Below are 57,671 nucleotides of genomic sequence, written 5' to 3'. Positions count from 1 at the left end.
ATCGTACCGCTTGACAACTCAACGCATCTGTTCGAGAAATTGATCGATTCCACACCATATGTGATGGATAGAATCCAGGACATGTTCCGCAATCGTAATACAGCACAACCGGCAGAGTCAAGCATTCCTGTCACACCTGATCCTTCTACGTACAGCTAAATAATGATTCGGTTAAAATCCCTTCCGCAGCATGTGCGAGAGGGATTTTTGCTGTTTGCTTAGTGGAATGCAGGGGGAGTATATCCAAAGGGATCAATATCTAATGAGACTTATCTCCTTGTTTCGCCTAACCTAAACATGAAAAAGATGTTGAAGGGGGAAGGTAAATTGCAAAGAGATACGATTTTTACCGTTTTATTTGGATGGCTATTGTCTGCCATGGTGTACCTGGTTGGAGGGATGGATCACCTATTTATTGCAGTAACGATTTTTGTGGGGCTCGATTACATCACAGGTGTGTTATCTGCATGGTACAAAAAAGAACTTTCCAGCAGGGTCGGATGGTGGGGACTTGCCCGTAAGTCATTAACATTTGTATTCGTTATTATTGCTCATCAACTGGATATTGTTGCTGGCAATTCGAATGACTTTATGAGAGATGCCATGCTGATGTTTATCATCGGTACTGAAGGAATAAGCATTCTTGAGAATATGGGGAAATTGGGACTTCCCGTCCCGAAATTTATCACTTCTGCTCTTTTCAAGCTTCGGGGTGAGGAAGATAATCAAGCTGAAAGCAAGGAGAAGATATAATGCTTCCAATCACAACGGACTACATACCTGTTAATAAGTACAGTCGAGCGGGAATGAAACTGAAAGCTAAACGAGGAATTGTTATGCATTATACCGCTTCCCCAGGAGCCTCAGCCAAAAACATCAGTACATATTTCGCAAGTTTAGCACAGCAAGTTGGAAACGGTCGTTATGCAAGTGCACATTATTCTGTAGATCGAACCTCCATTTATAACAGTCTTCCAGATGATGAACTTGCATACCATTGCGGTAGCGAGACTTACACAAAGGAAGCTGTGGCCCGTCTTGGAACGTATCCCAACAATAGTACGGTGGGTATTGAAATGTGCATTGAGAAGGATGGTAGCATTCATGAGGATACATTTAATAACGTTGTAGAGCTGGCAGTATATCTGATTAGAGAACGTGGCTTTCCCAATGTGTTTTTTACGCATAAAGAAGTTGTCGGGTGGAAGGAATGCCCACTACCTTGGATCAAAACCCCTGGGGAATATGAAAGGTTTAAGCAAGCAGTCAATTCTAAATTGAATCCACTGAAGGAAGAAGTGGTCACGGAGGATGAAGATGATATGAATAAAGTGCTGGATTATGCTCAATGGACATGGAATGAACTTGATAAATACATAGGAGATGCCTATAACGACAAAATCATTGACGAATGGGCATGGGTGGAGAAAGTACGCAAGAAGAAGCTGACCTACGGGGAATTGCTCATGTTGAAGGTTCTGATTGATGAACGAAGACGCAAAAAAGCATGAGATAAGCCACGAACTGAAAAAGGGGCTATTCGGTACGTCTTTTTAACCAATCATTAAAATGAGCTGCGTCTTTCAAAAAATAATAATTTTGTATGATCACAATTTTGTTAGGATGTTCATGCTCATATTGTGAGTGAGACAAGGATGAATCCACGGTTCCAATTACAGGGTGATGTAAGTCGACTATAACATGTTCTAAAATTTCTTGGCTCATATAACTGTCCTTTCGTTAAATGGGTCATGTTGAAGAAGGAGAAATTCTTGATGTCTCCTACATGTTCTATACGATTTCAGATAAAAGGTGTTAAGGAGTCAGATATTAAAATTGAAAAAAGTAGAGCCCCAAGTCCAAGGACTTGAGGCTCTATTTTTTTTGCACTTCCTTTGCCAAAGAAACATGTATCCGGTCAATCTAATTCGTAATTACTAAAACGGTGTAGCTACTCTTGTAAAAAAGTGGAGAGGGCATCATCTGCAAGGTCGAGTTCTGCGAAGGCCCTGCACACTTTCTGGAAGGATCTAATGGTATTGGTCTCGTATAAAATGTTGATGGGATCGAAACCTAGCATAACTAGTGAATCCACAAGTTCTGTTTGGTCCACTTCGATATGGTGCAGTGCTTCAAGCATGGTTTCAATGACTGCTAAAAATAGAATTGCTTTATTTACTTGATCCATACGTGTTGCTCCCTTCGTTATTTCCTTTTCTCCTGTCATTCTGCCAAGGTACATTCTTAGAATAAGCAGGGTGAGATGGAAAATAACGCGAAGCACATAAGTGACCCCATATAAACTAAATAAATCTGAAATGAGGGGAGAACAAAGACGTGAAAAAACAGTATAAGATCTTCAATGAAACTCCCCTAGTATGTAAGATTAAGCGTTCTCGTTCACTTCATTGATAATTGAATCAATTAACTCATCATCAACTAATGTACTCGCTTTTTCAAGAGCGGATAAAATGCCTTCTGGATTATCAAAAAAAACGTTAAACAGGACGGGAGCGACGTCGTCTATATTAATTTTCTGGGCTTTAACCATACTAATCAGAGCAACAACGATCTCGTGACCTTCTACATTGCCTTCCATGAATCTATTTCTTAAGTGAGTTGCGACTGCTTCGGTCTTTGACTGCGAGTACGCCATTACATTCCCTCCAACGATTGAATAATCTAAGTAGTGCTCCTCTTTTATGCAAGTCTAAACCAGGTTAGATTAGGAGTTATCTTAACAATAATAAGTCAGTTAGTTCAAATTATCAATAACTACTACAGCAATGAAATTTCACTTGAATCCCGTCTTTACTCAACAAAAAAGACCCTGGACGGGTCATTTTTTTGGTCTTCCTTCCCAATAATCCGGAAATCCCTCGTAATCCCAAGCATATAGGTTTTCGTTGTCCGCCTGAATGGCAACATCTGCTCCTGAGCCAAAATCAACACCTACAGAGCCAAGTTCTTTTGCTTTAATGGCTAATACCTTGCCAGGTGCCCCTGCACATACGAGAGCCAGTTTCCATGGTGTTTTTTTGTAGATGTTTTCCATTTCTTTAGAGGCTGCGCTCACATGAGACCAAGAGGGGCAGTCCACTGTTGTCACGATGTCTGTCCAACCGTAACGGCGTTCCAGAACTTCTTTATATTGCTCGGCTTTGGCTCCACAGATCAGTATAGGCATGGTCTTGAACGTTTCATAGAACAGTTTGAACCGGGCAATGTAATTATTTTCAAACGCGTAGAATGTCTTCTTGGGCTTAATCTTGTAATACGAGAGACACATATCAAACAAGGGTCTGAAATACCAGTGATCCGTCTGGGTCAAGTGACCAACATAATCGGCTTTTCTCAGGCAGTGTACAATGATTTCTCTCGCACCTGCATTGGGTAATGTAATGCCACAGTATGTGGGATCATTCACCCACCCGTAATGGGATTTGATGAAGTCCATGGTTAGGACAGTTCCATGGGCCAGAATTGTATTGGAAGCATCCCCGAATCGAACGGAAGCATGAGCTTCTCCATCCGAAGCCTTTTGGAACCAATTATGAATTAATTCAACGCTTCCAAGCACGCTCTCCACCCTCTTTCGGATTGAAATAATTTAAGTCCTTTTTGTACATCTGCATCATCTCCTTCTTTTATAGAATAGAAGAAACGATTCATTCTCTCTCCTCTTTCCAGTGAAAAGATCTTTTTTGTTGGACACGCTGAAGATTGGCGAAGATCGGTCTACACTATGTGAAAGGGGAGGGATGAACGGTGGCTAACGTATTCATAGGTGCTCCTGTGAGAAACCGGGCATGGATTATGGAGCGGCACTTGCAGTCGCTCAAACAACAGACAGTAAACAAGCATTTTTTTTACATTTTGAACGATAGCGAAGATCAGACAGAACAAATTTTGAATGATCATCAGATTTCGTACATGACTCATAACTTGGGCAAGTCATCTGGTCATTTACGTGGTCAATACTCCTATCACAATCTGGCGCTACTAAGAAATATACTTGTAGATGAGTTTCTAAAATCCGATTGTGATTATCTGTTCTCCATTGATACAGATATCATTATCCCTGAACATAGCCTGGAACAGCTTATTGAAAATGATAAGGACATCTGTGCCATGCTGATTCGAAATCACCCAAGAATTAAGGCTCATAATGTAATGATTGGTGGAAAGCACGTTCCAGAATTCAGCGAGGGTGTAATCCCTGTGGATTTGACAGGTGCAGTGTATCTCATTAAACGTGAAGTCATTGAAGCTGGAGTTCGATATAGTTCACATCCAATTGGTGAAGACGCTCCCTTCTGTGAGCATGCTCAGCAACTTGGTAATGAACTGTATGTGGATACACGGCTTCGTCCGGTTCATGCCTATGAGGAAGGAGTGGAGTTGGTTGCTAAATTGGCTGGTAGATAGAAGTAGGCGGAAAAAAGGATGTTTTGAAAGCATTGAAATGACGATCATATATCCACCTGCACTCGATTGGAATTTGTTGTTTCAACGTCCACAGCAATTAATGACCGCATTCTCCAAGATTCCAGGGGTCCGTGCTATTTTTATTAACGAAGAAACGTATAAGAAACAGAGCCGTCCGATCGAGAAGTTGAATGACGACCTCTTCCTTGTGCAAAAGGGGATTAACTATGACCATCTGGTCAAAGGAAAAAAGGTACTCTGGTTCTCCAGTCCAGGTCAGTATAACTATGGGGATGGGCGTAATTTTGATTTTACCGTATTTGACTACTTGGACAATTCGGCCGATGAATTTGCGGTTTGGAAGGATTACATTCCGAAATGTTTTGAACGAGCAGATCTGATTGCTACAACGGCAAAGGTGATGTATGAAGCTCATAAAAATGACGGCAAACCGATCTTTATGTGCCCGAATGGGGCGGACTATGATCACTTTAAGAAAGCACGTGTATCTCTCCCAGTACCGGCGGACTTCCCCGATGTTAAGGAGGGACAAAAGGTTGTGGGATTCCATGGGGCTATGGCTTCCTGGGTGGATTATTCACTTATTACCGACATTGCAGATAAAGGGTATCGTGTAGTTCTGATTGGAAACAATGCCCTGTATCAAAAAAACATTGTGCATCCCAATATAACTTGTCTTCCACATAAGGATTATAGAGTTCTTCCAGCCTATATTGCCCAATTCGATGTTTGCATCGTGCCATTCAAACTGACAGAAATGATCCGTGGATGTGATCCGATTAAATATTACGAATATTTGTCTGCGGGTAAGCCTGTTATAACGACTCGTATGGAGGAAATCGTCAATAAATACAGTAACGTGACCTACTTTATGGATCGTCATAATTGTGGGCAGGTGCTTCAGAAAGCAATCAGTGAGAACAACGAGGCCAAAATCGCAGCCCGTGCAATGGTTGCTAGAGCTAATAGCTGGGACAGTAGGGCCATGGATGCTGTCAAAATGATAAATCAGGTGATGGGAGTCAACGTGGATGAAACAGATATTCAAACGAATTTTCGGTAGCCAGGTGGCCAAGCCGCCAATGGAAGTTGAAAAAATAGAGGTCCAAATGAGTGAGTTCAATTTTGAAAAATATGTGCCCAAAACCAACACAACCATTGTATATCTGCCTGCTATAGATTTTCATAGTGAACGATTTGGGCGTCGACCACAACGATTGTTAAGAGAACTTGCGGAGATTGGTTATCATGTGATTTATATAAATTCCAGTGATGAGTTTTATCAGGTGGATGCGTTGGAGTATCCTCACCCTGAGCTTCCGAATTTTGTCGTGGCTCGTGTTGGTCAGAACGTTCGTCCGTTGTTTCAGGGGGAAAGAGTCATCTATTGGGTGAATGACAGCCGATTGGCAAATTCAGTCGAGACAGTTTATCCTAACCTGGTTGTATTCGATTCGCTTACGGATCCCGACCTATTTGAAAAAGACAAACACAAGATGGAAGCTGTTGCTGACGTTGTGTTTATTACACCAGAGCGAATTTATGAGCATGGAAAATACTGCTCTCATGTTCATCTGATTACTGCCGATGAATATGAATTAAAGGAACGAGCAGAACAGGTCGCCCAAATTATAGATGAATTGCCCAATAGACCGGCCCCTCTTATGTAGGGGTCTTTTTTTATTTGATCTTATTAGAAGCTGTTCACCTTGCAGAAATCCCATTTAAACTTTCGTTCAACATATTCAGTGATAGGTGTTAGGGAATGAGATTAGCGTTCTACACTATGAAAAGCAGAGACAGCCACCAGCCAAACTGCTTGGAGGAATGAAAGTCTGATCTTTTCAATCCTTCGACCAGCCGCCGGCTCATGTAAGTCTCGATAGCTAAATAATGATATTACAAATCTAAGGAGTGGACTGTTCAATGGCTAAAAAAATGATTATCAAAGGTGTAGGTACATTCATGGCGAAGCGTTATCCTACAGACCCGCTGGGTGCAATTGAAGTAATTACACTGGGTACCCTGCAAGATCTGAAAATTGACCTCAATGTAGAGCTGGAGGACATCTTTGGTGGTGATGGCCTGTTTGCCATCGATGTACTGGTGAAGTCGAAGTCCATTGAGGTATCTGCTACAGATGCCAAATTCGATCTGGATGCGATACAGCTGATGATGGGTTCAACCGTACAGGAACAAGTGAAGTCCTACGTATGGGTTTTGAATGAGCAGGATACTGCAGCTGCTGGCGCAAGCAATTCCGGATTTGCTGAAGTTAAACCAAAATTTGCAAGTACAATCTATGGAAATAACGGAGATATTACGGTTCGTCTCAAAGATTCCAACAAGTTGCTGAAACAACTCAGTTCGAAGGCAGCAGCTGTGGCACCAGATGAATTCTTCTACGATGAAGCAAATGATGTTGTTGTACTGAACGCCGCGCATATCAGCAAGGAAATTGTGCTCAACTACAAACGCGAAGAATTGGTAGACATGGTTGATTTGCTGGTTGACGAAGTGCCTTTCCCAATCTCTGTGATTCATCATGGTACATTCCAGCAAAAAGATGGCTCTTTCGCAGGAGTTGAAACCGAATTGTACATGTGCCGTGCCAAGGGTACATTCAGTATCAATGCTCAGCGTGCTGCAGCATCGGCATCTGCGATTTCCTTGCAGATTCTTGATCCTGAACGTGCGGACGGCAAATTGGGAAGCATCAAACGCTTTAGCGCAACAAGCAAAATCTAAGATCTCATACGATGTTCCATTGCTCCTGGCAAGGTATTTTACGGCGTCTGTGTCCTCCCCTGCACAGACCCTTGCCTTGCCAGGTTCTTTATTTTACAGGGGAGAGAATGTTCAGGGGAGGCTCTACTGATGGTGGAAACAGAACAGGAAAAGGCTGAGCGTGAGCTGGCGGAAAAATTGAACGAGGAAGCTGCCGAACGAATCAAAAATGATCCGGCGAATAAACGGGTAACCCCGGAGGAAGCCGAAGCTGCTGAACGGGCATTCTTCGAAGATGATGAGATTATAACACTTCGTGATCGGCGGAAATACCGCATCCCACCATGTAACCTGAAGGATGCACGTCGATTAATGAAACTGCTAAAAACGGTCAATATCGACGCCATTATTCTTAACTTTATTCCAACAGAGAATGATGAACTGGATGCAAAACGACAACAGGATTTATTTGATGTGTTGGCTATGGCGTTTAAAAACTATCCGCACATTGTGACCAAAGATGAACAGGGTGAGTATATCATCAATCGAGAATATCTGGATGAGTACCTTGATTTAAATACAGCTCGTAAAGTCATTGATATGCTCATTGGTCTAAATGGTCTAAAAAAGTAGAACGCGCCGAGGGTGAGCCTCTGGAGGGAACCGAAATCCGTGATGAGGAAACGCAAGAGCCAATTCACTGGGGAGAAATCTTCTTTACCCTTCACAAGCACTGTGGGCTGAACAAGTGGGAGATCTGGGAGTACACGCTCCCTCAGGTCGCGGAGCTGTGCAAGTCAGCCGAGAAATATATTCAGTTTGAGGTTGAATTAATGACAGCACCTCTTCGCATGTTCGGTGGCGGCAGAGGGGAAGAAGAAGTCGGGGAAGATGGAAGTATTAGACGTAAACGGACTTTTGATGACGCGGACTATACAGAACTATCCGAGGAAGACATCGGTTTGCTTGCACAAGCGCTTGGAGGATAAGTGAGAGACGTCCCGTTTTGCCTACACTAAGGTAGAACGGGATTTATGTATAAAGGTGGTGATGAATTTGGCTGACACAGAAGAACAAAAACACTCTTTCACGAAAGAGATATTAACGGAGGTAGAGCAGTCTGGTATCCCAACCCCCGACTTGAAAGGGGGGAACCAATCAGGCTTTCAATCGCTCGTTAACCGTCTTGAAGAGATGAAGGACGAAATGCAGTCCCAAATGATTGCAACGTTAACCAAGGATTTGGAGACATTTTATCGTGGGGCCTTCAACGCAATGCAAGATCTGCCGGAAGCCGGTTCACAGGAGTTAGTGGACTCTATGAGCAACATGATGAAATATATCTCCTCAGGCGAAGCCAGAGGGTACTCACCTACTATGCTGAAGGAATCACTTGAGTCGTCACGTCAAATAGATGACCAGATGACCAGGGCAAATCACAATTTCGAGATCAGATCATCAGGTCAAACAGGTCAAACAGACGGGAACGTCAAGGAACTACAACGGATTGCATTGCAACATGGTATGGACCAGGAGGATGTGGGTCTCGCATATCGCATTGGTTCCCGCTCCTATGATAATCCTCAGGAAGCCACAGCTTTTGCTAAAGAAGTCGCCAAGTTGCGTTCGTTTGACAATGTGGATGTAGAGCAGACTGCTACGGGCTTGGAAGGTGTTTCTTCTGCTTGGGGAGTGAGTGGTTATGATCTATCTAAAGTGACGGACATGATGCTTAAGGCTGCAACTATCTCAGAGGTAAGCATTCAGGATCTGATCAAGACCCTGCAACAAACGGTGCCTGCATCGGGTGAACGTGAGGATGAAGCAACAAAAGAAGATGCTCTTGCCCGTCTCATAGCTACGTCTTCATTGTCTCTTCAGAAGAAAGGTCATTCAGGCCTGAGTGGTGGTTTAACCCAGGATCAGGCGTCAGTAGGCGCTCTTGTGGATCAACTTAAGACAACAGCTGACGAGAATAAAGCTTCCACGGTTCCGCGGACAGATACAAGAGACAACTTACAATTTCGTCAAAGCCAGTTCCGTACTGCGTTCCAAATCTCTACATATGAAGCCATGAAAGGGTTGAAAGAGGAGTTTTCTGGACTCCAGACCTATCTTATTTCATTCTTGCGATTAATTGGAGACCAATCCAGCGGAATTGCAGATCATATGGAACTGATTAATCGGATTATGGAAGAAGCAGGAGTTCAAGTAGCCTGGGACAAGTTCGCCGATGTGATGAACGACGGAGAACAGACACGTTATGGTAGGGGTGATACAGGTACAGGCAAGGGCGAAAGCTTAGGTGGCAACACTTCTAACTCAATCGGATTTGCTGATGTGCATCGTGCGGGTGTAACCCAGGAAAGGGCAAGACAGCAAAACCGTCTTCGTGCTCAAGGTACCCGTAAAGCAGAGACACAGACAAGGGCAACTGCCAAGCAAGAAGAAGTGCTCAAGCTACATACTAGACGAGATGAACAACAATCACTCTATAAGCAGGCAATCCAGGATGGTAATTCAGCAGCTTCCTCCTTTCACGAAGGAGAACGTGACCAAGCGGAGAAGGAAGCCAAAGCCAAAAGCAGGGAACTTCGTCTGTTGCGTGAGGAATTGGATTCACTCGATGAACAGATGGCGAAGACAAAACGGAGTCTTGAATTTCTAAGCCGTGAGTTGGATGAGAATGGTAAAGCGATCATGCAGCTTGAGCATCAAGCGAGAATATTGATGTTGGCGATGGATGATATGGATCTGGATGCAGTGGAGCTTCGAAATAAGTTGTATTTCCTGAATGCGGAGTTCCTTTATGGCTCAACCGATGTTCAGCGTTACGAATCGGAGATCCAGAAATTGCGCAAACAATCAATTCTGTTAAATGATGTGCTAGCCAAATTAAGAAGTGAAGTGAATGCTCTGAATTCCTCATTCAGACAGGGTTCAATGGATGCCGCAGCATACATCTCCAAATTGAAGGAGCTTGAACAGGCTCAATTGGCTACAATGATGAACTCTTCTGGAGGCTTCCTCGTGGTTCCAGGTACAGGTAGTGCCGGTGCCGGATCAGCTGCAAAAGATGATAAAGAAAAGGATGACTCGGCAAACAAAACCTTCGTGGCTCGTCATGAAGACCTGATTAAGGATGTCATGAAAGATGCGATAATCGATGAATTCAATCCGGGGGGCGATTCCAAAAAGGAAAATCAAAAGACCAAAAAAAGGGGTCTTCTTTCCAGATTTAAGGACATGAAAGAGACAGGCAATCGCAAAGCTTTTTTTGACAGCAATGCCCCGACTCGTGATGAAGGTGGAAATATTCTTCGAGATAGACAAGGTAATTTGATTACTCAGCGTGATATCAATGCGGAGCGTGCTGCACGTGGGATTAAAACACCGGGAAAACTTTCAAAATTAGTGAAATCCGGCTCAAGGTTGTTAAGACCTTTAAAAGTCGTACCAGGGCTTGGTGTTGCGATGGGCGCCATGGATGTAATTTCAGGCCTTGTTGATCCGCTTAGTAATATGGGCAAGTCTGACGCGGAGAAGCAGAATATTCGGGCAACGAACAAGGAAGAGCTGGCAAAACAGTTCAAAGATGTGGAGCAGTCATCTTTTATAGGAAAAGTGTGGAAAGGTTTTAACCTCGGGATGGATGCCGCTATATCCGGGACAATGAGTTCGATATTTGGGGACAATGCTACCAACAACAAGTTTGGTGATTACAAAGAAGGATTCAAGGCTTTATGGTCCGAAGATGGCGGAGATGCGGTCGAGAAAAAGCTGGCCAAAGAGTATAACTACGAGCAAGAGAAAAAAGATTCACAACTTCAAATGGACAAGGAGTCTGGAAAGGCGCCTGAGCAGAACACTCAACCACAAGTACAATATGTGCAGCCTCAGATTCAGTACATTCCTGGTGCTGGCGGAATGGGTACCATTGCTAACGGATATACACCTCAGCCGCAAAGCAATGGTATTGATGAAATGATCGCCAAGATTAATCGGCAGCTTAACAAATCGACAAGTGACAACGAAACGAATTATCAAGTCGCTCGATCCCGTCTGTTGATTAGCGGTGTCCGCGAGGATTCTGGCCAGATGCGCGCTTTGATGGAGAAATATTTGCAAGAAAATATCAAGTTCTTTGATAAGGCGATTGCTAGTTTGCAGAAAACGTACGACAAGATGGCTGAGGGCAAGGAAAAAGATGAACTCGGTCTGGAGATTAACGAGAAGAAGCAGCAAAAGGCACAATCAGAGCTTGAACTGAACGGTGTTAAAAACAGTAAAATTGACGAACTCAGACGCAAGATGAACGATCAACTTGAGCTGACACAGTTGGATTATGACAAACGAATGTACGATCTCTTGGCGGCCAATGGAGGTAAGGAAGATGCACCAGAATTGATTGCATTGAACAAATCCCGTGCATCTGAGCTGAACTCAAAAATGAGTTCGATCAAGCAAGATTGGAAGAATTTGCTGAATAGTGGATTATTTAAACCGGGCTCGGATGAATATATGGAGATTTTTAAACAAATCCAATCATTGGGTGTGGAACAGTCCAAAAATTTGGCCGAAATCAGCAAAAAAATGGATAAACCCATATCTACATTCAACATTCCAGCAGGACTTAAAGTCATGGATTACTTTGATTATATGACGACAAACAATACACATAAAAGTGTGATGGTTGGAGCGGGCGATGTCACGGTGCATGTGAATATCGACAATATGACAGGCAGCACAAAAGATGTGGAGAAACTGACGTCGTCACTGGATAAGACACTACGGCAGAACAATCCGGGTCTTGTAAACAGGATGGCGAGCAATGTCGGTGCAAGAATGGGGAGTAATTACCCCGTATCTTTTATTAGGTAAGGAGGGCTTCTGATATGTCTCAGCAAGACCCGTTTGGCTCAGTTAATGACCGGTATAAAAGAAAGTTGTATGTGGATACAGGCATGAAGTTTGAGCCTGTGATGGGTCGGATTATTGATCCCTACTCTTCACCTTCCCCCAATCCGCAAGTGAGGGAGATCAAAATGATTAATGCTCCCTCGCATTTTCATCAGATGGGCGTGTCTTCGTACAAGTCCATCATTAACATCCTGTTTAAAGACAAGCAATCCTATCATGACTACGCCATGTACGTAGGCTGGACGCACAAATTTTATGATGAGAAGGGCAATATTTATGTTGGTGTTGTAGAGTCCATCAAAGTAGACCCTATTTTCTATCATCAGGATACTATGGATAAAGATCAGAAGGGCTACAAGGTCGAATTGACTATGACCCTAATCAAGAAAGATGGATATGACCGCAAGAGTGCAGTACAGTTCCAGGATTTACAGACGACGGAAGGTAAGAATCACTGGGCAAGAGATTCCATTGAACGCATGGCTGATTTGGGACTTACTGTTGTAACAGAATTGGATGGTACACCAATTCTATACTTCAGGCCGGAAGATTTTATAACTAGAGCAGAGTTTGTTACTTTCCTGATGCGCACCAAACGTCTGCTGGAACGAACAATTCGAGAGTAGGGTGACCTACTCTCTTTTCTGTCTATTCTAAATATAGGGGGTGTTTATCATACGAAAATGGGTTGATGTAAACGAAGGGGACTGGTTCTATAACGATGTTATGGAAGCCACAAATATGGTTCTGGAAGATGGTGAAGTCTTTGTTGCCGGGATCAACTATAACAAGTTTGAGGAAGGCAAGCCTTTTGTATATGAGGAAATCAAGGGGCAAGCGGGGCAAACCTCATTTAGTCTGCCTCTTCTGATTAAGCCGACAGATAACAATCCACTGTATGTGTTTATTGATGGGGTTCAAACGATCTACGAAACGGCTGAAACCAATAGCAAGGGGTTAACCGATGTAGAGTTGTATACCGGTGTGAAAGCAGGTCAGGTGGTGTCCTTCTGTAGTTATGGAGAACCGTTGCTGGATAGTGATTGGAAAAGGCCACCCGTGTCCTGGACTGGAGATCTGCCCAGAGCTGCACTTAGTGCAGCGACGACCTATTTCTACGATCCATTCAGTCGTAATCATCAAGAATATTTGTATGCAGCAGGCCAACCGCTTCGCAGACTCAGTATTCCTTCCGAGGTATGGGCAGACACCATGGGAGATGCGGCAGCGGTAACCAAAATTGCAACAAAGGCAATTGGTTACCGGACAGATGTATATTGTGTCAGTCCTGGGGGATCAGTGTTTCTTCCCTTTAATCTGAACGGTGTCACTTGCAAGTTCAACTATTGGACGAAGAATAACGGTGGAGCATTCAAATTCAAGAGTGAAGACATCAAAGCAACAACACTCAAACCGGCATACAACAACTGTTTTTTTCCTAATGCGATTATACAGCGGGGAGAAGCCTTTCATCTGATTAACAAGCTACGCAAGGTGTTCTATGCCAGATTTACGGACAAGGAAGCGCCAACGACGGGGATTAATGAGCCTATTAAGGCATTTCAGGGACAACGGGTGTTTAGACTTAACGGCAATTATCCAGCAGGTAAAAATAAACTTAAAGTTACAGTGAAATTCAAAGAAGAGAAAAAAGATAAAGTCCAAGAAACTCCGCCTTATTCAGAAATTGACAACCATACGGTTGTCTTCAATCAACCTTTCTCAGAAGGCGACGAAGTGACTTTCTATTATCTCAAAGATGTGAGCGAGAGGTTCGCAGACGTCGGAAAAGATTCGGCCATTTATTATCAAACCAAGGGTGAGCGGGTAGAACAGTCCAAGGATGCTTTCTGGAAAATAGCTGTTTCGGAGATGGAAGATGAAACATTTGCCAATAATGACCCGCTGATTGCAGGCATCAATATCAAGAAAAAGCTGGATGGTGCAGCTGTGGTAACTAATATGGGCAGACCTGTAGGGGGTACAGAACCGGATGAGACATGGTTTTTGGGTAACTCTGCTATGACACGGGCTGAAGCCGTAGCTTTCTTGGACCGATTCATGAAGTGGACCATCGAGCGATTTAAGTAGGGGGAGATACAATATGATTCCAATTTCGGATGAGGTTATGAATGTGCTCTCTCAGCGTCTGAAGCTGGGGGAAGGAGCACTTCCCAATATTCGGGTCGAAGTTGACAGGCTGGCATTTATCCCGGGACGGACAGAAGAGTTCAGGCATATGGTTTCCGAGCAAGTACCCATCATCAGTACACAATCCGTTTGGGTGGATGAGTCGAGTAACGGAATATATAATGGTTCGACTCTAGCGAATACCCAAGAGATTTATTTTCCGGTCAAGGGTAAAACGATTGATAGCATTACAGTTACAGATAAATTTGGTGCAGCCAGAGATGGCGGCTCTCGAAGTCATCGAGGGATTGATCTGTTTGATGAAATGGGAACACCAATTTTGGCGGCTTGGGCTGGAAAGGTTGCACATACAGCTCGAAATAAAACAAAGGGCGCGGGTAATGCCGTAACGATCAGGCATGCCAATGGTTTACTCACAAAGTACTTTCATCTGAAAGAAATTCTCTGTTCGGTGGATGATCAAGTGGCACAGGGGGCAGTGATTGGTACTCTTGGTAATACAGGGGGGGTGTACACGAATGGCCACAAGGTTTCAGCTGCTGAACGTGCCGCGGGCAGAGGAAGACATCTGCATTTCGAGATTTGGGAAGGGGTTAGTCCAACATCCAAGACTGGGGAGGGAGGTAAGGCGGTCGATCCCCAATTATATCTGAGCGGAAAGCGTAAAATGCACGGAGATGCGGAAACAAAGTTTACTGATGTAGAGCCGGTTCAGGTCGAAGGATATCCAGGAGAGATTAAGCTGAATGAGAAGTTCGACAAACGCAACTGGCATGAAAAAAGCGTTTATACAACCGGTTTGAAATTTTCGGAGTATGCCAAGATTGAATCGGGTTGGACTTTGTTTGATTCGGGAGGCAAGTTGCTGTATACGTTTGATGGCAAAGCCGCCGTAGTTGAATTTGAGATCAACGTGACTAAACTGAGCATGCCTACTCAAGGACTTCTTAGTATTGGAATGGGAACTAATTTTAGTGAAGCGGAAGGGGATTCTTTCGCTGTGGTGATTGATGGTAAAACGTATGCCTATGTCAATAAGTTCAACGGGGCATATGACCTGACCAAACTAACGGAATTGAACAATATTGTAATCCCCGCAAAAGCCAAAAGCATCAAAATTAAGGTGACTTATGGGGGCAAACAAAATACCACTGTTCCACCCGGATCGGTTCCTGCTTCGAAGGCGAAATATAAAAAATTCGCCATTGATTATATTCGTATACAAGAGTTGTTGCCTGCTCCATTGAAGAATCAAAAGAGTGAAGAAGGACTTGATCCGTCCAAAGGCTATTATCAAACGAACAGCTATGAAGGTTTTGTCATGAACAATAGGCCAGAGTCGGATGTTATTCAGGTTGGATCTTTTGTCTATATGGATACGCAGGTTCTTCCCAATATCATTAGTGCCGAAATCGATGATCAGTTTGACTCTGAAGCCAGGGAAGCACGGCTGACCATCTCTAATCCCAGAGGATTCTTCTCCCCGGATTATAATCCTGCCCATTTTCCCGAGCTTGGGGGCGTGCCATCTCCATGGTCTTATTTTGCCAACGGATTCCATGTTGGGGTTCTGAGTGAAAACACACCGATACGTATCTACATGGGCTATGGTCAGCATATGATGCGGGTATTTACAGGACTGATTGACAAGGTGGACATCAATGGTGAGGGTTCCACGCTGGAGATCACAGCTCGAGATATGTATAAGCGCATTATCGAGAAAGTCATTTCGGAGAAAAAAGCTTATCCGGAGGTAGATGAGATTGATAATGTGCCAGATCCGGTGCCCCCTGCAGCAGTAGGGACGGACCGGACATCATCCATTATTCAGGCTGCCCAAGCTCAAGCTGCAGCCTATGGCGTACCGGATCACAAATTTTTGCTTGCGATATGCAAGCATGAGACCGTACTTGGCACACAAGGTATGGGCAGGGAGGAGAACGGCAGCTTTATTCTTGGATACGGAATCCCTAAAAAGGAATACGAAGGCATTCAGAAGCAGATGAAGCGCGGAGCAGAACGGATGTCCAAAGCACTGGCTTCCAGAGGGAAGAAAGTGACATCAAAGGCGGATGTACTTTATTTCCATAATGGAGGAGACATTGCTCCAATGACCTGGAGTGAAGATCGGGATAATTGGGTGAACAAGGTATGGACCTTTTATCAGGAGATGCTCGCAGACCCGGCAAGCTGGACCATTACAGCAACCTCCACTCCGGCAGTTACACCTACACCAGCTCAGCCAGTGGAACTTGAAAAGCCGGCCTGGGTCAAATCCACGGTTGTCCTAGATCTGGTTAAACATGCAGGTATGGTGGGTTGGAGGGCAACCAGTGAGGATCGCTCTTATCCTGACTATGTGATCGACGAGACCTATCTGATTGAGGTGAATCAGAAGACGGGCAGAGTCATTATTCCGGTACCGGGGCAGGAGGGTGAGTTTGAAGTCAAGGATGCAAGTACGGTGCTTACGCCCAATGGATGGCTTAATCCATTCATCGAGGAGTATGGAAAAACGTTTGAGCAATGGTCCGCCAAAGTTACAGAAGCCGTTCAGGAAATTATCTCGGAGATTCCGTATCGAAGCTACTGTGACCGTTATGGTACATACCGATTGGAGCGCTTGAATTATGACAAATCGGTCGTTGCGGAGTTTTCCGAGAACGACAATCTGATCTCCATTACCAAATCCACGGATTGGTCCAGAGGAAGAAGTCACATCGTTGTTATCGACTCAAATCAAAAACAGAGCAGTTTTGTGGACAAGGAGATTTTGCTCGAACTCAAAGGAGAGATCCGAACCATGGTGCTTGCAGTTCCTTGGGCCAAGACGGTTGAAGCCAAGAGACAGGTGGCAGAGCGAGCTTTTTTTGATATGAAACGTATGTGCCGTACGCTACAGGTATCTATTCCTGCGAATCCTGCTCTTGATCTGCTTGACAACGTTATCGTGACGGATAAAACGACTACCACCCGCGCCGTATACACGATTAAAAGTATCAAAACAAGCTATTCTGTGGATCGGGGCATGCTTCAGGTCATTGATATGATGTGGGCAAGAAAGGGAGTGATGGTGTAATGGCAGGCATTGTGAATGAAAATATTGTTTTTCCTGTGCTGGATCTGATCCACCGGGAATTACGCAAATATAGCAGTACTTCAAATTCGAACAGTTCTCCTCTTGAGGGGGAACCTTCCGTAACATTATATCGGGAACACATGCAGGACCCGGATAGAGTGACTGGAGCAGACCTCTTCTATGAATCCGAATGGAAGGTTTCGATCTGGATGAAGTTCGGCTCAGAGGAAGAGGAAGACTTTCCTTCCGGGGTGGGCTATTCCCACCCGGATTATGAATACTACAAGTATTTCAGGTTAACACAGGTGACCGCCCGCACATTTGATCCAAGTGGAGAGTCGATGTTCACCTACAATATTGGTCTAAATTATGATGACGAAGGACGCTTAACTGGAACGAGCGTAAATCGTATATAGCATTTAGGAGGTGGTTCCATGGCATTTAATGTTTCTTACATCGCGGGTGGCGTCATCGACAAAGTGCGCGAGCTGCCGTACCCACACTTCAGTAAAAAGACGATCCCATTCATACGGGGACAGATGTTGGACATTCCGGCGGCCAAGACCACCAAGTCCGATACGTTCACCTTGACGTATGACACGGAGTTCCTGAGCATTGCGTTTGCTGCGAGTCACTACTGTGTCGGCGATTACTGGGAACTGACGATCGGGACTGAAAAGGTGTGCCGCACCATTTATGCGAAGGAGCTTCCCGAGTCGGTATCCATGGGTAATAGTTTCGGAATTGTCTACCCGATTCCGGCGGGGACAACCATTAAGTTTGACTTCTTCAACGCGGTGGCTGAAGCCAAGTCGGTCTGGTACAACATCAAATTTTTGAGATAAGGAGGGTGACGATGGCACTGCAAAAACCGCAGACGAACTTTGCCGCCTTTATTGACGGAGAGTCGGAAGCACAAAATCTGATCAACACGTTGGCCGATGAGATTGTGAGTGCTGACATTCCCAGAGTAGAAGGCGGAATTGATGCAAATCGTTGGGAAAAAGTCTATGAGGCTGATGGAGCTGAATGGGTAACCTACAGCAAAAGTTATAACAAGGGAATTATCGGAATGTACGGGCATTCTGATGGGAATCAGTACGAAGTTTACAAAATTCCGGATTGGACCGAAGCGAAAAGCAATTCGGGCGATTCTGCCTTGGATGCTAATGGCTGCCTTTGGGAAGTAAGGCAAACCTATTTCGATGAAGCCATTGAAGGCATGGCCCAACCGGGAAGAGCAAACATAGGAACCACTTACGGTAACTATAAGACTGGACGTAAAATTCAGGTAGTTCAATTCACCTACCAAGATGTTCAAACCAATGAAAAAAAGTACGTTGATATTCCTGGTTGTTTAGTAACTGTTGTTGTGGATGATTCAGTTCCAGATGGGTATAGAGCATACCTGGTACGTCAAGTAATTGGAAATCTCGATGGAACAACAAAACCATCGAAGGAATGGAATCAGTTTGAGATTGTTACAGAGATGCCAACGGATTGGGCATATGCGATCAAGTTAGCTCCTAAAGGAAAATATCAATACAACTTTTCAAGAAAAGTCAATGATTATGCATACAGCCCCAACTGGATATGGGCAAACATTGTCGATAGTTTCTATGAACCTGTAAAGCAAATATACAAATTTGATGAATTGTATTATACAGCTGACGTTCTTAACTATGTACCTGCGAAGGTAGTTATTAAAGGGACCCCTACTGTACCCGCTGGAATTCAGGTTCGAGATTATTACGTCATGTTTGAGCAGCCTGCTCATGACTGGAATTATATCAATGTCTACTATGGTGAAGGTTTTGAAGGGAGACTCGCTCAAGGCAGCCAGAGCGCAACATATGATGGGATCTGTGATCCTGCAACCTTAGCGATTGGAAAGTCTCCTACAGTCATCGACCAGTTGAAGGCTCATTATATGTATTTAACATGGAATGATCCAACTGCTATCAAAACTTTCATCCCACCGTCCACGAAGTGGAAGTTGGACTACGACGGGAAAACAGAAATTGTCAGCCCGGCAGCTCGCTTTTTCCATGGGCGAGATTCTACAACGTCTTGGCTGCCTAACAAAAAACGCAGACCGGACTACCTGGTAGCCTATACGCTATCGGTAAACAATGATCGGGTTATCGTTGTTCTTGAAGGTGATCCTTCACCGAATATCCATAGCTATTATCGAAGTTTTGGATACATAGGCAAAATTGTTCCGTTCAATGACTTTGACCATGGGGGGAACTTCGGGGTTACGGTAGGTATGGGTGATTTGCGGACGGATATGACAGGTTATACGAAAAAAGATATTCTAACCGACCTTAATCCTGATCTGTACGCCAAATATGGTGAGTACACCTCAAATGGCATGGATTCCATGTCTATGTTGAAGACACGCAGTAATGTCCTGTTCCAACGTTATTATCCGGCCTTTATTTCGCATCTTCCCAATTACCCTTCTGTTGGTACGCTTCCTCCGGGGCTGTCCAAACTTGTTGTCGATACGGACGGTTTCCAAAAGTCCCTCTGGACAGGAAAGTATCACGCCAGTCCAATCTACCTTGTTCATCAGGCTGAGGGGTATCGGGGATACATGGATGGTGTGGTCGCGATTTACGATCATAACCTGGTCAATCGTGATGAATTAATCGTAGATACAGAGATTATGAAAGATAAATCTAACCCTTTTCTGGGTACATGGACAGAAGTTTATAAATTTTTCAGTATCAAGAGCCCGTTGAACCTGTTCAAGCATTCACCATCACCAGATGTCATCACCATTGCATTTTTGAAAGAGATAAAATAAGGAGGACTACTACACAATGGCAAACTTTAAATATGTAGAGACAATCACCACTTCCCAGGACTTGTTGACAAAACTGAAAGAGGAAGTTACGGGCTTTAAGAGCTTCCCTTTTGAGTCAACTGCGAGTGAGACCCAGGAACAAAATCTGTGGGAAGTATTCTATGAGGAAAAAGACAGCAACGATCGCGTTCAGGAACTCATCCTTCGTGGAGTTATGACGATTGGTACTCAAACAACTCCAATCACCAAAAAATTCTATGTTAGCTTCATCAATCACGCTTTGGTACCGCGAGTTGTTGCACCTGTTCCGGCTTATGAAGAGCATAGTACGCTAACTGTACAGTTGCTTGAAGGACTCGAGGGCAGTGAGCCAACTACATTACCGGTTACAACCCGACCTACCTTCAAGCTGACAGGTCATCCGGTACTTTACCAATGGGCATTGGAAAACTATACACCAACGGATCGGAATAAAGAGAAACCCGTATATATGTATGTCAATGTCATGAACAACCGCTTGGCAATGGTGCTTGTTGCAGACCCTGCGGTGAACTTCCTTGATTACAAAAAATCCTTCTTGTATGCAGGTGCCTTGAAACCGTTCAAATACAACCTGAATGATGTAGACGGGAACGTGATGCTGACAGCCGGTGCCGTGATTGAGGAACCCGATATTTCTCAGATTGCCAAAACAGGAACATACTATTATGGTCAATATACTTCTGCAGGTAACAACACACTTCAGATGCTGAAAACCAAATCAGGTATTGAATTCCAGCAGCATTACCCTTCCTTTATTACACAAGCTCCACCAAAAGGTAAAGCTTATCTTGATCCGGAATTGGGGGATACAGGTCTGGAATTGGAGCCACAAGGCTTCCAGGCATCGAAGTGGACTTCCAAATATCACTTGTCTCCAATCTATGTGGTCCACCCTTATGAGGGCTACCGCGGTCAATTCGATAACTGCATCGCAGTTACGAAGCATAATATTCTTCACCTCGATGAGTTAATCATTGATGTGGAAGGGAAGTCTTGGAACCAAGAAGTGTATCGTTACTTCGATACAGATACGGCACAGAACTTTATGAATCTTTCTGCCAACCAACGCATGGGCGTGGCCATTCTGAAGGAAGTACGCTACTTGTAAGTTGAACTGAATGAAAGCTGAATCGTATAGATTCAGTGAGAGGGAACTTTCTGAGACTCCACTCAGGGGTTCCCTTTTTTTCATTGGAAGGGGGCAGTGACGTGAGTCAAGTAGTTAACCAGTACGATTTTACCGTAATAGATTATACGACAACTCAGTACGGCTACCTGTTCACTGTTGGAACTACAGGAAGCAGGCCTGAGGAATATCGATTTATATATATGCCTTACAGCCGTTATCCAAGTGTCCTGATGCTTGATTTCTATATGGCAAGATCGATTTCTCACGGGTTCAATCATCAACTTGTGGAAGCGATTCGCAAGGATCTTGAAGGAGAAGAACGGTTTATTGTGCTGGCTGATGCCAAACAGGGTAAAGAAGGCATTCTACCTAGCTCGTCAGAAGGATCGGGCTCTACCACTAAGCAAGGCAATATTATGGATTTTTCATTTGAAATGGAGAGATCTGCGTTAATTGAAGCTTTGGAGATGGATCATCGGCAAGAAGGTCATAGACTAAATGATGAGAAAGCATCAGCCGTCGATGAAGACATGACAGAAGGCTGGCGGGTGGATAACGACAAAGAGCTGAAGATTGTGCGAAATTTGGGTCTTACACGTAACTTTGTTAAGAATCTGGACAAGCTAGAGCCCGGCAAAATCAGTTTCAGGGTCAGCGATTTTGGGATGATTGCGGACTATGCAGATAGCGCAGCGGAAGACAGTCAATCTGAATTGGTGATTAAGCAATTAGTGCACTCCGTCAGAAATGATAAACCGGATATGGATGTGGCAGAGGTTTTCGAGGAAGTGAAGAAGATTATCGGACGATCAACGGAGAACAATTTTCTGTTGCAAGCACTCCAAGATAATCTTAGGACTACAGTACTCGGAGAAAGTATTCAGTCTCAGAAGGTAAGCAGACAAGATGTAGAACTGCTGTATCAGGACCTGCTCGGGTCAAGGGAGAGCGATAAGGAGACATATACCGAGGAAGCTACCATTATCGGGGCGAGGATTTACAATGACCAGCAGTTATCTATTTTTTCAGAAATGTCTACAGCTTTTATTCGCCGATTTCAGGAAATAAAGTATATGCATATTGATCGGACGAGCCCTCAAGGTACCAGAGTGTATAACACTTCCCAACTGGCTCTCATGCGAACGCTGGGTGGTGCTGTACGAGAGACTACATTTAGTGGTATGACAACGGGGAAAATTGCTCAAGCGTTCAGGGACATTGAAGAGAGTATGTTCCTGTCACAATTGAATCAAGCTACTCGCGACATTGAGTATGAGATGATGACTCATGAGAATGTGCTGGCCAAACTGAAGGAGCGTCAGTACCCCACAGTTCTCCATACGGATATAAGAGGTGTACGCCAAGTCGATAAGAGACTGCACCTTCAAGATGATCTTGTTCAAAGCAGCCGTGATCGATATCGATCCGAGCTAGTACTTCGTCCAAGTGAGATTCTCTGGCATCCCATGCAAGCTCACAGAATTATAGACAAACATCCTTCAACTATAGAATCGGACATTATTTTAGCCAAAAGGGATATAGAGTCAATTACCGATGTGGAAAGGCATTTTCCATGGGCTGTTCGAGATCATGCTGAAGAGATGAACATCATGAATGATCTGACTACGGCTCAGAGAGTTTATCTGGAGAGAATGTATATTGAATATGAGCGTCCTGATGCTCGACGGATTTATGTGGTGCAAAGTACTGTTGATCGTGATGCTGACCAGGCTTACCGCGAAAGTACAGAGTATAGTTTCGTTTTCAGAGATCTGCAAGAAAGCAGACGGATCAGCAAAATCCCAGGGTATGTAGAAAGGGAAAGTACACTAGGTAAACGAGTATCCGTAGAGGCTCTTGAATTACTTAGCCATCTTTCTCTAGGTGAGAGGCAGAGTAAGTTCGAAACCTATATTGAGGAAAGATTTCATACTGCAAAATTAGAAAACAGGAAACTTTTCATTCCCAACATTGAGGAAAGTGCAGACAGAAAAAAATCCTTTAATGGCTATACGACAGAATTAACAACGGCAGAGAGAGCGCTGGCCCATGATTTATGGTTACCTGAGTTTGAGGAGCATCTGGCTGAGAAAGAAATGATACGTCCTTCCCTGCTCGAAAATTTAAAAACGTTTGAAAAGAACGGTAATCAGAAGCAATTGCATCTAACAGATAAACCTCTTGTATCGCACCGAGATCGTAAGAAGATGGATATGGATGCCATTCTTCGGTCTATTCGAGATATAGGTCGGCCGACCATGATTCGAGACGAACTCTTGGACAAATTGGTTGGTGGAGGCTGGTTGGGGAATAAAGCGTACCCTGGATATCTGGACGAGGAATTCATCGTTGGGGAGATCTTGCAGAACAGTCCTGCTGTCATTCTGGAAATGATGATGGAGGCTGTGAATGATGATCGTGCTTCTAGTTACTTTGACGAAAACTTCCTGGTTGGGGTTAGGGAACGTGTAGATGCGTTAATCGACTCTGGGATCTTGACAGCTGACAGAGAAGGAGCAAGGTCAGGTATTATTTCTTTTAATTTCGAAGGTGCGAAAGAATCTCGGACTGGTATTATTGGGACGGAACTTGCAGAAGCATCCAAAGATTTGGGTGAAACAATACTTGAAGATGAATCCATATCGGCTGAAATGAACAGACGTAGGTCCACTTTAGAGGCAGACGGTTTCGAGGGAGTAAAGGTGAAGGAGAATCTCCATGGCGAAATTACGGAAGTAATTTATGGGGCAGATTTTAATACAAGGCCGGCTATTATTGAGGCTGAAGATCCATTAGGATACCTCATTCCAGGCGGAGGATTATTTCCAGACGACCCGGCGTATCAGGGTAGTGAGGTTGAACGTAAAGGACAAGCCTCTGCCGAGTATACGGCAGGAGCGAAATTTGAACGTGATGGAGCAGTTCTTGATCATGGTGTCATGGGTTCCAGCGGAAATCGTGAAAGTGTACTTCATACTGAATTCAATATGGGTGGAGCTTCCCGCGACCGCTATGGAACCATCAATGAAGAATACACACTGGGTGGCACGAACTTGCGCCAGATGCTTTTAAACACAGAATATCTCATTGGAACGCCAAAGCTTCGTGAGGGATATTCGAAAGAACATGAGGTTATGGGAACAAGTCCAACAAGAGAAGCTCTATTTACTGATGAGTACTCCATAGGTACAGCCAAGATTAGACAGTTGTATTTTAATGAGAGTTATTCTATTGGAATGATTGAATCACGTCAAGCAGCTATTGATATAGATTACTCTCTGGCTACATTGATATGGAGACCGTCTTTGCTTAGCAAGGATTATTCCATTAGCAGCGTAAAACCTCGAGATGGAGAAGCAGAGATTAGAAATACACTCGGTTCCTCGTGGGCAAGGGAAAGTGCGATGGATATGGAGTTTAATGCAGGAATGCGCCAAACTTGGGAATCGAATTTGGGAAGTGTCGCTCCTATTGGGAACCGGGGAGATCAGTATGGTTTGGTGCAAAATGAGTTATCTCTGGCATTTACAGAAATGAAACCAGCTGACCTTGATGATATCCTGTTGGCTGATTCAATCACACGCAAGGGCCAATTGAGCGTTGAAATCATTTCGGATAACATGAACAGATTTTCCTTCATGCTTGAAGAAAATTATTCCACAAGAATCATGAAAGAAGCATCAATCCATGAGGTAGAGAGTGAAGTGGTCAAATTACGCTTCAGTCAATTGGATGATGAGGCTATGTATGGTGGCAAAGGTATTAGGGATGCGGACTTCATTGAACTGATTTATGAATCGATAAAGGGTAAAAAGGATTCGACACTGGAAGATATCCTAATTATAGGATCAAAGGGTACACGTATGGCCTTAATTGAGGAGTCCCTACTTTCCATTCATCTGCATAGAGATGCTATAAATTTCGAAAATGATGTTATCTTCGCTAGCAAGAATACTCAGGATTCTTACCTTCATGAGACAACAGAGAGTGTTCTAGAAAAGATTGCTAATCTTGAAGAACAACTGGTAGCGGACAAACCACAATATGGTTATCTTGATCCTGTATTGCAACTGGGCGGTACAAATCTGAAGTATGGTGATGTCCCAGTGGAATCCGTGGGGGGCACGGGACTTAGCTATGGAGATATACCTATAGAAATAGTTGGCGGAACGAATTTGAAACACGGAGATGTTCCGGTTGAGATTGTAGGTGGGACAAACCTGAAGTATGGAGCGTTTGAGAATTTGCTCTCAGCAGATAAGCCCCAGTATGGCAATATGGAAGAGAATCTGTTGGCCGACAAACCGCAATATGGATATTTGGAAGAAAATATTTTCGGAATGAAAAATGTTAAAGATTCATTTCTTCATTCACAGCTTCTCGGTTTGAAGTACGGTAAAGAAGCTGACTTGATCCAAACTATTGATTTAAATAAAGAGGGTAGATCAGCATTCCAGGATGACAACCTTTTCGGGAGGAAAGGTGAACGATGGGCATATACCCATGAGACGGTCGATGATGTAATGAAACTGCGAAATGGATCGCTGGATCAGGACATGTTTTACGGAAACAAAGAGCTAAGAGAATCCATTTTGGAGATGGAACTTGTTGCATTCCAATATAAGCAACAGGACCTAATCCAAAGCGAATATGCTTATCTTAAAACGAGAGATGGTCACATTGAGGAGGATTCGTTCATCAGTTCCAGAATTTCTTATGAGGCTTATAACCATCAATTGGATTCTGGGATGAGCCTGTTAAGAAGCACGACTCTCGATTGGGAGCATGTCACAGCAGGGAAAGTTGATCGACATGGTCATTCACATGAGGTGGAAAGTGGAGCTACAGATCAACGAGCCGGAGATCAATTCGATGGTATCTATGGGATGACACTTCAAAGGTTTGCTTTCTCAGATGACGAGGTAAGTTATGGACATAGTTCTCCATATACAAGCTACATTGTTAATGACGGCGAGACTTTTGGCAGCAAGTTAATAGACCCAGGTTATCTTAGTAAGAATGATTTTGAAGGGATAACTGAGGAACGTGAAACTAGCATAGAGAGAGAGTTACCGGCAGGAATAGCCAATGCCAGACTATCTGAAATTGAGGATCCTGATCGGCTTATGGCTTCATTTGAGGAACGTTGTTCTCAAGTCATCACAGGTTTTATTTTCGCTGAAAGGCCTGAGAAAAGAGCAGAATATTTGGAACAGTTACACGCGTTTCTACCTGAGAGAACAACTCATCTAATGGAGATTTATCATGAAGCCAAGATGGAACCCCGTAATAGCTTCACACTGACTGATCATCCGGTGGCGCATCGTGAATCCACTGATGCTTACATACCGATGATGGATACGATGGCACAGGGACTTATATTCGATTACTCAGATGATTTGCTGGATATGGGGATGGACCCTCAAGATTGGGAGGGAGGTTTGGGCGTTCCAGAGGACTATGATCCGAATGATCCGTTCAATGTGTACTATCCTTACTCCAAGGATATGGATGCGCTGGAGCTCTCCCAGTCTGATGACTGGAACAAATTCGGTAAGGGCGATTGGGATCGGGACCGATTGATTGGAAAGTTTTATTCCAAAGAGGATACGAAGGACATCAGTGGATGGTATCGTAATAACTTTCTGGCAGAGACCTACAAGTTCTCCGTTGACTTCAAGGTTGATACGGACACGGATGGTGACGGTGCAGGAATTATATTCAAATACTTTGATGAAAATAATTATTGGATGTTTATGGTTCACGGAGGAGACAGTGATAACAGCCTGGATATGAGAACACCGATGCAGCTATATAAAATCGTTGCTGGCAATCCAACTGCAGTAGGTTCTCCGATGCAACCCTTTAAGTGGGAGAAGAATAAATGGTATACATTATCCGTATCAGTCATGGAAAACAAGCTCCAGATCTACACGGATTCGAAATTACAATATGATCTTACGGGCACCGATTAACTCGGTGCTCTTTTTGTCGTATAGAGAGATTGGGAGGTGATTGGTATGGGTCATACATTTGGTTTGTTCTCCAAGTCACAGAAAGGTGTATTGTTCGCGAATATGAGGGCGAAGATTGCGGACGAAAGTTACGGCAACCCTAATAACCCTGCGTATTTACCGCAGAGTCCCAATGCACCAAGGAGCGAAACCGATCGGCATGGTGAAGAAAATAACCCTATTCTGGGTGATCCAGGTTACGGTCAAATAGGACGATGGCAGACGGTTCAATTGGATGCGCTGGAGAACAGTATCGATCAAATCATTGAGCAATACCTGAGAGATAAGTCATGGTATGCGAGTGTGCGATGTCGCGAAGCGTTATGGAATATGTACCGCAGGATTGAATGGTGGGTGGAACAGCAGCAGCCTCCAGACAAAACACAATATCAGCGGGTACTGCAAATGATTAAAGATTGTATTCACAAGATTCTTGAAAATGCTCAGAAGCCTGGAGGCAGCCATCATGGTGTGTCATTGCCAGTCTGTCCGGCACCCTATTACCATCATTTTAGTGGGAATTACTTCAATCATTTTGATGCAACCGTATATGAGATCCCGCTCTTTTCGATGAAAAAGGACGTACCCTTCTCGAACAAATTTCCTGATTTCTTTAGATATGTCTCATCTACGGAGGATCAGGAATGGGTAGCTGTCCACTCCGTAGGCCGAAATGAACAATCCGGTTCAGAGATGATCTTGAAACTGGATCTAGGGCTTCTGGAGATTGGAAACTCATCCAAAATTACATTTAACTGGCGTGTGAAGCGTTATGGACAGATCAGGTTCAAGTATCTGGCTAGTGCCAAGCGTGGTAATGGCATGCTGTTCTATATTAATGGGCAGCAAGTCGGAGGCGAATGGAGTGAAAATAGCGGATGGCAGGAAGCTGCATTTACACTGCAGCCAGGCCAGATGTACAAGTTCGACTGGCTGATTCGCAAAATGAGACCTGAAGTATGGCAGAACAATGGCATCTATATCAAGGATGTTGAAGTGGTTGAGATTGTGGATACACGCAAGCCGCCTGCGCCGAAGGATTACGATCTGGATGGCGAGGACGTATATGAGTATGGAAACTGGGTTGTAAGATCACCACAAAGTGTGGCACAGGCACATTTTAAAGGACAGTTCATTACGGATGATTTGCGTAAGAAAACCATGACAATGGACCTGGATAACGAATGTGATGGTACGATTTCATTTGCTTACAAAATGGGTGTGGATGAAGAGCCGTATCCGGATCATGATTATCAGTTGTTTTTTGATGATGAATTCGTTCAGCGGACCCAGCGTGGAGATGGAGATCATGGTAGCTATGCTCGCTCAGTGCATGGTGTGGAATGGATACTGAATGGGGACTATTCAGAAACAGAGACCAACCAGGCTAAAATCGAATATGAAATTGTTGCAGGGCCGGATACGACGGTGGACTTGAGAGGTGCACTTGAAGTAACTTGTCCTTCGAGAGAGATTGATCATTGGGAACCGTTTCACTATGGACAAGGAATCGGGAAATATGAATGGTACATAACGGGAAGTCCCAGTTGGATTGATCAAGGAGATGTATTGCGTCTAGAGGAGCCGAAGCAGGGAGATATGATTGCCCAGACCACAGTACCTTTAGCGGATGAGGGGTGGTTCATATTTAGTTATAAGCATCAGTTAAGGCCTACTGAAGCGTTTGAGGTAACTGTAAATGGTATGTCCGTTCATTATACAACGATGCATGGTAACGGCGAACAAATACGTATTCCTTTGCAAGCTGGAAACAACGTAATCCAATTTCGAATCAGAGATAGTTTAACGGAAGAACCCTTTAAATATAAGTTGGACAAGTTGTTTACTTATGGTAATAACACAGGCAATACATACCGGACAACATCTCCTCTAGGTTCATATGTTGATGTGACACGTGGATGGGATGTAACCGATGCTGGAGCGTCTACACAAACAAGCGGAGATACGATTACATACAGTGCAGAGCTGAATCCTGGTGCCAAATTAAATATTAAAGAGCATATGCGTATCTATCCCGGGATGGATTACAATTATAATCCAGAAACGGGTGCAAATCGAGATGAAATGGTGTTTGATGAATTGTTCAATGATGAAGATAAGATTGATTCAAGATTAAGATTTATAGGAAGCTGGGATTGGAAAGAATTGATTCATGGTGATGGCGTGATGTGGGCGCAGGGACATGATCAGGAATTCATCTGCGAACTTGATGCGCAACTGGATAAGCCAGGTTACATATTCTGGCAATATGGTGGCGTTTTTGATCCTGGAGAAAAATTGGAGCTTCAGGTAGATGGCATTTCCGTCTGGACAGGAAATCAGTCCAATGGAAACGATGGAACAAACTGCATGTATCCTTTGCCCCCAGGCAGCCATCGTTTCCGCTGGATATATAGAGATGGGAAGTCGTATGTGCCTGGCGATGGTAACACAGGGGGATCAGGAAGCGGAAGTGTCGGTGGCAACGGTAATGGTCAGTCCAATCAGCCACCCCAAAGCCCGTTTGGAGAAGTATGTTTTCCTAGTGGAATGAAAAATCATGAAATTCAGTATGGACAAAGTTCTTATTCAGGACGGTCTGAACAAACGAGTTTGTGGGGATGGAAAAATGAAGGAGCAACCTATGACGGTAGTCATAGACTTTTGGATGAAGGAAAATATATTACCCGGGATTTTTATGCTCCCGAGATTGGTAAAATTGATTATGTTGAGACACTAAAGGTATATCCTATAAAGAAATTAAACAACACGGGTTTAAGACCCATTCGAACTTCGGACATGATGAGACAGTATTATGCCGAACCAGGTACCATTTATCAAAATAAAGAAAGTAATTATTACGGATTAAATGTGAAAAATCTATCTCCTGGGATACCGGAGACGGAGTTTGATAGTCCACATACCAAAATGATTTTTCAACGATTTTACTGTGAAGGCGAGTTTAGCATTGATTTTAGATATATTTGTTATCTGAGAGATAAGGATCAACAAAAAGCGAGATTTAGGGTGTATTTTTATCCTGAATCTGGTACAAAACAACGAATACTATTAAACGAAATTAATAACAGAGGGAAAAATAACGGGAAAGTGAATTACAAGAATATAAGTGCTACTGACTGGAATACAGCAGCGACCTTTTCTGAAACAGTTCCTAATTTGAAAGCAGGATATTACTATATCTGCATTGGCATTACGGATACTTTTGGTGACAGTGATCAAGATAAAGATGGTTTTCTCTACCATGCTTCTATTAAGAATCTATCCATAAAATCAAAAGACTCTGCTGGATTGAACGGCGGCAATCTGGTTTATCCTAACAGAACGGATAGTGAGACGTATGTATTGGTTGATTTGATCGATAAAACTACAGGTACAACGCCTTACTCCTATCGTTACCCAGCAAGTAATGGAGAGATACAGACGTACGATATAGACTTCTCTGCTTATACATTACCCGGCAAGGCATACACGGTAAAATACAGTTTACACAAAGCTTCAGGTGCTTCAGGAGGCAGCGGTTTAGATGCCGGTGGGTTCACGCTCAGCGGAGGGCGCTTCAAAGAAACATGGGATGCTTACTGTAAAGATGCTCAGGGACTATTGTATCGAGAAGGAGAGTCCCCTCACCCGGGGGAAGATTCATGGAATCCACCTGGGCCAGGTACAACTGCGCCGGATGGCGGGAGTCACGCTTGGCTTGATGTCATTCGGTTATACAAAAATACGAGCAGAGCTTGTCCAGGCACAAGAATTGTCATTGAAACCTTTGAGGACGGTCAATTACTAGGTCCACCACAGAACGTGACGAATGAAGATGATCAGATTATCTCCATTGAAGTTGAAAACACCTCAGATCAGAAGAAGAAATACGAGGTTCGCGTTCGATTCGAGCAGGGATGTGCAGGAGACGGTGCAATGATTTGGGGTGGTTCGTTGCACTTGGATGATATTGATAAACTTGATCCATCATGGGCAGAAGTGACCCATTTTGAGGTGTGGAATAATAAACCGATCTGGATGGGCGGCTGCGATAACAGTAATATGCGCGTAAAAATTACACGTGAAGACGGAAAAGTGTTATGGGATGAAACGTATTACGGGGATGGATACCGGGGCTTCGAACTGAATGATCTGGCTCCCAAGCCATATAGCAAGTATAAAGTAGAGATTACCACAGATCAGAAGGGGCAGATCAGCGACTGGACGGGAAAGCGATACATGACCACCTTCCGGGTTCATGACTTCAAAGCTTACGAAAGATGGGTATGGGTACCTGAGCCGTTTGATTGTCAGCTGGATTTCTTCATCGATAATGTACTGATCAAAACATTCACTCAAGAGGGTGGATACTATTCCTTCTCACATCCGGTGCCCAAAGGCAAACATGAGTTCAAATGGGTGTTCACCTCACTTCAGGAAGTAGGTACACGTAGTTACGAATACGCGAACCTGGACTGGATGAAACTGACCAACTGGATCTGTGATGACGTCTATGTCATTCCTTACTGCGAAGGTGGAGGTGGAGACCAGTGTGTAGAAGCACTCATCAAGTGCTTGCTGGAAGTTTGGAAAGCAAGGCCTAAGATGTGTGTGATCGGTAAGCGGATCTGGCTATTCACGTAATGAAAGGAGGATCTTTATGGGTGTTGCAAGATTGATAGAATCAGGCAGGATTTACGAGGAAGACTTCACCAATTCCAACTCCAGCCTTGATTTTAAATGGGAAGTGCTGCCTAACGACCCTGCCCGCTTTGAAGCGGGTAGAGGTAGCTTATTGCTGAAACATGGCTCCGATCCACTGTATATGTTCTACAAACCTTTAACGGATATGAAGCAATTCGTGATGGATGTGAGGAACAGCTACAACCCCGATACGGAGGGGTGTTATGGAGGCGTTGTCGTTTTTGTGGACGAGCATAATTTCATGGAGATTGAAGAGTTTCTAGATATGTCTCTGCCAACGCCTTTGTTGAAAACCTATCCATGGATTCGGTTAGTACGAGACTACAACTATTATACGGCATATTGGTCAGATGATGGCTTGCTGTGGAACATTATGGGTTCCGTTGAATTGGCGGGAGCGCCCAAGATTGGTCTCTATTTAAAAGGGGATGGAGATCATCCAATGCAAGTTCAGTATATTCGAATCAACAAGGGGACGTTTATTGCCGTAGATAATCTGACCAAAGGAACTGTGGTAGATCTGATTGACAAGAATGGGATTGTGCTCGAATCAAGAGTATGTCGGTCCGAGGAAACGGTTGTGCATTTTGATATGGGGCAATATTCGTATCCTTTTGAGGGGAATTTTGGGGTTAAGCTTCCCGATGGTAATCGTTTTCAGGCCATGGATTCCATAAAGCTCTTTCGAGGTGATCAAATGTATTTCGAGGTTACTCCAGATTTATATTATAAAGAGTCAAATCCTGAAACCGGGGAAGATTTCGATGTCCTCCTTTACCCAAATACGGATCGTTTCCTTGGTTATTTAACAGCAGGTGGTTCTGCAACTCAAGAAGTTCGAATGTTCGCCAAAAATCCCATGTTGTCAGGAGAATTTAAGGATGTAACCTTTGCGCTCACAACAGGCACGGAAAAAGTACAAATTGCGCCTGACGTTGGAGGTATCCCGGGTGCTTTCAGTTACTCAATCACGGCCTTTAGCATTTCGCCGGGAGCCTCCTATCCATTTTGGCTGCGAATGGAGAGGGAAGAATCACAAGACAGATATGCCTCCCAAGTTAAATTTTCTCTCCAAATGTATTCGACATACATTTAGCTTAATTTTAATGAAATCATTACGTATAGATTATGTAAGGCAAGAATGGAGGTGGTCAAATGTCAGTAAGAATTAACCAGTCTCATACATCGTCCGCCAGGAGTCATAAGGAACTAAGTGATATCGGGGTTAGAACGCATACTGAGATTGATTCCTATCTTGCAGAATTGGATGACGCCAGAGGTTCTGAGGTTAGTCTGGGGGATCGAATTACCCTAGTTGAAGAATCTGCAAATGTTAGCCGTGATAAGGTAAATGATCATGAGCAGAGACTAGGCGATGTGGAGACTACTGTAACTTCGAACAACTCACGACTTGATGATGTTCAGCAGGACATTCTGACGGTAAGAGCAGATGTCAACGTCCTTTCGAAGAATCAGGATAATCATGAGAAAAGATTAAGTTTGGCAGAGATAGAAATTAAGGAAGCACGTGGAGCAGAGTCGTCCATAGATCACCGGTTTGATACGTTGGAGAAAGCCATTGAGGTTGTATCCAAGCAGCCCATTCAGGATCTCGGTATTACGAATCCCACATATCTGAGTATGTATAACAGTGTTCAAGTTACGATTAATGCCGGTAGAGCTAGCATCAACAAGGTTATTGTGGATCAATTTTCCCAAACATTCAGCATTCCGGACATCACGGCAAATACATCGTATTATATTTTTCTGCATGAGGATGGCAGGTACTCCTATAGTATAAATAAAGAAGAGCCACAAGATGCCATAATTATTGGTGGACTTGATGTCGGGGTATCACCAACCACTTCACTCACGGTTATGGATTTCAGATATTTCCTAACTAAGGGCTCTATCGAAAATGACATGTCTGCACTAGGAGAACGAGTATCTGGTCTGGAAACAACTGTTGGCAAGCATACCACAACGATCGTTACACATGATGCAGAGATCAAAGCCATGCAGACCGAATTGGAAACCACTTCAAAAGAGGTTGTTGTTTCACGGGAAGATAAAAATGGAGTCGTCTATGATGCTCTCAAAGACAGACTGGACAACATGCAGAGCCGACTTGAATTAGCTGAAAGCCGAGGTACCATGGAACATCAATCGGTATTTCACTTCACTTCGTCTCCTAACAGTAGATTGTCGATTACCAGGGATTTTCAGGTACCTCGATACGTGATTGGTTCAAATTCTGCAGAGGTATTTCTGGACGGAATACGTATGGATGTAGGGGACGATTACATTGAATATAGCGATACGCTTATTCGGTTTAGATTCGATGTGCCTAAGGAAGCTAGAGTAACTGTCATTGGCCGTGGGTCTATCATTAATACGACTTCGGTAACGGATTATACCTACTATCCCGATGGAAAAATACATAGAGAAAAGATTAATGGAGGAATTAATCGCACGATTGAGTACTTCTATAGCATGGATGGAAACTTGGAACGACAAGAGATCACTGAAAGTAACGGACAGATCAAGTCCATTGAATATCAGCGTGATGTTACAGGTAAGGTAATGAGGGAAACTAACAATGGAGCTGAGTATTACGTGCTCCAAGGGGGAGATACCTTCGATGATACGTACATCCGAAGAAGAATTGATTTTCTTGAAGGATCTGCGCTGGAACTAGACGTCGTATATAACTATTATTCCAATGGTGACATCGAGTCCGAGGAAGTGTTCTCAGTGAACGTGACTCCGCAGCTTTTGAAAAGAACATCTTTTACCTACAATGCAGACGGTACGGTTAAGACCGAAACCTTAATTTATGACGGCCGGGGAGTTCAGAAAGCATTTGAATATGACGCTATCGGTAATATCAAACAAGTAAAAATCAGAAAGGTTGTGATTTGAAGTGACGAGGACTGTACAGGATGTCAAATTTGCACTCCATACCATTATGGATAAGTTAGTGGGTAATCATTCGGAGCCGTTCAATACAGAGGAAATTGAAGTACTGATTTTTGCTTTTGAAAGCCATATTCTGTTTGATAATGTAGCACATAAGTTTTTGTCTTCGCTTAAAGGAATAGTTGAAATTTCAGATTTAAATTCAAATAAGAATAATGAAGAGCACCAATCACCAGAAAGTAGAGATTTTTTATTTCTTCAAGAAAGAAGCACGATGGTTAAAACGCTTCTTCTAACTGTTATTAAAGAGAGCATTCTTCGAGAAATGAGTATTCGATTCGGTAGTTAAGGGGGGGAAATCATGGCTGAAAATATATTACTCGGACCATTACGAAGATATGAATTCTATTCTTACTGTAACAACTTTATTTCTGAGCTACACAAGACAGTAACTCAAGATTTGTATGGAGATATTCATTGGGAGTGGTCATATTATAACAATAATGAGTATGCTGTACCTAAAAGTTGGAATTCTACGGGGCGGACTTCTACTAATCAGGGGACAATTACCGCGAAGAATGTAAAAGACCCAAGTATGTTCTTTACAATTAGCATGAATTTCTCGCGTTTCTACACGAATTACGATTATGTAGATTACAGCAGAAGTTATGTTTGGCGAGTAGGTTTACGAAACAATGGGACTGAAATCAAGCCAGACTTATATACAGATGTTGGTCACATGACAGAGATACCTTTGAATACTTGTATTCTGGATGGAGGAACTCGTAGTCACAATGCAGTTAACACTTATTATAAGTGGAATTTGTTCATCACGGAGCAGTATATTTTCCTCTATGGAGAACCTCAAGCAGGAAATCAGGCATATCCAGTAAGACTATACATGGGAAGATTAATGGCTCTTGAGAATGAAGATCCACTTATTGCAAATGACTTTGTTGGAGTTTTTAGTCACTATCCTCTCGGCCTGAATAATGATGATGATGAGCTCATGTATAGGGCAGGACGAGGTTATGTGCGTTCTTCACGAAATGGTAAGCCTAACTCTTTATACCATTTCGCTACAAGTTCTCAGGTTCCGTCACCTGGAGTAGGGGGAAGATTTTTTATTTCTCCATTTTATGTTTGGCATGATATAGAAGGTGTAAGAGGCGAGTTTTATGGAGTGAAGACAGCAGTTCTTAGAGATTCAAGTATGTATCCAGATGGTTCGATTCTCGATCTCGGAGATGAAAGGTATTATGTCTTTCATACCTTGTCTCAGCAGAATCCACCAACATATCAAGGTTGGGCCTCTACAGCAGGTGGATTTTTCTCAGGCCAACCCTACTTCTTTGATTCAGCATTACTCCTCGGTGGCGGACAGCGAGTGCTGTTGTTCGAGATTGAAAAGGAGGTGTAATGCATGACAATGATACGCAGACACGAGTTTACCAGTACCTTGAGTGTATTTGCTTCAACACTTGTTAGTACGTTAAAAGATGCGCTGGATCCTTATTGGGATACGATATATACGGCTGAAACGACCTATGCCAACTGGGGGAATGCGCTGCTTACTAATAAAAAAAATTCATCCATGCGTTTTACGATGTGTGTATGGGCGCACGCCAAAGGAGTCAATATTCGTTGGGGACTGAAGAATCTTGGAAGCAATGTAGCATCGCCAGATCTATTCGTAAATCCCCCAGTAGACACAGATAAATTCATGTTGGAAACTCCCTTTTTGTGTTATAACGGACAGTATAATGTGAACTATAAGTGGTCTGTGATTACGAATGAAGATATCTTGTTCATCCACGGGGAGAGTCTAAATTACCCGGAACGAGCTTACCCAGTACGGATATTTCTAGGTAAATGCCAGTCATTAGAGCAAGAAGATCCGGCAATCGCCAATAAGTTCTATGGTATATTCTCGCATATGCCTTTCAATACTTCAGATAACAACACAGCAGATCAATATGATACACCAAGGGGTGTCGTAATGACTTCCCGGAATGGAACAGAATATGCGCTATACAACTTTGGAACGGAGTCCATTCCTTCTCCAGGTGTCGGCTCAAGGTACTATGTCACTCCGTTCATGGTGTACCACCCATTGGAAGGAGCGCGGGGCGAATTTAAAGGCATGCGGTCCATTGTTTTCAAAAACAGTGCGCAGCACCCGGACGGATCGATACTCGACCTTGGTAATGACGGTAAGTATTATGTGTTTCATGTCGTGGATCAAGATTATCCCAATACGGATTATGGACGGTATTACTACAATACGAATCAGGTTGCTGTGTATGGCAGGCCTAAGTTTTTTCACGGTGCCAGACTGCTTGGTGGCGGGCAAAGGGCTTTACTTTTCCAAATCTAGGAGGTGTTTATGAGGTATGGCCAATTTCTCAGGTAGAGTTAAAATGAATGAATTATTCGCAAATATGGTACAGGGGTTTAAAACGATTGCGGGTTCGCCCTGGTCGATCTTTTATGAAACAGCCAGTGTGATCGTGCTCAAATCAGTTGGTACTACAGGTACAGACAAGTTGTTCTTCCGACTCGAGGTTGGAAATACAAAGGGAACTACGGGGAACAAACTCTCAGTGAGCGTGTGCGAAGATGTTATGGCAACAGACGGCAGCATCCCGGTGGGTAGAACTGAAGTGAAAAAGGACTATCTATGTCATACCAGTATTGTGGACACGAATCTATTGATCGATTATCAGGTTTCCGTCCAAGCGAACCGAATCATTATTTATTTGCAGGGTGATGTGAACTCGGTTACAGGCATCTCTAATCTAGGTTACTTCGGAATTTTGAACAGGTATGCCACAGAGGCGGATTCCTCAAGTTTGGGTGTCGGCCTCAGTTACAACGGGGATAACGGCATCCGAACGTTAAGGGATAAAGACAAACAGATGGTCAACAACATCTATGATGCTTATTCTGCCATGCTTCCGGTTAATCCAGGTTGGGGTTCTCTTTATCATCTTGCCCCGGTTATTATGTGCAATGGTGTGGAAGGACCAAGAGGTGAGCTTATTGATATTTATGCTGTACCTTCTGCCGGTGTTTCTCATGGAGATGAGATCAAAGTAGGGACCAAAACATATAAGGTGTACTCGTTGTCCATCGGTGGACAGAGCTTCTTATCAGGCGCTACGGTTGCTGTTCTGATGAATTAAGGTGGTGAGTGGACATGACTGTGCATCAAGGAAACGTTGTAGGAACCGCCGCGAGCGGTTCTCTTTTTACCCAAAGTAAGGCGGGAGTTCCTCATCATGTTGGATACAATCTCGAAGCTGTTCCGTCAACCTTTGAAGGCAAGGAAATGATCTATTCGCTAGGAGCACTATCTACTACGGCTAAATTAATTGACATCTATCGTTGGGGAACGTGGAGGCTGCTGGACAGCCATGGTGATGATCTGATCGGATACGTTACGGACAAGTATATTTACGGAGCAAGAACCAGGATTGGAATTCCTTACGAAAAAAATATGATCCTGAAGCACAAGTTCTTGACTCAATCTAGTGGAGTAGGCTTAATCCGAGAAACCATCAGAGGACTGAAAGTGAAGCAGAATTATGCGGGTCTCGATTGGTGTATCAAGGTCAAAATTCCTGTTAACCAGTCCGGTTTGGTAGGAAAAACGTGGGGAGATTGGTCTTACAGCGGAAGTGGCAATACGCCCGGTGCTCATCTGCGTCCACGGAGATATCCTGATACACATATTCCTAGAAGGAGGGAAGAGCCTTGAATCGAACATGGAAACTGATGGAGGAGATGAGAAAAGTGATGTTGCCAGTTTCATTTGCCCGAAGAGTAGAGTATGTTGGCGGTGGGGCAATGGCGTTGATCGATATTCCGATGGAGCATCCTCGATTCATGATTAAAACGATCAGGGTCATTCCGTCCAGAGAAACGAATGTGGAAGTTCATGTACTGAATAGCGCAGGCCCTCATCCGGAGGTTCTGTATTTCAACAATGCCCAATACTCGACGGGAAATTTTATGGAAGGCATTTACGATATGATCGATTTGCCTTATGAGGACATCGATGGGACTTCCACACTTCACTTGTCGTTGAAAAATTTAGGAACAGATGTGGCCAACTTCGATATAGAGGTCGTTGGTTTGACTACAAGGTAGGAGGGATACCATGGATATTGTTTCATTCAGCAAAGCTGCCAAGGTAGAACGTGAAGTCAAACAAGCCAGAGATTCCTTTGCCACGCTTGATGGAAGACTGGACGCAGTGTCCACTGGTAATGTCGTTTCGGTGAGACTAAAGACGGAGCTGCCGACCATAGGTGAAGCAGGAAGATTATATCTGGTACGCCAGGACTCAAGCAATCAGAACACTTCAACGACGTATACATACAGTGGTGGGGAATATGTGAAGGTTGGCGGTGACCGAGTCTCTAATCATACCGATAACGGAGCCGTGAATATCAATGGTACCAAAACGATGATTTACTCCCACCCCGACACACACAGTGCGGACATTATAATAGATGGAAGTACTAAAGTGATTATGACCTCACAAGAGCGTGAAAAGCTACTCAATATCGAGATTGAAGCGAATCATTATATCCATCCCGATACACATAGCGCAGATATGATTATCGATGGTGCAACCCATGTGAGTATGACTTTGTCCGAGCGCAAGCGCCTGAGCGTGATAGACCCTTGGGATGCAATCAGTGATTTGGTGGATTACACAGACGTAGTTACTTATTTTGCGTTTGATATGCAAGGCCGGGTCATTAGGCAAGTCGTCACAGACAATTATACGGAGCAGGTAGTCACAGAGCCGTTGCTGACCATGCCGATTTCGACAGATGGGTATACGCAAAATGATTCGTTTTTGGTGATATCTGTTGGTGAAGTCCATCGGTTGGATGGTCAAGTATTCGTGCAGCTGCCGACCTTGGTCGATGTAATATATCAATATGATGATGAAGGAAGACTGGATTCAAAGTCCATCACCAGAATGGCAGCAACTCCAATTCAGACCAACTTCAAATACATCTATGACTCTCTGGGCAATCGCATAGCGGTTAAAAAATATTAAGGGATAGCTTATGCTGTCCTTTTTTTGTTCCAAAAAAGAGAAATGCGACTGCACAGATTTAACATTCTGACGATTAGGACGTATAGAGAGAATAGTGAAGGTATGATGGCTGACACTCGAAGTTTATTCTTTATTTCCTAGTACGTTAGAACATTAATTTAGCCAGGAGGTATTACTAGATGAATATTGGACTCACCGCTAATTTCTATTTCAAGGGAAGTGGCAAAAAGAAAACAGTAACATGGATTGAGGACAATCCCAGGCTGCAACAGAAAGAGAAGGATTCCGATAAGGTTGTTCGCGAGATTCCTTTAACTGCCGATGAAGTCAAGCAAGAATACCGAAGACTTTTCAACAAACATAAAAATGAGGGGAAGTCGATCACTTTGGAAGATACAGATGATGTTGTGCACATCATTGATCTCACCGATGTTCGCAATATTGAACTTACTTCAAAGGAGGAAAACATCGATGCTCTACAGACTGACCTTTGCGTTGAATCATGAGGAGATTATCACGATGGAGATGACCACGGAGAAGGACGATCTAGTTGGTGCAACGGAAGAAGCGTTCGATGTAATTGAGAAGGAATATGGTGCCAATGTAGTTTTGAATCTGGTGGCGTTCAGCCTGCTCAAAGTTGACGTGCCTAATGAACAATAAGTTTAAAAATAGATGCTAAAACGAAATAGTATAGTTCTAAGTGTAATGTGCTGCTTTATTTGCATAATTGTAAAACCAGCGATATACCCCAAGCCTACTTCTGGGGTCTATTCCTTTTTCATGAAAAGATCGTGGGGACTTTAGTCCGTAAACGCATTGAAACTTGTCTTGTATAAGGAGTTTTGATTAAATTAGGTTTGATTATTGTATTCAGGGGCAATAGGAGGAAAAAGGATGATTGTAGGGAGGGATGTGAACATTGAGATAAAAGACTTGGAAAGAGAACTCGCGAAAATGGCATCAAGAATAAGAAAAGATTTTACTGAACGCGGGCCAGTAGATACCAGAGTCGTCATCATGAATCATTTTATCATCCTAAAGTTTACAGCAAAATTCACCAAACCTGAAGCGTTCATGCTTGAACACATGCAATCGCATTCCAGTCAGATCTTTGCCGAATACAAGCTGAAGCTTGCACAAATGATGAGAGAAGATTTCAGTCCTGTTTTCTCCTATATTCACCTGGGTTTGAAAATTGAAGATATAGAAACCATGTTCTTTGGCACTGATTTTGCGGAACAGGTAACTGTCTTTAAAATGAACAAGGATGTTGAGGGGCTGCTGAAAAATGATGCTATAAACATGCCTTAAGACTCATGAAAATTCATTTTTTTATTGGATAGGTTCTTCGGAACTAATTTTGATGTTGACAATATCCTACATATTTCCTTATACTACCCTTATGGCGATCAGATAGAATTAATAATCTTGACGAAGCCTGTAATTGGATTAAAGGGCTTCAAGACCATATCTTCGGTAATTGGAACGAAATAGATGTCAGACCAAGACCGACACATTCCACCATTTTGGTATTTTCCTAGTGGTGCGCTCTGTGTTGGTCTTTTTGTTTGCAAAAAACAGGCTTTACGTTTCGCATTTGGCTTCGTATATAGTGGGTAAATGGTGTACTAAAGAAGCTGATAAAAATATGTTGCGAACATTAGTTCGTATTTGTTATTCTGAATGTAATAGGTTGGAAAAGTGTCTCTGGATAAAATGTCCCATTACTGAGTTTTGAAAGTTAGTTTTATATCTTGATCTGGATCGAAAGGGGAGGTGCATCATCTGCGCAATTTATATGTAATGCAAAAGACTTATCTAGCTTTACGCTTTGCCTGAAGATGAAGTTTTCATATTTACGAAGAAGTGATAACACTACATATTAGATATGGTTTTTTGGACATCGGCAAGCAATATTTGAAGTTTGATAACGGTGCAAGATACTAGAATGTTGAGTGATCAAGAATTGATCAAAATTTTAACTATAGAAATGCAAGTTATAGAGTTTAAACAAACAACTAAATAGTTATTGGGGGAAAATGATGATGTCTGCTACAACTGCTATGGGGTTTGATGATTTATTTGAAATTGGGGATATAGATACGTTCTTGAACAAAGCACAGGAAAAATGTCGCCATAAACTTAGAGGCAAAACGTTTGCAGGGATGGAAAAAGAGGATGTAACGCAGGAGATCATGATTAAGTTGTATAACGCGCTGGACAAGTATGACGCAGAAAAAGCAAAAATGTCGACGTTTGTTGATCACCTAATCGAAAATAAAATCAAGGATATGTATCGCAAATGCATGTCTGAGAAAAACCTCAGTGTCGTTAACGCTGTCCAGCTAGTGTGTACAGATCTTGGTGCAAGTGATGAAAGTGATGGAACAGATACAGCGCTAACGCTTGGGCACGCCGGGTTTGCCTTTGAGAATTTTGAATTCGTAACTGACATCATGGAGAATATGAAGCTTAATGACCGGGAAAAAGAGATTTTTAAACTTCGAACCTCGGGGTACGAGTTTGTAGAAATTGCAGCAATGTTAGGTGTATCCAAGGCACGCATATCACAGTTATGGAAAGCGATTCGTGAGAAATACGAAGCTCTGTAGTTTTAAATGAAGTGGCAATTCATAGCCAAAGTTTGTTGCAGATCGATCAAAACGTTACATAGAACTAAGAGCACCCTTAACGGGGTGCTTTTTTATATCGTATAGAGTAATTAATCGATTGAATAATGGAAGGTGGCAGAAGAATATGCTCAGTGTTGTTGTGTTGGGATTTACGTTGGAAAGTCTGTCGGGATTTTCTGATATTGCTTGGGCCCACCATGATTCATCTACAGCTTCCGACCTAAGTAACCGGGAGTATGCGTTGATTATTGAGAAGGTTGTGTTTCAAGCGGATGCGTTGCTCGTTAATCTTGATGTGGAAAAGCTGACTCCTACTGAGATAGTGATCTTGCATCATGCGTATATTCAAAACAAACCGATCATGGGTGTAGGACTCAGAGTATGGGAGCCTGTCATTGAGGAGATGTTGTCCAATCGAATAAATGATCTTGAGCGGGCTGTAAAGCATATTCGAACGCATTATACGCTCATAAGTGGCGCCCTAAATGTCTCTCCTGTGTAAATCGTTAACTGCTAGTAATATAACGCGTATAGAGAAATTGAAGAGCTGGATAGCCGGGTCCAAGATAATTTAAATATATGGAGGAATGATTGTATGACACAAATGATAAAAGCAAAAGACGATACATTAACCGAAGAATTGATTGCAAGTCTGATTGGAAAATGCGTTCACGCACCAACGAATGTGCATGAGATTCAAACGCCAACAGGCGCAACAACAAAAGCCAATGTATGGTTTGCAGGTATTGTAGCTGGCTATGAAAAAGCCGTTATTGGATTCAACTACGAAGCGGGTGAATTTCACGAAGAACCGCAAACCTACTACAACGTTCATTTAACGGACGGTATGGGATATATTCTCACAAGTGCATTTGAACTTGAGATCCATGAGTTGACACAAGAGGAGTTTGCTCAATTGATCGAGGAGAACAAAAAAGAGGAGAACACCACTGAATCCCTTTCTGCTGTACAAAGCGATAAAGAAACAAACGAAGAATTAAACGAACAAACAAACCCTGATCTTCTTATTGGTCATGAATAAATGGACATGAAAAATTATGCCTTAGATATCGCTGTAAAGATGTTTACATCACCAGCACCAATGGATTTTGAAGAACAGATTAATACCTGGATGAGTGACAAACCAAATGTATTGGTCATTGGACTGGATGTTACTTCCTCTTACGATTCGGCAAATAGCAGGTTAGAGTATGCAGCAATCTTGGCATATCAGACTAGTGAACAAAATGCATCTTAATAGAAATAGGGAAGCCTTTGATTCGATAATAGACCCTCTAATTAATTGGGCCACAAGATCGTACAAGCAGTGAAAAACCACGGTTTCCTTCTATTATATAAGGCTTAACCTAAGGAGGTGAGCAATCCCGTTGGTCACATTTAAAAAAATCGGGATTATCATTACGGCGGTACTGGCATCGATAACGATATATGGAGGGCTAATTGTACCAGCTGCTTCTAATCCGATTGTAGAACAAAATACAAAACAAACCCTAAAGCAAGTCAAGTTAGATCCGGCCGCTACGTCCCATAAAGTAATGGTAGATATGCTAGAGCATTATATCGAAACTTATCAGGAGAAGACGGTAAGCAGAGCTAAACTGTTGAAGTATGTGAAATGGGTGGACCAATATATTGAAGGATCCAATATGGATTCCGTTTGGATAATGGCCATGATGTGGCAGGAGAGCCGCTTATTAGAGGATAGCACATCATCTCATGGAGCCATTGGACTGCTTCAAATACTACCAAGTACGGCCAAATCGTTTGGTATTAGCGGCAGTGACTTATACAAGCCCGAAGTTAACATCAAAACCGGTATTGAATATATGGAATATCTGTTGGAAAAGTATGACGGCAACCTTCGTACAGCAACGATTGCGTACAATCAAGGGGAGGGCAATGTAGACAAAGGCAAAGCTCGCCCATGGTATTACAACCAAGTGAAGAAACACCATAACACAATGGTTCAGATGCTAAAGAAAATCAATAAAGAACGTTAGATTGTTGGTGAACTTCCACAACATTTACATAGGGAGATCAAGATGGATAAATTTTCAGAACATATTAGGATGAATTTGAAGTTGGACAAGAAATTTTACTCTATGGACCTTGTAGGAAATATTGAACGATGTCAAGTCGATGAACATTTTCTAGGAGATAGCATTTTGGTTAATGAGAACTTGATTTGGCATTCAGTACATAAATACATTGGAAAACCGGAAGTCATTATCAAAAATCATTGTGTGGAAAAAGACGATATTCTTCAATTGGGACGCCTTGGGTTTATTAAAGCAGTCAAAGCATTTGACACAGGGCGTGGGGTGAAATTCAGTTCGTTTGCTGTTACTGCGATTGTAAGGGAAATCCGATGTTTTCTGAGAGATAGTGCAAGTATTATTCGCCCCACTCGCACGGCTACAGAATTAATTAATCGAATCAATCGGCTGGAGCACGATATGGGGTATCTCCCGACAGCTCATGAAATCGCTTTGTTGCTTGACGAAGAAGAGGAGAAAATCAACAAGGCGCTCCAAGTGGGCAAGGGAGTTAAATACCTGGATGAGCCTGTCGGAGCAGATGATCAGCAAGCCCAAGCCGTTACATTGATGGATACCATCTATAGCGGGGAAAATATTGAAGATGGAGTGGTCGACAGAATTTATGTTGACGCAGTTATAGAATCGGTTAAACGCAAGTTAAGCGAGAAGGAAGTCACTGTCCTGAAGCATCGGGTAGAGGGCTTTAATCAGACACAGACAGCAGAGATGGAGGATATTAGTCAGATGAGAGTCTCCAGAATTATGCGAAAAGTGGCCAAGATGCTGGATTATAACTAAATTTAATCATTCCTGGCAACTCATCTTAAAACTACAAGATCCCTTCCGCAGCATGTGCGAGAGGGATTTTTGCTGTTTTCTAACACTGGGACATACTTCGGGTTGTCCAGACATAAGCTAGTACAAGATTCCAAGTGACCCGGAGGAATGAATCGATGCGAAAATTAATGAAATTTATGGCATGTATGCTTGTACCTTTGTTTCTGTTTCCCTCATTTGGGCTTGCTGAAGCCCAGGGAACCATCCCCGGCCCCTCAAACCATGCGCAAAGCGCTGCTCTCATTGATGTAACATCGGGCCGAATATTGTACAGCAAAGATGGGGATAAGGAACTGAGAATTGCCAGCTTGACCAAAATCATGACGGCAATTGTTGCGATTGAACACGGTAAACTGGATGACAAAGTAAAGGTAACTTCTTCGGCTTTTGCCAAAGAAGGGTCGTCCATCTATCTCAAGCTGGGTGAAGAAATGACACTTGAAAACATGCTATATGGGCTGATGCTGCGATCAGGCAACGATGCGGCCTCGGCGATTGCTGAACATGTCGGTGGATCTGAAGAAGGCTTTGTCCTGTTAATGAACAAAAAGGCAGAGCAAATTGGTCTGACCCATTCCCATTTTATGAATCCCCATGGACTTGACGCAGACGGTCATTACTCCACCGCCAATGATCTTGCACGCTTAACTGCGTATGCGCTCAAGAATCCGGTTTTCAAACGTATTGTAGCTACGGAGAACAAGTCGGCTCCAAATCCGAACGAGAGCTGGGAGTACTCCTGGCAAAACAAAAATAAAATGCTGCGGTTGTACGAGGGGGCCGATGGCGTAAAGACCGGATATACCAAAAAGGCGTTCCGTTGTCTGGTTAGCTCTGCTACACGCAATGGGCAACAGCTTGCTGCGGTAACCCTGAACGATGGCGACGATTGGAATGACCATGCACGTATGCTGGATTTTGGTTTTGAAAACTTCCCTTTGGTGGAAATTGCAAAAAAAGAACAGCCTGTACAAAACACGGATGTGGTCACAGGTCGCGGGTTCACCTATCCTCTAGCGAAGAGTGAGACATCCTCATTGACGAAAAAGCTGATTTTACTCGATAACCGGGCACAGGAGAGTACAGTGGGAGATGCAAAAACGACAGATCCTACTTTTGGACTGGCTGGCCGAATTGATATGCAGCTTGACGGGAAACTTGTGGGTTCAATTCCTGTGTATCGCAAAGGAAGTTATATTCCGCCAGAGCCGAAGATAGAGGATGCAACTCTGGGGGGGATCGGTGAAATTTCTACCTGGGCTTCCGCATGGCGCGCAGTATTAAGCCATTTGTTATCTCCATAATGAGGGGAGGGTTATCCTTTGATCAATTTAATCTGGCTTCTCATGATCGTAACCGGATTTGCTTTTGCAGCAGCACAAGGCAAAATTGAAGTCGTTACGCAGGCGGCTTTTGATGGAGCAGCAACCGGAGTAACGGTATGTTTTGGGCTGATCAGTGTGCTCGTGTTTTGGATGGGTATGATGAAAATGGCTGAGGATGCCGGGCTGCTGGGACGAATCGCGAAGCTGCTGGGTCCGGTTGTTGGCTTTTTGTTCCCGGATGTTCCGCGGAATCATCCAGCCATGGGCTACATTTTATCCAACATGAGTGCCAATCTGCTCGGCCTAGGCAATGCGGCAACCCCAATGGGGATCAAAGCCATGCAGCAACTGCAAGAGCTAAATCCGGATAAACAAACGGCTTCCCCTGCCATGTGCACTTTGCTGGCTCTGAATACAGCGAGTATCACCATTATTCCGACAACCCTGATAGCCATTCGACTTAATTATCATTCCGCAAATGCCACGGAAATTGTAGGTACCACGCTAATGGCAACCATTATTGCGACATTTGCAGCCATTGTAGCCGATCGCTGGTACCGAAATAGGGCACTTCACAGGCCGCCGAGTGTATATAAAAGTGACAATCCCGGTATGAAAGGATGAGCAACGTTGTTAACCTTCATCAACTGGATTTCCGTCTGGGCCATTCCGGTTATCATCGCGTTTGTTCCATTATATGCGTTTACCAAAAAGGTCCCGGTCTACGAATCTTTTGTTGATGGGGCCAAAGATGGCTTCTCTACGGCAATTAGCATTATTCCCCATCTGGTAGGTATGATGGTAGCGATCAGTGTATTCCGTGCTTCCGGTGCATTGGATTATGTGATCAGCCTATTCGCACCACTTGTATCCTGGATGGGGGTTCCGGGAGAAGTATTGCCACTCGGTATTTTGCGTCCTTTAACTGGGACAGGCTCGCTTGCCTTTACAACTGACCTAATTAAAACCTATGGCCCTGACTCGATGATTGGCCGCATGGCTTCCACGATTCAAGGCAGTACGGATACAACCCTATATGTATTGACAGTTTATTTTGGAGCCGTAGGCATTCGTAATGGTCGCTATGCGCTCAAAGTTGGGTTGTTTTCCGATGTAGTTGGTTTCATTGCAGCCTTGGTCATTTGTTTGATTGTATTTGGTTAAAAATATGCCTTCTCCTTCCGATATACGAATTATGCTAGAATGATAGCGGAGGAGAGTGAGAATCATGCAAAAGAGTTGGAAACGAATGCTCCGCTTTGGAATGTCAGGCATGCTTGCCATTGCGTTGCTTGCAGGACAGACGGGGTTGGCTGCGGCTCAAGCCGTTAATACGATTCATTTTACGGGATACTTCGATAAACAACTACGTGCTCAGTTGGCCGTTACAGCGGATTCTTTTCCAGTTGTGAACGTACGTCTGGTCAAACAGGATGAACCCGATTCAGTATATTATGATGTAGGTACATCCATACTGATCTCCAAGGATGAGGTGCTAACCAATTATCATGTCGTTCAGGATTATGCTGAACTGTCTGATGGGGATGAAGGCACACTTACTGTAGCAAGCCCAGGTCATCTGGACAAGCCGGTTAAAGCCAAAATCATTAAAACAGATCCGGTGACAGATATGGCATTGCTGAAGCTGGACAAAGAAATCGACGCACAACCGGTGACGTTTGCAAATGCGAAAGATAATCAAATTGTCTATACCATCGGATTTCCTAAAAATTCTGCCGGGGAACTTGTGCTGTTGGACGAAGATTTCCCTTCAACTTATAATACAATTGCCAAGAGCCGAGTATTTAATTCACAAGATTCAGATGTTCCAGGCAAGAAGGGCATTGGCAGTATCGTAAAATCAGTAGCACAAGGCAATTCAGGTGGCCCTGTTCTGGACCAGAACAATCGGGTTATTGGCATGATGACCTTTGTATACGGCGGACGTACTTATTATATTACTTCCAAAACATTGCAATCCTTCATTAAAGAAAGTGCAACCCCTGCGAAAAAACAGGTCGTTGTTGCTGGTAAAGTAGCCAATTAAACTTATTCATGTTGTAGTGGTTACATATGGTTGAAATTGAACGGCTCACCTTAACGCTCCTGCCGCATACCGGCAGTGAGAGGGTGAGCTTTTTTGGTCTAAATTCATAGCTAAATGCAGCTTAAAAGGTGTTTACAACCCCTGCGTTAACAAAATCGATGGATTATCCTTGTGATTTCCGGCCTTGATGGGTATCATTAGTGTGAGGTGACATGACAAACATGGAAAGATTACAAAAAATTATCGCACAGGCAGGCATTGCATCCCGCCGCAAGAGCGAGGAACTGATCCTGTCCGGCAAAGTAGAAGTTAACGGGGAGGTCGTAACCGAACTGGGTACGAAAGCGAACCCCGAAGAGGATATGATTACGGTTAATGGTAAACCGATCCGCAGTGAAAAGAAAGTGTACATGATGTTGAACAAACCGAAGGGTGTTATCACAAGTGCTTCAGACCCGGAAGGTCGGAAAATTGTATCCGACTATCTTAAAGGTGTCAAGGAACGGGTATACCCAGTGGGGCGTCTGGATTATGACACAGAAGGATTGCTCATTCTGACCAATGATGGCGAGTTTGCGCATTTGTTGACGCATCCGAAGCATCACGTACCCAAAACATATCATGCAACCGTTAAAGGTGTTCCACATGGTTCGGCTCTGGAGAAATTAAAGACAGGCATTATGCTGGACGACGGTATGACAGCTCCGGCAGAGATTGAGTACAAAGATGTGGATACCGCAGCAAATGAATCTGTTATCTCTATTACGATTTACGAAGGGCGTAACCGTCAGGTTAGACGTATGTTCGAAGCGATTAACCATCCGGTAACACGTCTGAAACGGATTTCGTTTGGTGGTATTTTGCTTCAAAACCTGAAACGGGGACTCACACGCAATCTAACCAAAGAAGAAGTCAACAACCTGATTACGCTCGCAAAATCAGAACCCGCCAAAAAAATGAAAAAAAGGTAATGTGAGGACACATAATTTTCATAAAAGCGCCGCAGTTTTGTGACGAAATTCGCTATAATTGTTCATAGGATGTTCACAGTTGTCCAAGACTGTTATATGCGAATGCTAGTCACTCAAGCTTTTTGCATAAATCCCCGGAGCGACTTTCAATCAGCAAGAGTTAGATCGAAATGGTGTTATTCGTCTAATTCTTGTACCCGGGAGCGTTTAAATTCAAATTATGCAAAAAGCTGACTTAAAAGGGGAGCAGCACATGGGGAAATCAAGAAGAGCGGTGCAAATCGTCATTTTGTTATTGATCCTGGTGTTGGGCGGATATGCGATTACGACATCGGTATCCGGCTCGAATGGCAAGCCAAAAGAAGGAGACAAAGCTCCTTCTTTTGAACTGCTGGGCCTGGATGGACAAGTTCATACGTCTGAGGAATACAAAGGCAAAGCCATGGTAATCAACTTCTGGGGAACATGGTGTGAGCCTTGTGTGAAAGAGATGCCTGCGCTACAAGCGCAAGCGGACAAATGGAAGGACCAGGGTGTGCAATTTGTTGGTATCAATGTTGGGGAAGACCAGATGACCGTGGAAAATTTTGTTCGACAGGTGGGCGTTACGTTTCCGATTATGCTCGACCGTGACAAAAACTCGATCCGGGATTTTGGCATTTCGCCGATGCCAACGACATTTTTTGTCTCCGACACGGGCAAAATCTCCACCATTCATATCGGTCAACTTGATTTGGACACACTTGACGCTCAAATTTCACAACTGGCGAAACAGCCCTGACAGGAGGTCTAGTCGTGTTCCAAAATACGAAATGTGAGTGCGGACACCAGAATCCGGTGGGCACTGTGCTGTGTGAAGCCTGTGGCAAGCCGCTGCTGGAGGCCGAGGTCAAATCGGATGAAGTATTGGAAATGCGTTATGATGGCATGGCGCGTCGATCGCAGCGTACAAATCCCAAAATCATTGACCGCATATGGAACTTTTTCTCATCGGTCAAAATTGCTGTTTACATGATTGTGTTTACACTTGTAGGTTCCATGCTGGGCACAATCTATCCACAAGAAAGTACATTTCTGAATATTGATCCATCCGTATATTACAAGGACACATACGGTCAGTTGGGTCATATCTATTATCTGCTGGGTCTGTCCCATACATACGAATCCTGGTGGTTTATTTTGTTACTGGTACTGATCGGCGCTTCATTGGTCATATGCAGTCTAGACCGGGTACTTCCACTATATAAAGCGCTGAATAAACAGAAAATACGCAAACACATGCAGTTTCTTACACGCCAGCGACTGGTGTATCAAGGTTCCATAGATGAGGCATCAGAAGACTGGATTAAGAAAGCGGTTACGCCGCTTAAAAAGAAAGGTTATCGCGTGCATACCGAGGGTACTGCATTGCTGGCCGAGAAACATCGATTCAGTCGCTGGGGGCCATATGTTATCCATATCGGATTGATTATCTTCCTGCTCGCAGTACTTGCTCGAGGACTTCCCGGGCTGAATCTGGATGAGCATGTTGCTTTTCCCCAAGGGGAAATCAAAAAAATACCGAATACCTCCATGTATTTGAAGAATGAACAGTTTAATGTTGAATTTTACAATGAAGATGAGGTTCCAGAACAGTTCCGTAATTTGAACAAAACCGTTCCAAAACTATTTGAAACCAAAGTGGTATTGTACGAATGTACGGCAGATTGCTCGGATCCTTCGAAAAAACCTCAATTGACCGAGGTGGACCGACATGATGTTCGAGTGAACCATCCACTGAATTACCACGGATTAAAAGCATATCAATTTGATTATGATCTGACACCAACGATTCGTTCGGTAACGCCTGATTTGGTCAATGCCCAGACGGGTGAGAAGTATGGAGCAATCCAAATTGCTATGGTGGATACGCAGCGAACGTTTGAAGCTGGACCCTATAGTCTGAGTGTTAAAGAAAAATATATGGATTTTGGGCTGGATGAAAATGGAGAACCCAAATCAAAATCCCCTTCACCGAATGCGCCTGCCTTTCTATTTAACATCAAGGGACCCAATTTACCTGAAGCGGGAATGCAGTATTTGTATTTTGCGAAGCAGATAGATAAACAACGTTTTCAACAGGACGCAATTAACAAACAGTTGAATGGAGGAGAAATTCCTTTGCAGCTAGAGGTTGATAGCATGGATAAGGTGGACATCATTCAATCCGTGAGTTACCTCAATATCCGTATTGATAAGGCTATGCCTTTTGTATGGGTTGGTGCAGGAATCGTTATGTTGGGTCTGGTTATGGGCTTTTACTGGCACCACCGACGTATTTGGATTCGTATTGATGATGGACAGCTCACCCTAGGCGGCCATACGAATAAAAACTGGTTTGGATTTAGGCGTGAGATTGCAGCTGTGTTAAAACATATGAATGTGGAAGTGGATGAGAAGTCGTTGGATAACGGGGGGAACCAAACATGAGTTTATTGGATTTCAGCAGCGACGCATTTATCGTATCTTTTTTTCTATATTGTGCTGCATTTATGTTATATGGCGTTGCCGTCATGGGAAAGAAATGGAGTAATCGTGACCCGCAAGCTCATGTAGAACGATGGGGGAAACGAGCCTTTATTGCATCAACTGTTGCACTAGCTGCACATCTCATCTTCTTTGGTACACGTTGGGCTGGAGCAGGCCATATACCAGTAAGTAATATGTATGAGTTTATGAGTTTTCTTTCCATGATGATTATGGTGGCATTTATTGTAGTTTACGCCATCTATCGCAAATCGTTGCTGGGATTGTTTGCATTGCCACTAACCATCATTATTATGGCATATGCAGCCGTATTTCCTCAGGAAGTACAGCCGCTGATCCCTGCTTTACAATCGATATGGCTCAAGATCCACGTGACGTTGGCAGCTCTTGGCGAGGCATTCTTCGCCGTAGGCTTTGCGGCGGGATTCATGTACTTGTTACGCACAGTCGATTTCAGTGGCAAGGATAAGTCATCCAGACGCCAGCGCGGGTGGGTTGAGTTTACATTAATCACTATCGTCGTTGTCGTTGGGTTTATCGGGTCGGTATTTGCTTTCCGTGCATCCGGATATGAGGCGGTTTTTGTTCAGAAAATCGCTAGCATTGACACAGAGGTACAGGAAAATAGTACAATAGAGAAAGTGATTTATCGCATGCCTCCTATTTTTGCGCCTTATAATAGCGAAGTGGAGAGCATAAAACCGTTTCTTGGCATGAAGGAACCATTACTTGAGACACCTTCCTGGATGAACGGAGTTAATGCTGGACGTAAACTGAATACGGTAGTCTGGTCTTTGATTGTAGGGTTGATCTTATATGGACTTATTCGTTTAATTGTAAGAAGACCGCTTGGACAAGCTCTGCAACCGATGCTTGATGGCATTGATGCCGATGATCTCGATGAGATTAGTTATCGGGCAATTGCTATCGGATTTCCTATATTTACATTGGGAGCATTAATTTTCGCTATGATCTGGGCCCAGATTGCCTGGAGCCGCTTCTGGGGATGGGACCCCAAAGAGGTGTGGGCTTTGATAACATGGTTATATTATAGTGTGTACCTGCATTTGCGTTTGTCCAGAGGCTGGCAGGGCCGCAAGTCTGCATGGCTTGCAGTACTTGGGTTTTTGGTCGTTATGTTTACGCTCGTTGGTGTGAATTTGATCATTGCCGGGTTGCATTCTTACGCAGGGGCAGACTAGGATAGGTAGTTTCGTAAAGTTCCCGAGAGAAATCCATGAAACACATACGTGAGCCCCTACGTCCAATGGGGCATTCAAATATTGTTCGCCAGATCGAACATAATAGAAGTGATGAGGAGTTATTGCAAAGGGGCTGGAGTGGAATGGCTGAACATGAGAACCGTATACTCGTCGTGGATGACGAGGAAAGAATCCGACGGCTTTTGAAAATGTATCTCGAAAAAGAAGGCTATGAAATCGATGAAGCTGAGGATGGGGAAACTGCGTTGCGAAAAGCAACTGCAGGTGACTATGGTCTTATTTTGCTTGATGTGATGTTGCCGGGCATGGACGGCGTTGAAGTATGTACCCGTTTGCGTCAGGTAAAATCAACTCCGGTTTTGATGCTTACTGCAAAAGGCGAAGAAATCAACCGCGTTCAGGGCTTTGAAGTTGGAGCAGATGACTATGTCGTTAAACCGTTCAGTCCACGTGAAGTGATTTACCGGGTGAAGGCGATTCTGCGTCGTTCTTCTGCGACAGCGTATCTGTCCAAGGAGAGTAATTCAAGCAACAATATCGTATTTCCTAATTTGGTCATCGAACATGATGCTCACCGCGTAACCGCGGGTGGGGAAGAGATCAGTCTAACACCGAAAGAATATGAACTGTTGCATTATCTCGCGACATCTCCAGATAAAGTTTTCTCCAGAGAAGAGCTGCTGAAGGATGTATGGAACTATGAATTCTTTGGTGATCTTCGTACTGTGGATACGCATGTGAAGCGTCTTCGCGAGAAGTTAAACAAGGTTTCGCCAGAATCAGCGGCGATGATTACGACGGTGTGGGGTGTGGGTTATAAACTGGAAGTACCGAAGTAGTTTTAGTTTCTGGAGATCGCTGGTCGGGAAGTTATGGATTACGATTATTTGCCTTGTGGGCTGTGTACTCATAGCATTGGGTCTTTTTTTGCTGCCGTATATTGATACGAATTTTGCGGAGTCTGAGTCGAGAGATATCAAACGTTTGTTCACGTATGTTTGTATTATCGGATTCAGTTTGACGACCTTTTTTGCGCTGTTTCTTTTTACGAAAATTACGCAGCCGATGCAGCAGTTAATTCAGGCAGCCAATGCGATTCGGAAAGGAAATTACGGTACACGTCTCTCCCTTGTAACGAGCGATGAGATTGGAGAATTAGGTAATACATTTAACCATATGGCTGCACAGCTGGAAGATAACATTCGCAACCTTAACCATGAAAAAGAACATCTGGCGAGCGTGCTCCGAAGCATGACCGATGCCGTAGTGACATTCGATGGTGAAGGGAAAGTTATTTTGACAAACCCCCCTGGAGAGAAAATCATGCAGGCTTGGTGTGATTTGGACTGGGCACAAATGGGTGAGGGACAGGATTCGGAGAATGCTGTGAGTTCTTCACGAGAGGTGCCGGAACCACTCTTTCCTTTGTTCAAAATGGTGATGGAGCAAGGTGGCGATCAGAACTCTAACGTGCATGTGCAGCAGGGTGTCTGGTCTGTTCAGATGGCGCCTTTGTATGCGGATAGTGTCGTACGGGGGGCTGTTGCTGTGCTTCGTGACGTAACGGAGGAAGTACGACTTGAGAAGATGCGCCGTGATTTTGTCGCCAACGTATCTCATGAAATACGTACTCCGCTATCCATGATGCAAGGGTATAGTGAAGCTCTTTTGGATGGAATGGCGGCTTCTCCAGAAGAAAGTGAAGAACTAATTCAAGTGATTCATGATGAGTCTTTGCGTATGGGCAGGTTGGTTAAAGATCTGCTTGATCTTGCGCGAATGGAAGCGGGTCATACGGATATGGCTGTGAAGGAAGTGGATCTGGTTGAACTATTGGAGCGTGTATATAGAAAGTTCTCGGTACGTTCCAAAGAACAGGATATCCATCTTCGGTTTGAATGCAAACAGACTTCGATTGAACTTCACCAGGCTGACGAGGATCGGCTTGAACAGGTATTTACAAATTTGCTGGATAATGCGTTTCGGCATACTCCCTCAGGCAAAAATGTTGTCATATCGGCAGAGCTGTTAACCGATATCCGGACACCTGTAGCTAAAGTGACTGTAAAAGATGAAGGTGTAGGCATTCCGTCTTCCGATCTGCCATTCATCTTTGAACGATTCTACAAAGCAGATAAGGCTCGTGTTCGAGGTGAAAGTGTCGGTACAGGACTGGGGCTCGCAATTGTAAAAAATATTGTGGATGCCCATCACGGTACCATTATCGTTAATAGTGTACTTGGTGAAGGAACAGAGTTTATTTTACAATTTCCTGTGGATTCTTCGAAATAGCCCGATTTCATACAAAAAGTGCGAAAGTACCCTCATGCTGAGGGTGCTTTTTTGTTGAACAGTACCGTTTAATCTTGTTCAACGTGGAACAGTATGTTCTCTTTTTTTTGCATCAAAAAATGTGTCCAAGATAATTTTGCCTCTTATGATACATAAGCTTGAAAAGCGAAGAAGTTAAAGGAGGAGTGGATTAGGCATGTCTGATGAAAGAAAAAGGGTGAATATTAAAGCTTTCATAGAAGGAAGATCGTTTCGAGCGGGATCACCGTTTATTCCAATAACATCGAGTGAAGTGGAGCAGTTTGAGTCCATTTTGAAAGCATTGGCAGTGACTATTCCTGCAGCTGTTAGTCAGCCTACAGCGTCTAATATTCTCGCATTGCAAAACAGTTTACGGAGTTTGCTCACCTTTGTTAATACCTCTGGTTTTCGAGCTGGGGTGAAAGCTGAGTTACAATCCGTTCTGGAATTAACCATAGCAGGTTCTGAAGTTGTACCTGTAGCCGTTATCAATCTGGCTGGCAACTTGCAAAACTTGCTTGATGATTTATTAAGTGTAACGTTGCTTCTGGAAGTTCCGCCTGCGGAAAAAGATAAATTGGTCGGTTTGATTCGATCCATATCCGTATCATTGACTCGTGCTACCAGTTCATTTGGAACATCGGGAACTCCAGGTCCCCCGGGAGTTCCAGGGGTTCCGGGTGTTCCCGGAGTGCCAGGTCCAGCCGGGCCAGGAGGCTCAGTAGGACCAGTAGGTCCGGTAGGTCCTCTAGGACCCCAAGGACCCCAAGGCGTACCAGGTCCGCAGGGGGCTCCTGGGGTTGGACTGAATGATATTTCCGTTTTTGATCCCGCTGAGGCACCTGGCTATGTGCAAGGTCAAGTTGTTTCGTATAACGGCAGTCTTTATGTTGTTAACGTGAATGGTCCTACCGGAGTACCGGGAAGTTCTCCAGACTACACGTTGTTTTTGTCAGGCGGAACGACTGGAGCAACAGGGGCAGGCTTAACAGGCTCTATTCCATTCGATCCGGCGCTCGCACCAGGTTATCCGGCAGGACAAATTGTAACGTTTGGCGGTAGTACCTATATTACTAATGTGGCATCGCCAACGGGAACACCGGGTAGTTCACCGGATTATACTTTGCTGGCATCGGCCGGAGCTACTGGGGCTACTGGGACAACAGGAGTGGGACTCGGTGGTTCTGTTCCGTTTGATCCCGCAGTAGCACCTACGTATCCAGCGGGTCAGGTCGTAACATTTGACGGCAGCACTTATATTACAAATGTGGCATCGCCAACGGGAACTCCCGGTACTTCACCGGACTATACACTCTTGGCAGGTGCAGGACCTACTGGGGTTACGGGAGCCACAGGAGTAGGTTTAAGTGGAATATTAGCGTTTGATCCAGCGGTAGCACCAACCTATCCAGCGGGTCAAATAGTGACATTTGACGGTAGTACCTATATTACTAATGTAGCTTCACCAACTGGAACCCCAGGTACATCACCAGACTACACATTGCTTGCTGGCGCAGGAGCCACCGGTGCAACCGGAGCAACAGGCGTGGGCTTGAATGGAGCAGTTCCGTTTAACCCAGCAGTGGCACCAACATACCCGGCCGGTCAAGTTGTAACTTTTGATGGCAGCACCTATATTACAAATGTGGCATCACCAACGGGAACGCCAGGTACATCCCCTGACTATACATTGATTGCAGGCGCAGGCCC

51 protein-coding genes (1 of these 51 running past the window's edge) are annotated in these 57,671 nt (G+C 43.8%); 48 read left to right on the top strand and 3 right to left on the bottom strand.

The features are described from left to right. The 3 genes from ytfJ to BUA17_RS24090 all read left to right on the top strand — a co-directional run. On the top strand, positions 1-159 hold the 3' portion of the coding sequence (gene ytfJ / locus BUA17_RS24100) for a GerW family sporulation protein (protein ID WP_072735280.1). 336 nt of this gene lie to the left of the window's left edge; only the last 159 of its 495 coding nucleotides appear in the window; its start codon lies beyond the left edge, outside the window; the stop codon is at positions 157-159. 168 nt (positions 160-327) lie between these two features. Further along, positions 328-753: a phage holin family protein gene (locus tag BUA17_RS24095; RefSeq protein WP_244552219.1), complete on the top strand. Its 426-nt coding sequence runs from the start codon at positions 328-330 to the stop codon at positions 751-753. After that, complete coding sequence (locus BUA17_RS24090; protein ID WP_072735279.1) at positions 753-1,511, top strand: peptidoglycan recognition protein family protein; 759 nt, start codon at positions 753-755, stop codon at positions 1,509-1,511. Before BUA17_RS24095 ends, BUA17_RS24090 begins: the two co-directional genes overlap by 1 nt. Before the next feature lie 440 nt (positions 1,512-1,951). On the opposite strand, the gene BUA17_RS24085 is transcribed toward BUA17_RS24090, so the two are convergent. From BUA17_RS24085 to BUA17_RS24075, 3 genes are all read right to left on the bottom strand, one after another. Beyond that, positions 1,952-2,188, bottom strand: a complete 237-nt coding sequence (locus BUA17_RS24085) for a hypothetical protein (protein ID WP_139295726.1) — start codon at positions 2,186-2,188, stop codon at positions 1,952-1,954. 198 nt (positions 2,189-2,386) lie between these two features. After that, positions 2,387-2,656 (bottom strand): hypothetical protein, encoded by a 270-nt coding sequence (locus tag BUA17_RS24080; protein ID WP_072735277.1) that lies wholly within the window; start codon positions 2,654-2,656, stop codon positions 2,387-2,389. Positions 2,657-2,839: 183 nt separating this feature from the next. Beyond that, positions 2,840-3,580, bottom strand: coding sequence for a GT-D fold domain-containing protein (locus tag BUA17_RS24075; RefSeq protein ID WP_072735276.1), 741 nt, complete (start codon positions 3,578-3,580; stop codon positions 2,840-2,842). A gap of 188 nt (positions 3,581-3,768) precedes the next feature. Between BUA17_RS24075 and BUA17_RS24070 the strand changes: the two genes are divergently transcribed. The 45 genes from BUA17_RS24070 to BUA17_RS31340 form a co-directional block, all read left to right on the top strand. Beyond that, positions 3,769-4,428 carry a glycosyltransferase family 2 protein gene (locus BUA17_RS24070; protein ID WP_072735275.1) on the top strand — a complete coding sequence of 220 codons (660 nt, stop codon included), beginning with the start codon at positions 3,769-3,771 and terminating at the stop codon, positions 4,426-4,428. Further along, the gene (locus BUA17_RS24065) at positions 4,406-5,512 is read left to right on the top strand and encodes a glycosyltransferase (protein WP_072735274.1); all 1,107 of its coding nucleotides are present in this window, start codon (positions 4,406-4,408) and stop codon (positions 5,510-5,512) included. The genes BUA17_RS24070 and BUA17_RS24065 overlap by 23 nt, the downstream gene beginning before the upstream one ends. After that, entirely contained in the window at positions 5,481-6,119 is a 639-nt protein-coding gene (locus BUA17_RS24060) for a hypothetical protein (RefSeq protein ID WP_072735273.1), read from the top strand. Before BUA17_RS24065 ends, BUA17_RS24060 begins: the two co-directional genes overlap by 32 nt. A gap of 256 nt (positions 6,120-6,375) precedes the next feature. Then, on the top strand, positions 6,376-7,197 hold the full coding sequence (locus BUA17_RS24055) for a hypothetical protein (protein ID WP_072735272.1): 822 nt from the start codon (positions 6,376-6,378) through the stop codon (positions 7,195-7,197). A gap of 129 nt (positions 7,198-7,326) precedes the next feature. Next, positions 7,327-7,809 carry a hypothetical protein gene (locus tag BUA17_RS24050; RefSeq protein WP_072735271.1) on the top strand — a complete coding sequence of 161 codons (483 nt, stop codon included), beginning with the start codon at positions 7,327-7,329 and terminating at the stop codon, positions 7,807-7,809. 200 nt (positions 7,810-8,009) lie between these two features. Further along, entirely contained in the window at positions 8,010-8,165 is a 156-nt protein-coding gene (locus tag BUA17_RS31775) for a hypothetical protein (RefSeq protein WP_244552218.1), read from the top strand. A gap of 67 nt (positions 8,166-8,232) precedes the next feature. Further along, positions 8,233-12,057: a phage tail tape measure protein gene (locus tag BUA17_RS24040; protein WP_072735269.1), complete on the top strand. Its 3,825-nt coding sequence runs from the start codon at positions 8,233-8,235 to the stop codon at positions 12,055-12,057. Positions 12,058-12,071: 14 nt separating this feature from the next. Next, positions 12,072-12,722 (top strand): S-layer homology domain-containing protein, encoded by a 651-nt coding sequence (locus tag BUA17_RS24035; RefSeq protein ID WP_072735268.1) that lies wholly within the window; start codon positions 12,072-12,074, stop codon positions 12,720-12,722. Positions 12,723-12,837: 115 nt separating this feature from the next. Then, positions 12,838-14,187, top strand: coding sequence for a hypothetical protein (locus tag BUA17_RS24030; RefSeq protein WP_079694076.1), 1,350 nt, complete (start codon positions 12,838-12,840; stop codon positions 14,185-14,187). A 13-nt stretch (positions 14,188-14,200) separates the two neighbouring features. Continuing rightward, entirely contained in the window at positions 14,201-17,326 is a 3,126-nt protein-coding gene (locus tag BUA17_RS24025) for a M23 family metallopeptidase (protein ID WP_072735266.1), read from the top strand. After that, the gene (locus BUA17_RS24020) at positions 17,326-17,742 is read left to right on the top strand and encodes a hypothetical protein (protein ID WP_072735265.1); all 417 of its coding nucleotides are present in this window, start codon (positions 17,326-17,328) and stop codon (positions 17,740-17,742) included. The genes BUA17_RS24025 and BUA17_RS24020 overlap by 1 nt, the downstream gene beginning before the upstream one ends. An 18-nt stretch (positions 17,743-17,760) precedes the next feature. Beyond that, the gene (locus BUA17_RS24015) at positions 17,761-18,171 is read left to right on the top strand and encodes a hypothetical protein (RefSeq protein WP_072735264.1); all 411 of its coding nucleotides are present in this window, start codon (positions 17,761-17,763) and stop codon (positions 18,169-18,171) included. Between the two features lie 11 nt (positions 18,172-18,182). Further along, the gene (locus tag BUA17_RS24010) at positions 18,183-20,138 is read left to right on the top strand and encodes a hypothetical protein (protein ID WP_072735263.1); all 1,956 of its coding nucleotides are present in this window, start codon (positions 18,183-18,185) and stop codon (positions 20,136-20,138) included. A 16-nt stretch (positions 20,139-20,154) separates the two neighbouring features. Next, entirely contained in the window at positions 20,155-21,288 is a 1,134-nt protein-coding gene (locus BUA17_RS24005) for a hypothetical protein (RefSeq protein WP_072735262.1), read from the top strand. A gap of 101 nt (positions 21,289-21,389) precedes the next feature. Then, positions 21,390-27,284: a hypothetical protein gene (locus tag BUA17_RS24000; protein ID WP_072735261.1), complete on the top strand. Its 5,895-nt coding sequence runs from the start codon at positions 21,390-21,392 to the stop codon at positions 27,282-27,284. A 45-nt stretch (positions 27,285-27,329) separates the two neighbouring features. Continuing rightward, positions 27,330-31,967 carry an early set domain-containing protein gene (locus tag BUA17_RS23995; RefSeq protein WP_072735260.1) on the top strand — a complete coding sequence of 1,546 codons (4,638 nt, stop codon included), beginning with the start codon at positions 27,330-27,332 and terminating at the stop codon, positions 31,965-31,967. A 16-nt stretch (positions 31,968-31,983) separates the two neighbouring features. Beyond that, a complete protein-coding gene (locus BUA17_RS23990; protein ID WP_072735259.1) occupies positions 31,984-33,123 on the top strand; it encodes a hypothetical protein in 1,140 nt (379 codons plus the stop codon). Between the two features lie 59 nt (positions 33,124-33,182). Next, positions 33,183-34,949 carry a hypothetical protein gene (locus BUA17_RS23985; RefSeq protein ID WP_072735258.1) on the top strand — a complete coding sequence of 589 codons (1,767 nt, stop codon included), beginning with the start codon at positions 33,183-33,185 and terminating at the stop codon, positions 34,947-34,949. Position 34,950: 1 nt separating this feature from the next. Continuing rightward, entirely contained in the window at positions 34,951-35,295 is a 345-nt protein-coding gene (locus tag BUA17_RS23980; RefSeq protein ID WP_072735257.1) for a hypothetical protein, read from the top strand. Positions 35,296-35,307: 12 nt separating this feature from the next. After that, positions 35,308-36,366, top strand: a complete 1,059-nt coding sequence (locus BUA17_RS23975) for a hypothetical protein (RefSeq protein WP_072735256.1) — start codon at positions 35,308-35,310, stop codon at positions 36,364-36,366. Positions 36,367-36,369: 3 nt separating this feature from the next. Then, positions 36,370-37,323 (top strand): hypothetical protein, encoded by a 954-nt coding sequence (locus BUA17_RS23970; RefSeq protein ID WP_072735255.1) that lies wholly within the window; start codon positions 36,370-36,372, stop codon positions 37,321-37,323. A 16-nt stretch (positions 37,324-37,339) separates the two neighbouring features. Beyond that, positions 37,340-38,131: a hypothetical protein gene (locus BUA17_RS23965; protein ID WP_072735254.1), complete on the top strand. Its 792-nt coding sequence runs from the start codon at positions 37,340-37,342 to the stop codon at positions 38,129-38,131. 14 nt (positions 38,132-38,145) lie between these two features. Next, positions 38,146-38,706, top strand: coding sequence for a hypothetical protein (locus BUA17_RS23960; RefSeq protein WP_072735253.1), 561 nt, complete (start codon positions 38,146-38,148; stop codon positions 38,704-38,706). After that, positions 38,703-39,098, top strand: coding sequence for a hypothetical protein (locus tag BUA17_RS23955; protein WP_072735252.1), 396 nt, complete (start codon positions 38,703-38,705; stop codon positions 39,096-39,098). Before BUA17_RS23960 ends, BUA17_RS23955 begins: the two co-directional genes overlap by 4 nt. 10 nt (positions 39,099-39,108) lie before the next feature. Then, positions 39,109-40,023 carry a hypothetical protein gene (locus tag BUA17_RS23950; RefSeq protein ID WP_072735251.1) on the top strand — a complete coding sequence of 305 codons (915 nt, stop codon included), beginning with the start codon at positions 39,109-39,111 and terminating at the stop codon, positions 40,021-40,023. Between the two features lie 179 nt (positions 40,024-40,202). Next, the gene (locus BUA17_RS23945) at positions 40,203-40,529 is read left to right on the top strand and encodes a hypothetical protein (protein ID WP_072735250.1); all 327 of its coding nucleotides are present in this window, start codon (positions 40,203-40,205) and stop codon (positions 40,527-40,529) included. Continuing rightward, positions 40,495-40,686 (top strand): hypothetical protein, encoded by a 192-nt coding sequence (locus tag BUA17_RS23940; protein ID WP_072735249.1) that lies wholly within the window; start codon positions 40,495-40,497, stop codon positions 40,684-40,686. The genes BUA17_RS23945 and BUA17_RS23940 overlap by 35 nt, the downstream gene beginning before the upstream one ends. Before the next feature lie 234 nt (positions 40,687-40,920). Further along, the gene (locus tag BUA17_RS23935) at positions 40,921-41,337 is read left to right on the top strand and encodes a Na-translocating system protein MpsC family protein (protein ID WP_053784489.1); all 417 of its coding nucleotides are present in this window, start codon (positions 40,921-40,923) and stop codon (positions 41,335-41,337) included. Positions 41,338-42,071: 734 nt separating this feature from the next. Continuing rightward, a complete protein-coding gene (locus tag BUA17_RS23930; protein WP_170867926.1) occupies positions 42,072-42,638 on the top strand; it encodes a sigma-70 family RNA polymerase sigma factor in 567 nt (188 codons plus the stop codon). Positions 42,639-42,783: 145 nt separating this feature from the next. Further along, positions 42,784-43,161, top strand: a complete 378-nt coding sequence (locus tag BUA17_RS23925; protein ID WP_072735248.1) for a hypothetical protein — start codon at positions 42,784-42,786, stop codon at positions 43,159-43,161. Between the two features lie 93 nt (positions 43,162-43,254). Next, positions 43,255-43,701 (top strand): hypothetical protein, encoded by a 447-nt coding sequence (locus tag BUA17_RS23920; RefSeq protein ID WP_072735247.1) that lies wholly within the window; start codon positions 43,255-43,257, stop codon positions 43,699-43,701. A 6-nt stretch (positions 43,702-43,707) separates the two neighbouring features. Beyond that, on the top strand, positions 43,708-43,917 hold the full coding sequence (locus tag BUA17_RS23915; RefSeq protein ID WP_139295724.1) for a hypothetical protein: 210 nt from the start codon (positions 43,708-43,710) through the stop codon (positions 43,915-43,917). Between the two features lie 130 nt (positions 43,918-44,047). Beyond that, positions 44,048-44,680 carry a lytic transglycosylase domain-containing protein gene (locus tag BUA17_RS23910; RefSeq protein ID WP_072735245.1) on the top strand — a complete coding sequence of 211 codons (633 nt, stop codon included), beginning with the start codon at positions 44,048-44,050 and terminating at the stop codon, positions 44,678-44,680. A 165-nt stretch (positions 44,681-44,845) separates the two neighbouring features. Next, positions 44,846-45,517, top strand: a complete 672-nt coding sequence (locus tag BUA17_RS23905; protein WP_244552217.1) for a sigma-70 family RNA polymerase sigma factor — start codon at positions 44,846-44,848, stop codon at positions 45,515-45,517. A gap of 155 nt (positions 45,518-45,672) precedes the next feature. Then, positions 45,673-46,860, top strand: coding sequence for a D-alanyl-D-alanine carboxypeptidase family protein (locus tag BUA17_RS23900; RefSeq protein WP_072735243.1), 1,188 nt, complete (start codon positions 45,673-45,675; stop codon positions 46,858-46,860). Positions 46,861-46,878: 18 nt separating this feature from the next. Then, a complete protein-coding gene (locus tag BUA17_RS23895) occupies positions 46,879-47,505 on the top strand; it encodes a nucleoside recognition domain-containing protein (protein WP_072735242.1) in 627 nt (208 codons plus the stop codon). 6 nt (positions 47,506-47,511) lie between these two features. Then, positions 47,512-48,045 (top strand): spore maturation protein, encoded by a 534-nt coding sequence (locus BUA17_RS23890; protein ID WP_062324415.1) that lies wholly within the window; start codon positions 47,512-47,514, stop codon positions 48,043-48,045. A gap of 64 nt (positions 48,046-48,109) precedes the next feature. Beyond that, on the top strand, positions 48,110-48,928 hold the full coding sequence (locus BUA17_RS23885; protein ID WP_064636817.1) for a S1 family peptidase: 819 nt from the start codon (positions 48,110-48,112) through the stop codon (positions 48,926-48,928). Between the two features lie 221 nt (positions 48,929-49,149). Next, the gene (locus BUA17_RS23880; RefSeq protein ID WP_063568319.1) at positions 49,150-49,899 is read left to right on the top strand and encodes a pseudouridine synthase; all 750 of its coding nucleotides are present in this window, start codon (positions 49,150-49,152) and stop codon (positions 49,897-49,899) included. A gap of 253 nt (positions 49,900-50,152) precedes the next feature. Continuing rightward, positions 50,153-50,680 (top strand): redoxin domain-containing protein, encoded by a 528-nt coding sequence (locus BUA17_RS23875; RefSeq protein WP_063568320.1) that lies wholly within the window; start codon positions 50,153-50,155, stop codon positions 50,678-50,680. 14 nt (positions 50,681-50,694) lie between these two features. Beyond that, positions 50,695-52,368, top strand: coding sequence for a cytochrome c biogenesis protein ResB (locus tag BUA17_RS23870; protein WP_063568321.1), 1,674 nt, complete (start codon positions 50,695-50,697; stop codon positions 52,366-52,368). Beyond that, positions 52,365-53,627: a cytochrome c biogenesis protein CcsA gene (gene ccsA, locus BUA17_RS23865; protein WP_063568322.1), complete on the top strand. Its 1,263-nt coding sequence runs from the start codon at positions 52,365-52,367 to the stop codon at positions 53,625-53,627. Before BUA17_RS23870 ends, ccsA begins: the two co-directional genes overlap by 4 nt. A gap of 143 nt (positions 53,628-53,770) precedes the next feature. Continuing rightward, entirely contained in the window at positions 53,771-54,487 is a 717-nt protein-coding gene (locus BUA17_RS23860; RefSeq protein ID WP_072735241.1) for a response regulator transcription factor, read from the top strand. After that, complete coding sequence (locus BUA17_RS23855) at positions 54,456-55,940, top strand: ATP-binding protein (protein ID WP_280174367.1); 1,485 nt, start codon at positions 54,456-54,458, stop codon at positions 55,938-55,940. The genes BUA17_RS23860 and BUA17_RS23855 overlap by 32 nt, the downstream gene beginning before the upstream one ends. A gap of 196 nt (positions 55,941-56,136) precedes the next feature. Then, positions 56,137-57,671 (top strand): collagen-like repeat preface domain-containing protein (locus BUA17_RS31340; RefSeq protein WP_211754058.1); only part of this gene is annotated, 1,535 nt, incomplete at its 3' end.

Origin of the sequence: Paenibacillus sp. ov031 (assembly GCF_900143165.1) — a bacterium.
GTDB classification, from domain to species: domain Bacteria; phylum Bacillota; class Bacilli; order Paenibacillales; family Paenibacillaceae; genus Paenibacillus; species Paenibacillus marchantiae.
The sequence above is the reverse complement of the archived record's forward strand: the minus strand, read 5'-3'. Positions and strand labels throughout refer to the sequence as shown.

What these genes read in the sequence shown, in the direction of transcription:
- BUA17_RS24090 (WP_072735279.1), top strand. Translation starts at nt 753, where the DNA reads ATGCTTCCAATCACAACGGACTACATACCTGTTAATAAGTACAGTCGA.
- BUA17_RS24085 (WP_139295726.1), bottom strand. Translation starts at nt 2,188, where the DNA reads ATGGATCAAGTAAATAAAGCAATTCTATTTTTAGCAGTCATTGAAACC.
- BUA17_RS24080 (WP_072735277.1), bottom strand. Translation starts at nt 2,656, where the DNA reads ATGGCGTACTCGCAGTCAAAGACCGAAGCAGTCGCAACTCACTTAAGA.
- BUA17_RS24060 (WP_072735273.1), top strand. Translation starts at nt 5,481, where the DNA reads ATGAAACAGATATTCAAACGAATTTTCGGTAGCCAGGTGGCCAAGCCG.
- BUA17_RS24055 (WP_072735272.1), top strand. Translation starts at nt 6,376, where the DNA reads ATGGCTAAAAAAATGATTATCAAAGGTGTAGGTACATTCATGGCGAAG.
- BUA17_RS24050 (WP_072735271.1), top strand. Translation starts at nt 7,327, where the DNA reads ATGGTGGAAACAGAACAGGAAAAGGCTGAGCGTGAGCTGGCGGAAAAA.
- BUA17_RS31775 (WP_244552218.1), top strand. Translation starts at nt 8,010, where the DNA reads ATGACAGCACCTCTTCGCATGTTCGGTGGCGGCAGAGGGGAAGAAGAA.
- BUA17_RS24035 (WP_072735268.1), top strand. Translation starts at nt 12,072, where the DNA reads ATGTCTCAGCAAGACCCGTTTGGCTCAGTTAATGACCGGTATAAAAGA.
- BUA17_RS24030 (WP_079694076.1), top strand. Translation starts at nt 12,838, where the DNA reads ATGGTTCTGGAAGATGGTGAAGTCTTTGTTGCCGGGATCAACTATAAC.
- BUA17_RS24025 (WP_072735266.1), top strand. Translation starts at nt 14,201, where the DNA reads ATGATTCCAATTTCGGATGAGGTTATGAATGTGCTCTCTCAGCGTCTG.
- BUA17_RS24020 (WP_072735265.1), top strand. Translation starts at nt 17,326, where the DNA reads ATGGCAGGCATTGTGAATGAAAATATTGTTTTTCCTGTGCTGGATCTG.
- BUA17_RS24015 (WP_072735264.1), top strand. Translation starts at nt 17,761, where the DNA reads ATGGCATTTAATGTTTCTTACATCGCGGGTGGCGTCATCGACAAAGTG.
- BUA17_RS24010 (WP_072735263.1), top strand. Translation starts at nt 18,183, where the DNA reads ATGGCACTGCAAAAACCGCAGACGAACTTTGCCGCCTTTATTGACGGA.
- BUA17_RS24005 (WP_072735262.1), top strand. Translation starts at nt 20,155, where the DNA reads ATGGCAAACTTTAAATATGTAGAGACAATCACCACTTCCCAGGACTTG.
- BUA17_RS23995 (WP_072735260.1), top strand. Translation starts at nt 27,330, where the DNA reads ATGGGTCATACATTTGGTTTGTTCTCCAAGTCACAGAAAGGTGTATTG.
- BUA17_RS23990 (WP_072735259.1), top strand. Translation starts at nt 31,984, where the DNA reads ATGGGTGTTGCAAGATTGATAGAATCAGGCAGGATTTACGAGGAAGAC.
- BUA17_RS23985 (WP_072735258.1), top strand. Translation starts at nt 33,183, where the DNA reads ATGTCAGTAAGAATTAACCAGTCTCATACATCGTCCGCCAGGAGTCAT.
- BUA17_RS23975 (WP_072735256.1), top strand. Translation starts at nt 35,308, where the DNA reads ATGGCTGAAAATATATTACTCGGACCATTACGAAGATATGAATTCTAT.
- BUA17_RS23970 (WP_072735255.1), top strand. Translation starts at nt 36,370, where the DNA reads ATGACAATGATACGCAGACACGAGTTTACCAGTACCTTGAGTGTATTT.
- BUA17_RS23965 (WP_072735254.1), top strand. Translation starts at nt 37,340, where the DNA reads ATGGCCAATTTCTCAGGTAGAGTTAAAATGAATGAATTATTCGCAAAT.
- BUA17_RS23960 (WP_072735253.1), top strand. Translation starts at nt 38,146, where the DNA reads ATGACTGTGCATCAAGGAAACGTTGTAGGAACCGCCGCGAGCGGTTCT.
- BUA17_RS23950 (WP_072735251.1), top strand. Translation starts at nt 39,109, where the DNA reads ATGGATATTGTTTCATTCAGCAAAGCTGCCAAGGTAGAACGTGAAGTC.
- BUA17_RS23945 (WP_072735250.1), top strand. Translation starts at nt 40,203, where the DNA reads ATGAATATTGGACTCACCGCTAATTTCTATTTCAAGGGAAGTGGCAAA.
- BUA17_RS23940 (WP_072735249.1), top strand. Translation starts at nt 40,495, where the DNA reads ATGCTCTACAGACTGACCTTTGCGTTGAATCATGAGGAGATTATCACG.
- BUA17_RS23935 (WP_053784489.1), top strand. Translation starts at nt 40,921, where the DNA reads ATGATTGTAGGGAGGGATGTGAACATTGAGATAAAAGACTTGGAAAGA.
- BUA17_RS23930 (WP_170867926.1), top strand. Translation starts at nt 42,072, where the DNA reads ATGTCTGCTACAACTGCTATGGGGTTTGATGATTTATTTGAAATTGGG.
- BUA17_RS23925 (WP_072735248.1), top strand. Translation starts at nt 42,784, where the DNA reads ATGCTCAGTGTTGTTGTGTTGGGATTTACGTTGGAAAGTCTGTCGGGA.
- BUA17_RS23920 (WP_072735247.1), top strand. Translation starts at nt 43,255, where the DNA reads ATGACACAAATGATAAAAGCAAAAGACGATACATTAACCGAAGAATTG.
- BUA17_RS23915 (WP_139295724.1), top strand. Translation starts at nt 43,708, where the DNA reads ATGAAAAATTATGCCTTAGATATCGCTGTAAAGATGTTTACATCACCA.
- BUA17_RS23900 (WP_072735243.1), top strand. Translation starts at nt 45,673, where the DNA reads ATGCGAAAATTAATGAAATTTATGGCATGTATGCTTGTACCTTTGTTT.
- BUA17_RS23885 (WP_064636817.1), top strand. Translation starts at nt 48,110, where the DNA reads ATGCAAAAGAGTTGGAAACGAATGCTCCGCTTTGGAATGTCAGGCATG.
- BUA17_RS23880 (WP_063568319.1), top strand. Translation starts at nt 49,150, where the DNA reads ATGGAAAGATTACAAAAAATTATCGCACAGGCAGGCATTGCATCCCGC.
- BUA17_RS23875 (WP_063568320.1), top strand. Translation starts at nt 50,153, where the DNA reads ATGGGGAAATCAAGAAGAGCGGTGCAAATCGTCATTTTGTTATTGATC.
- ccsA (WP_063568322.1), top strand. Translation starts at nt 52,365, where the DNA reads ATGAGTTTATTGGATTTCAGCAGCGACGCATTTATCGTATCTTTTTTT.
- BUA17_RS23860 (WP_072735241.1), top strand. Translation starts at nt 53,771, where the DNA reads ATGGCTGAACATGAGAACCGTATACTCGTCGTGGATGACGAGGAAAGA.